Source organism: Mycobacterium sp., from assembly GCF_965229105.1.
Classification (GTDB): domain Bacteria; phylum Actinomycetota; class Actinomycetes; order Mycobacteriales; family Mycobacteriaceae; genus Mycobacterium.
On the sequence record NZ_OZ245858.1, the window covers coordinates 4,335,309 to 4,392,979 of the forward strand.

The 57,671-nt window shown below is 64.9% G+C and carries 50 protein-coding genes (2 of these 50 cut by a window edge); 16 read left to right on the forward strand and 34 right to left on the reverse strand.

The features are described 5' to 3' along the window. Positions 1–636: the end of an MMPL/RND family transporter gene (locus ADBZ9O_RS20185; protein ID WP_526524708.1), read on the forward strand. It extends 2,538 nt beyond the left edge of the window; the window shows 636 of its 3,174 coding nt (coding positions 2,539–3,174); the start codon falls outside the window, past its left edge; the stop codon is at positions 634–636. Positions 637–651: 15 nt separating this feature from the next. Here ADBZ9O_RS20185 and ADBZ9O_RS20190 read toward each other — a convergent pair whose 3' ends face one another. From ADBZ9O_RS20190 to mutA, 7 genes are all read right to left on the reverse strand, one after another. Continuing rightward, positions 652–2,391, reverse strand: a complete 1,740-nt coding sequence (locus tag ADBZ9O_RS20190) for a fatty-acid--AMP ligase (protein WP_526524709.1) — start codon at positions 2,389–2,391, stop codon at positions 652–654. Positions 2,392–2,436: 45 nt separating this feature from the next. Further along, on the reverse strand, positions 2,437–3,870 hold the full coding sequence (locus ADBZ9O_RS20195) for a condensation domain-containing protein (protein WP_526524710.1): 1,434 nt from the start codon (positions 3,868–3,870) through the stop codon (positions 2,437–2,439). A 61-nt stretch (positions 3,871–3,931) separates the two neighbouring features. Continuing rightward, positions 3,932–10,228 carry a sulfolipid-1 biosynthesis phthioceranic/hydroxyphthioceranic acid synthase gene (gene pks2 / locus ADBZ9O_RS20200; protein WP_526524711.1) on the reverse strand — a complete coding sequence of 2,099 codons (6,297 nt, stop codon included), beginning with the start codon at positions 10,226–10,228 and terminating at the stop codon, positions 3,932–3,934. 513 nt (positions 10,229–10,741) lie between these two features. Beyond that, positions 10,742–12,052: an esterase/beta-lactamase LipL gene (gene lipL, locus ADBZ9O_RS20205; RefSeq protein ID WP_526533328.1), complete on the reverse strand. Its 1,311-nt coding sequence runs from the start codon at positions 12,050–12,052 to the stop codon at positions 10,742–10,744. A gap of 93 nt (positions 12,053–12,145) precedes the next feature. Next, the gene (gene meaB, locus ADBZ9O_RS20210; protein ID WP_526524712.1) at positions 12,146–13,138 is read right to left on the reverse strand and encodes a methylmalonyl Co-A mutase-associated GTPase MeaB; all 993 of its coding nucleotides are present in this window, start codon (positions 13,136–13,138) and stop codon (positions 12,146–12,148) included. After that, positions 13,138–15,417: a methylmalonyl-CoA mutase gene (gene scpA, locus ADBZ9O_RS20215; protein WP_526524713.1), complete on the reverse strand. Its 2,280-nt coding sequence runs from the start codon at positions 15,415–15,417 to the stop codon at positions 13,138–13,140. The genes meaB and scpA overlap by 1 nt, the downstream gene beginning before the upstream one ends. Positions 15,418–15,422: 5 nt before the next feature. Then, positions 15,423–17,306, reverse strand: coding sequence for a methylmalonyl-CoA mutase small subunit (gene mutA / locus ADBZ9O_RS20220; protein ID WP_526524714.1), 1,884 nt, complete (start codon positions 17,304–17,306; stop codon positions 15,423–15,425). A 196-nt stretch (positions 17,307–17,502) separates the two neighbouring features. Between mutA and ADBZ9O_RS20225 the strand changes: the two genes are divergently transcribed. After that, on the forward strand, positions 17,503–18,267 hold the full coding sequence (locus ADBZ9O_RS20225) for a TVP38/TMEM64 family protein (protein WP_526524715.1): 765 nt from the start codon (positions 17,503–17,505) through the stop codon (positions 18,265–18,267). On the opposite strand, the gene ADBZ9O_RS20230 is transcribed toward ADBZ9O_RS20225, so the two are convergent. Further along, positions 18,264–19,481, reverse strand: coding sequence for an SPFH domain-containing protein (locus ADBZ9O_RS20230; protein WP_526524716.1), 1,218 nt, complete (start codon positions 19,479–19,481; stop codon positions 18,264–18,266). The genes ADBZ9O_RS20225 and ADBZ9O_RS20230 overlap by 4 nt on opposite strands. A 28-nt stretch (positions 19,482–19,509) precedes the next feature. Further along, positions 19,510–19,944, reverse strand: coding sequence for an NfeD family protein (locus tag ADBZ9O_RS20235; protein WP_526524717.1), 435 nt, complete (start codon positions 19,942–19,944; stop codon positions 19,510–19,512). 83 nt (positions 19,945–20,027) lie between these two features. Here ADBZ9O_RS20235 and ADBZ9O_RS20240 point away from each other — a divergent pair, with 83 nt between their 5' ends. Continuing rightward, a complete protein-coding gene (locus tag ADBZ9O_RS20240; RefSeq protein WP_526524718.1) occupies positions 20,028–20,891 on the forward strand; it encodes an Rv1486c family protein in 864 nt (287 codons plus the stop codon). On the opposite strand, the gene ADBZ9O_RS20245 is transcribed toward ADBZ9O_RS20240, so the two are convergent. The 9 genes from ADBZ9O_RS20245 to ADBZ9O_RS20285 form a co-directional block, all read right to left on the reverse strand. Further along, the gene (locus ADBZ9O_RS20245; protein ID WP_526524719.1) at positions 20,857–21,906 is read right to left on the reverse strand and encodes a ferrochelatase; all 1,050 of its coding nucleotides are present in this window, start codon (positions 21,904–21,906) and stop codon (positions 20,857–20,859) included. The genes ADBZ9O_RS20240 and ADBZ9O_RS20245 overlap by 35 nt on opposite strands. Before the next feature lie 15 nt (positions 21,907–21,921). After that, a complete protein-coding gene (inhA, locus tag ADBZ9O_RS20250) occupies positions 21,922–22,731 on the reverse strand; it encodes an NADH-dependent enoyl-ACP reductase InhA (protein ID WP_526524720.1) in 810 nt (269 codons plus the stop codon). Positions 22,732–22,760: 29 nt separating this feature from the next. Next, on the reverse strand, positions 22,761–23,525 hold the full coding sequence (gene fabG1, locus ADBZ9O_RS20255) for a 3-oxoacyl-ACP reductase FabG1 (RefSeq protein ID WP_526524721.1): 765 nt from the start codon (positions 23,523–23,525) through the stop codon (positions 22,761–22,763). Between the two features lie 86 nt (positions 23,526–23,611). Continuing rightward, positions 23,612–24,619, reverse strand: coding sequence for a vWA domain-containing protein (locus ADBZ9O_RS20260; RefSeq protein ID WP_526524722.1), 1,008 nt, complete (start codon positions 24,617–24,619; stop codon positions 23,612–23,614). Positions 24,620–24,661: 42 nt separating this feature from the next. After that, complete coding sequence (locus ADBZ9O_RS20265) at positions 24,662–25,597, reverse strand: DUF58 domain-containing protein (protein ID WP_526524723.1); 936 nt, start codon at positions 25,595–25,597, stop codon at positions 24,662–24,664. Then, complete coding sequence (moxR1, locus tag ADBZ9O_RS20270) at positions 25,594–26,763, reverse strand: chaperone MoxR1 (RefSeq protein WP_526524724.1); 1,170 nt, start codon at positions 26,761–26,763, stop codon at positions 25,594–25,596. The genes ADBZ9O_RS20265 and moxR1 overlap by 4 nt, the downstream gene beginning before the upstream one ends. Positions 26,764–26,923: 160 nt before the next feature. After that, the gene (gene ripB / locus ADBZ9O_RS20275) at positions 26,924–27,622 is read right to left on the reverse strand and encodes an NlpC/P60 family peptidoglycan endopeptidase RipB (protein ID WP_526524725.1); all 699 of its coding nucleotides are present in this window, start codon (positions 27,620–27,622) and stop codon (positions 26,924–26,926) included. 14 nt (positions 27,623–27,636) lie between these two features. After that, positions 27,637–29,046, reverse strand: coding sequence for an NlpC/P60 family peptidoglycan endopeptidase RipA (ripA, locus tag ADBZ9O_RS20280; RefSeq protein WP_526524726.1), 1,410 nt, complete (start codon positions 29,044–29,046; stop codon positions 27,637–27,639). Between the two features lie 207 nt (positions 29,047–29,253). Beyond that, positions 29,254–29,787, reverse strand: coding sequence for an Rv1476 family membrane protein (locus ADBZ9O_RS20285; RefSeq protein ID WP_526524727.1), 534 nt, complete (start codon positions 29,785–29,787; stop codon positions 29,254–29,256). 182 nt (positions 29,788–29,969) lie between these two features. Here ADBZ9O_RS20285 and acnA point away from each other — a divergent pair, with 182 nt between their 5' ends. The 3 genes from acnA (at position 29,970) to ADBZ9O_RS20300 (ending at position 34,254) form a co-directional block, all read left to right on the forward strand. Further along, complete coding sequence (gene acnA, locus ADBZ9O_RS20290) at positions 29,970–32,783, forward strand: aconitate hydratase AcnA (RefSeq protein WP_526524728.1); 2,814 nt, start codon at positions 29,970–29,972, stop codon at positions 32,781–32,783. A 6-nt stretch (positions 32,784–32,789) separates the two neighbouring features. Next, the gene (locus ADBZ9O_RS20295) at positions 32,790–33,353 is read left to right on the forward strand and encodes a TetR/AcrR family transcriptional regulator (RefSeq protein WP_526524729.1); all 564 of its coding nucleotides are present in this window, start codon (positions 32,790–32,792) and stop codon (positions 33,351–33,353) included. 103 nt (positions 33,354–33,456) lie between these two features. Then, entirely contained in the window at positions 33,457–34,254 is a 798-nt protein-coding gene (locus tag ADBZ9O_RS20300; RefSeq protein WP_526524730.1) for a DeoR/GlpR family DNA-binding transcription regulator, read from the forward strand. Positions 34,255–34,297: 43 nt separating this feature from the next. Here the strand turns inward: ADBZ9O_RS20300 and ADBZ9O_RS20305 are convergent, their stop codons facing one another. Together ADBZ9O_RS20305 and ADBZ9O_RS20310 are read right to left on the reverse strand one after the other, a co-directional pair. Next, positions 34,298–35,056: an inositol monophosphatase family protein gene (locus ADBZ9O_RS20305; protein WP_526524731.1), complete on the reverse strand. Its 759-nt coding sequence runs from the start codon at positions 35,054–35,056 to the stop codon at positions 34,298–34,300. Then, the gene (locus ADBZ9O_RS20310) at positions 35,053–35,868 is read right to left on the reverse strand and encodes a BtpA/SgcQ family protein (RefSeq protein ID WP_526524732.1); all 816 of its coding nucleotides are present in this window, start codon (positions 35,866–35,868) and stop codon (positions 35,053–35,055) included. The genes ADBZ9O_RS20305 and ADBZ9O_RS20310 overlap by 4 nt, the downstream gene beginning before the upstream one ends. Positions 35,869–36,088: 220 nt before the next feature. Between ADBZ9O_RS20310 and ADBZ9O_RS20315 the strand changes: the two genes are divergently transcribed. The 6 genes from ADBZ9O_RS20315 to ADBZ9O_RS20340 all read left to right on the forward strand — a co-directional run bounded on the left by ADBZ9O_RS20315 (position 36,089) and on the right by ADBZ9O_RS20340 (position 42,542). Beyond that, the gene (locus ADBZ9O_RS20315; protein WP_526524733.1) at positions 36,089–37,576 is read left to right on the forward strand and encodes an FGGY-family carbohydrate kinase; all 1,488 of its coding nucleotides are present in this window, start codon (positions 36,089–36,091) and stop codon (positions 37,574–37,576) included. Further along, positions 37,573–38,361, forward strand: a complete 789-nt coding sequence (locus tag ADBZ9O_RS20320) for an SDR family NAD(P)-dependent oxidoreductase (RefSeq protein ID WP_526524734.1) — start codon at positions 37,573–37,575, stop codon at positions 38,359–38,361. The genes ADBZ9O_RS20315 and ADBZ9O_RS20320 overlap by 4 nt, the downstream gene beginning before the upstream one ends. A 64-nt stretch (positions 38,362–38,425) precedes the next feature. Next, positions 38,426–39,754: an ABC transporter substrate-binding protein gene (locus ADBZ9O_RS20325; RefSeq protein ID WP_526524735.1), complete on the forward strand. Its 1,329-nt coding sequence runs from the start codon at positions 38,426–38,428 to the stop codon at positions 39,752–39,754. Positions 39,755–39,798: 44 nt separating this feature from the next. Further along, on the forward strand, positions 39,799–40,650 hold the full coding sequence (locus tag ADBZ9O_RS20330; protein ID WP_526533330.1) for a carbohydrate ABC transporter permease: 852 nt from the start codon (positions 39,799–39,801) through the stop codon (positions 40,648–40,650). Then, positions 40,647–41,462 carry a carbohydrate ABC transporter permease gene (locus ADBZ9O_RS20335; RefSeq protein WP_526524736.1) on the forward strand — a complete coding sequence of 272 codons (816 nt, stop codon included), beginning with the start codon at positions 40,647–40,649 and terminating at the stop codon, positions 41,460–41,462. The genes ADBZ9O_RS20330 and ADBZ9O_RS20335 overlap by 4 nt, the downstream gene beginning before the upstream one ends. A 27-nt stretch (positions 41,463–41,489) precedes the next feature. Then, positions 41,490–42,542 (forward strand): ABC transporter ATP-binding protein, encoded by a 1,053-nt coding sequence (locus tag ADBZ9O_RS20340; RefSeq protein WP_526524737.1) that lies wholly within the window; start codon positions 41,490–41,492, stop codon positions 42,540–42,542. A gap of 61 nt (positions 42,543–42,603) precedes the next feature. Here ADBZ9O_RS20340 and ADBZ9O_RS20345 read toward each other — a convergent pair whose 3' ends face one another. The 13 genes from ADBZ9O_RS20345 to ADBZ9O_RS20405 form a co-directional block, all read right to left on the reverse strand. After that, a complete protein-coding gene (locus ADBZ9O_RS20345) occupies positions 42,604–42,789 on the reverse strand; it encodes a helix-turn-helix domain-containing protein (RefSeq protein ID WP_526524738.1) in 186 nt (61 codons plus the stop codon). A 99-nt stretch (positions 42,790–42,888) separates the two neighbouring features. Then, positions 42,889–44,517, reverse strand: a complete 1,629-nt coding sequence (locus ADBZ9O_RS20350; protein WP_526524739.1) for an ABC-F family ATP-binding cassette domain-containing protein — start codon at positions 44,515–44,517, stop codon at positions 42,889–42,891. Positions 44,518–44,566: 49 nt separating this feature from the next. Continuing rightward, a complete protein-coding gene (locus ADBZ9O_RS20355) occupies positions 44,567–45,382 on the reverse strand; it encodes an enoyl-CoA hydratase (RefSeq protein ID WP_526524740.1) in 816 nt (271 codons plus the stop codon). Positions 45,383–45,424: 42 nt separating this feature from the next. After that, positions 45,425–45,790, reverse strand: a complete 366-nt coding sequence (gene trxA / locus ADBZ9O_RS20360) for a thioredoxin (RefSeq protein WP_526524741.1) — start codon at positions 45,788–45,790, stop codon at positions 45,425–45,427. Between the two features lie 76 nt (positions 45,791–45,866). Then, entirely contained in the window at positions 45,867–46,490 is a 624-nt protein-coding gene (locus ADBZ9O_RS20365) for a hypothetical protein (protein ID WP_526524742.1), read from the reverse strand. Positions 46,491–46,501: 11 nt separating this feature from the next. Then, on the reverse strand, positions 46,502–46,954 hold the full coding sequence (locus tag ADBZ9O_RS20370; RefSeq protein WP_526524743.1) for an intersectin-EH binding protein Ibp1: 453 nt from the start codon (positions 46,952–46,954) through the stop codon (positions 46,502–46,504). Between the two features lie 140 nt (positions 46,955–47,094). Continuing rightward, a complete protein-coding gene (locus ADBZ9O_RS20375) occupies positions 47,095–47,469 on the reverse strand; it encodes a metal-sulfur cluster assembly factor (RefSeq protein ID WP_526524744.1) in 375 nt (124 codons plus the stop codon). Then, the gene (gene sufU, locus ADBZ9O_RS20380) at positions 47,466–47,915 is read right to left on the reverse strand and encodes a Fe-S cluster assembly sulfur transfer protein SufU (protein ID WP_526533332.1); all 450 of its coding nucleotides are present in this window, start codon (positions 47,913–47,915) and stop codon (positions 47,466–47,468) included. Before sufU ends, ADBZ9O_RS20375 begins: the two co-directional genes overlap by 4 nt. A gap of 22 nt (positions 47,916–47,937) precedes the next feature. Continuing rightward, positions 47,938–49,188: a cysteine desulfurase gene (locus ADBZ9O_RS20385; RefSeq protein WP_526524745.1), complete on the reverse strand. Its 1,251-nt coding sequence runs from the start codon at positions 49,186–49,188 to the stop codon at positions 47,938–47,940. Between the two features lies 1 nt (position 49,189). Beyond that, entirely contained in the window at positions 49,190–49,972 is a 783-nt protein-coding gene (gene sufC / locus ADBZ9O_RS20390) for a Fe-S cluster assembly ATPase SufC (protein ID WP_526524746.1), read from the reverse strand. Then, positions 49,969–51,159, reverse strand: coding sequence for a Fe-S cluster assembly protein SufD (gene sufD / locus ADBZ9O_RS20395; protein ID WP_526524747.1), 1,191 nt, complete (start codon positions 51,157–51,159; stop codon positions 49,969–49,971). Before sufD ends, sufC begins: the two co-directional genes overlap by 4 nt. Then, positions 51,159–52,589: a Fe-S cluster assembly protein SufB gene (sufB, locus tag ADBZ9O_RS20400; protein ID WP_526524748.1), complete on the reverse strand. Its 1,431-nt coding sequence runs from the start codon at positions 52,587–52,589 to the stop codon at positions 51,159–51,161. Before sufB ends, sufD begins: the two co-directional genes overlap by 1 nt. A gap of 75 nt (positions 52,590–52,664) precedes the next feature. After that, positions 52,665–53,423 (reverse strand): helix-turn-helix transcriptional regulator, encoded by a 759-nt coding sequence (locus ADBZ9O_RS20405; protein ID WP_526524749.1) that lies wholly within the window; start codon positions 53,421–53,423, stop codon positions 52,665–52,667. 70 nt (positions 53,424–53,493) lie between these two features. Here ADBZ9O_RS20405 and mptB point away from each other — a divergent pair, with 70 nt between their 5' ends. Genes mptB through ADBZ9O_RS20420 form a run of 3 tightly spaced genes read left to right on the forward strand, consistent with a single transcriptional unit; the run spans position 53,494 to position 56,902 of the window. After that, positions 53,494–55,203, forward strand: a complete 1,710-nt coding sequence (gene mptB, locus ADBZ9O_RS20410; protein WP_526524750.1) for a polyprenol phosphomannose-dependent alpha 1,6 mannosyltransferase MptB — start codon at positions 53,494–53,496, stop codon at positions 55,201–55,203. Beyond that, complete coding sequence (locus tag ADBZ9O_RS20415; protein ID WP_526524751.1) at positions 55,200–56,129, forward strand: ABC transporter ATP-binding protein; 930 nt, start codon at positions 55,200–55,202, stop codon at positions 56,127–56,129. The genes mptB and ADBZ9O_RS20415 overlap by 4 nt, the downstream gene beginning before the upstream one ends. Then, the gene (locus ADBZ9O_RS20420) at positions 56,126–56,902 is read left to right on the forward strand and encodes an ABC transporter permease (protein ID WP_526524752.1); all 777 of its coding nucleotides are present in this window, start codon (positions 56,126–56,128) and stop codon (positions 56,900–56,902) included. The genes ADBZ9O_RS20415 and ADBZ9O_RS20420 overlap by 4 nt, the downstream gene beginning before the upstream one ends. Here ADBZ9O_RS20420 and ADBZ9O_RS20425 read toward each other — a convergent pair. Further along, positions 56,800–57,510 (reverse strand): hypothetical protein, encoded by a 711-nt coding sequence (locus tag ADBZ9O_RS20425; RefSeq protein ID WP_526524753.1) that lies wholly within the window; start codon positions 57,508–57,510, stop codon positions 56,800–56,802. The two genes, ADBZ9O_RS20420 and ADBZ9O_RS20425, sit on opposite strands and share 103 nt — an antisense overlap. 95 nt (positions 57,511–57,605) lie before the next feature. Here ADBZ9O_RS20425 and ADBZ9O_RS20430 point away from each other — a divergent pair, with 95 nt between their 5' ends. Then, a protein-coding gene (locus tag ADBZ9O_RS20430) for a TetR/AcrR family transcriptional regulator (RefSeq protein ID WP_526524754.1) crosses the window boundary here: on the forward strand, positions 57,606–57,671 show its 5' portion. 504 nt of this gene lie beyond the right edge of the window; the window shows 66 of its 570 coding nt (coding positions 1–66); its start codon is at positions 57,606–57,608; its stop codon lies beyond the right edge, outside the window.

A 57,671-nucleotide genomic window follows, 5' to 3' on the forward strand; every position in this document is an offset into this window, starting at 1 on the left:
CTGGTCGCCCTGCTGCGGGCGCTGGTCGCACCGATCTACCTGATCGGCTCGGTGGTGGTGTCGTATCTGTCCGCACTCGGCATCGGTGTGATCGTCTTCCAGCTGATACTGGGCCAGGAATTGCATTGGAGCGTCCCAGGATTGACGTTCATCATCCTGGTCGCGGTGGGCGCCGACTACAACCTGCTGCTGATCTCGCGGATCCGCGACGAGTCTCCGCATGGCGTCCGCGCGGGTGTCATCCGCACAGTGGGCTCCACCGGCGGCGTGATCACGGCGGCGGGCCTGATCTTCGCCGCATCGATGTTCGGGCTGCTGTTCGCCAGTATCAGCACGTTGGTGCAGGCCGGTTTCGTGGTGGGCATCGGAATCCTGTTGGACACGTTCCTGGTCCGCACGATCACTGTCCCGTCGATTGCCGCCATGCTCGGGCAGGCGAACTGGTGGCCATCCAAACCCCTGCCTCCCCCGGCCCGACACCGCCCACCAGACGGGCACGTCGAACCCGAACCTGAGCCGGACCCCGAACCTGAGACCGATCCTGACGCGGCGGCCTCGCCGCAGGACGACACCGAAGTCATCACCGCTGCCACAGGACGACCAAAGCCGGCCCGAAGGTTTCTCGGACCGGCTTGATCGGATAGCTGTCAGTTACGCGTCGATACGCGCGAATTCGTTCTTGCCGTAGATTTCTACGCAGGCCTGCCTGCGGATCTTGCCGCTGGTGGTCGTCGGGATCGAACCGGGCGGAACCAGAACCAGATCCGAGACGCTGACACCGTGCGATTTGGAGATCGCCGACGTGACCTCGCTCTTGACCGACTGAAGTTTGTCGGCCACCTCCTGGTCGGAGTCACCGCGCTTCTTGAGCTCGACGATCGCCACCAGTTTCTCGGTGCGGTCCTCGGTGACCGAGATGGCGGCCACCCGGCCCCTGGTGATCTCGTTGATGGTCGCTTCGATGTCGTCCGGGTAGTGGTTGCGCCCGTAGACGATCAACATGTCCTTGATACGCGCCATGATGAACAGCTCACCCTCGGAGATGAACCCGAGGTCACCGGTGCGCAGCCACGGACCTTCCGACGTTCCCGGCGACGGGTCGACGATCCGGCCACCAAAGGTAGCTTCGGTCTGCTCCGGTTTCTGCCAGTACCCCAGCGCGACGTTCTCGCCTTCGGTCCAGATCTCACCGACCTGACCGGCCGGGCATTCAATCCTGGTCTCGGGATCGACAATCCGCACGGTGGGCCATTCGGGCGTGCCGTAGCTGACCAGCACGGTGCCGCCGTCGGTCGTGCGCTCGGCGTGCCCGGCGGAGAGCTTGTCGGCCTCGAACTGGGCGACCTGCGGCGGCAGCCCCGGTCGCCGGGTCGCGACGTACAGCGTCGCCTCGGCCAGCCCGTAGGACGGCCGCAGCACCTTCTCCTGCAGATTGAAAGGCGCGAACCGCTCGTAGAACGCGGTCAAGGTCGCGGCGTGCACCCGCTCGCTACCGCTGTTGATGGCCAGCACGTCGCCCAGGTCAAGCCCGGTCAGGTCCTCATCTGTCGTCTTGCGCAGCGCCAGCTCGAACGCGAAGTTCGGACCGGCGGTGATCGCCCGCGGAGTCTTGGCGATCAGCTGGATCCAGCGGGCGGGTCGCTGCAGGAACGCCACCGGCGTCATGACGATCGTCTTCCAACCGCCGAGGATCGGAGCGACGACACCGAGCAGCAGGCCCATATCGTGATAGAACGGCAGCCACGTCACCGCGTGGGTGTTCGGCGGGGCGACCTTGCCGTAGTCGGTGAAGAAGTCCGTCATCATCTGCTCGAAATTGATCTGCAGGTTCCGGTAGGTCACCATCACGCCCGCAGGCGAGCGGGTAGAACCCGAGGTGTACTGCAGATACGCAGTGTCGGGCCTGGTGTCAGCGCGTCCTGCGGAACCCTTGCGGGTGTCCAGATCGAGCAGGTCGACCTCGATGATCGTCGGATCGGGTTGACCGGGCTGCGGCTGGCAGTACTCACGCACGATATCGACCACAGCCGACGTCGTGAGAATGATGGTGGGCGCGGTGTCCAGCAGCACCGACTTGACCCGCTCGTCGTGCGCGCCTGCCGACGGCACCGACAGCGGAACGGCGATCAGACCGGCCTGCATGGCGCCGAGGAATCCGACGATGTACTCGAGGCTCTGCGGGGCCAGAATGACCGCACGGTCACCCTTTTTGGCGTGCAGTTTCAGCTCGTTCGCGACGTTGACCGTGCGACGGAACGTCTGTGCCCAGGACAGGGTCTCGAACTTGTTGCCGTCCCAGTCTGCCTCGTAGTCGATGAACGTGAACGCGTCATCGTCGGGTTGCAGGCTGGCGCGTTCGCGCAGCACAGCAAGAAGTGAGGACTCAATCATCGGTTTAACCTTTCCAGATCGGCTGTCGTCTAGGCCGACCGCTACTTACTGCAATCCACCGACAAAGGTCCGGCGGGGTGCGACACCCCGGCCCTCGGCGATACCAACAAGAATGGACTTCATCGAAGCCACGTAACGGGCCACCGATTCACTGGCTTCCGCGTTCTTCGGGAACACCACAGAGACCGCGGTGCCCTCGCCGAGCCGGATGACGAAGATGGACATCTGATACGAGTACCTGCCGTCGCCGAAGATGCCGATCTTCATGTTGTCCAGCTGCGTGGTCAGGAAGGTCGACAGCGGCGCAACGCCGGCATCGAAGAAATTCACCACCGGGAAGTTCGGCCGGGGCCAGCTCAGCCATGGCGCCAATTCCAGCACGCGGTAGAACGGCACATTCGCCAGATCGGTTCCGCTGTCGAAGGACATCTGGGCGGCCCTGGCAGCTTCGGCAAACGTTCCGGTCAAGGGAACGGTGACCGGAACGGTTCCGGTGTACCAGCCCAGCGTCATCAGATCTTCCGGAGTGCTGCGCGTATCGGTCGGCGTCAGGCCGTAGTAGGTGTCGCAGCCGGTGAATTCGCGGTTCGCAAAACCCGCGGCAGCCATCACACCGCCGATGAACCGGGAGCCGGCCTTGACGCACTCGGCTTCGAATTTGGCGGTCTGCTCCTCATCCATCAGCTGGAGTGTGAACAGATCTGCCTGCGACGGTTTCGTCGAATCACCAAGGGGTAATGGGAAATCGGCGAAGCTACCGTTATTGGCCTCGGCCAGCTCGATCCACGCTTTGACTTCGGGCGATTCCAGCGACAGGTTGGACGTGTACTCGTGCTGTCGCACGCAGAAGCTGTCGTAGCTGCCCGCATCCGGCAGCGCCAGCGGGGCGTTACCGCCGACCAGCGCCAGGTACATCAGATGGAATTCCATGATGATGACCGGGATGAACATCGCATCCATGTGGAGGTGGTCGATCGCGACATAGAACGCGTAGCTGTCCTTGGTCTGCACCACGCCGAAGCTGAAACAGTCCCATTCCAGCGGACCCTTCGTCGACAGGATCAGCTCGTGCAGTTCCTCGGTCGACATCTGTCCGTGCTTGGAGGCGACGAACTGGATATCGGCCGGATCTTCCATGGTGCGACGCACGATTTCGTTCTTGTCATCGCATTCGAACCAGCTGCGGTACGTATCGTGCCGCCGCAGGTGCGCGTTGATGACATAGCTCATCGCGCGGATATCGCACCTGCCGGGAAGTTCACAGGTGGCGATCAGCAGCCGCGAGTAATCGAGCCCCTTGGCCTGCTGCTCGTACGTGCCCTGAATGTGCTGGCCCTGCATATAGCTGGCCGGAATGGAGCTAACCGGGGCTTCCTTCGCCTTCACACATGAGGCAGGTGTCGGATGCCATGAGACAACCGACCCGGGCCCTGGCTCCCATTCCTGGATGGTGCCAATTGCTACCGGACCTACGAACACATTCCCTCCTCGACTAAAACGATCTCGGTTCGGCGCACACCCCGCCGTCGGCCAACGGCTATCACGTTGTTGCTGGTACCGGTTCTTGCGCGGAGAGCTTGTCACAGAGGTGATCCGCCAGGCCACGAACGGTGGTGATGTCCGTAGAGGTGATCCGGACACCAGTCTCGGTCTCGATCCTGGTGCGCACTTCCAGGTTGCCCAGTGAATCCAGACCGTACTCGGATAGTGGCCGGTCCGGGTCGATGGTGCGACGCAGGATCGTGCTGATCTGGTCGGAGACCAGGCGCCGTATGCGGGTCGGCCACTCTTCCAGGGGAAGTGCGTTCAACTCGGCACGGAACTTGCTGGTATCGGCCTTGTTCTGTCCGTTGGACTGGAACAACTCGTGGAACTTGCTGCGTTGCGCCAATGCCATCAACCACGGCGTGCCGACGATCGGCGCATAACCGGTATAGGAGCGGTTGAAACGCAACAGCGCTTCGAAGGCGTAGGCACCCTCGTCAGGAGCGATTGCCGTTTCGGCCCCTTCGGCCGCCAGCTCGGTGTCCACAGCGGCACCGATCTCGGCCCAGGCGCCCCACGCGACGGCGTTGGCAGGCAATCCCTGCGCCCGGCGCCACTGGGTGAACGCGTCCAACCAGCTGTTCGCCGCGGCGTAAGCACCCTGACCGGGCGAACCCACCAGCGCCGCTGCCGAGGAGAACGAGCAGAACCAGTCAAGCGGCTGCTCGGCCGTGGCCACATGCATGTTCCACGCGCCGTACACCTTGGGCGCCCAGTCGCGGTCGACGAGCTCATCGGTGATGTTGGTCAACGTTGCATCCTCGACCACTGCGGCCGCATGCAGAACGCCACGCACCGGCAGACCCGTCACGGTCGCAGCCGCCACCAGTTGTTCAGCTGTGGCCGGGTCGGCGATATCGCCCGACACCACCTCGATCTCGGTACCACGGGCCCGGATGCGTTCGATGGCCGCCAGCGCTTCCGGCTTCGGCTTCGGCTTCGAGCGACCGTTGAGGATGATCCGGCCGCAGCCGCCCTCGGCCATCTTGTCGGCCAGGAACAGGCCGAGCCCACCCATACCGCCGGTGATGATGTACGCGCCGTCGCCGCGGAACACCTGGGCGTGCGATGGCGGTGACACCACGGTGGTCTGGCCACTGTGCGGAACGTCGATCACGAGCTTGCCGGTGTGTCCGGCACTGCCCATCACGCGCACAGCCGTGGCCGTGTCGCCGAGCGGGTAGTGCGTGCTCTCCGGTATCGGCAGCACACCTTCGACGGTCAGCCGATACACCGTGCTCAGAACTTCCTGAACCTTGTCCGGGTGACTGAAGGACATCAGTCCGAGGTCGACGGCGTAGAAGGACAGGTTGCGCCGGAACGGGAACAGCCCGATATGGGTGTCGCCGTAGATATCACGCTTGCCGATCTCGACGAACCGCCCACCGAAGCTCAGCAGGTTGATGCCGGCCCGCTGCGCGGCTCCGGTGAGGGAGTTCAGCACAATGTCCACGCCATAGCCCGCGGTATCGCGACGAATCTCGTCAGCGAAATCTGTGCTGCGCGAGTCGTAGACATGCTCAATACCCATATCGCGCAATACCTGCCTGCGCCCCTCGCTACCTGCGGTCGCGAAGATCTCGGCCCCGACGGAACGCGCGATCGCGATGGCCGCCTGTCCGACACCACCGGTGCCGGAGTGGATCAGCACGCGGTCGCCGCGGCCGATCCTGGCGAGATCGGCCAACCCGTACCAGGCGGTGGCGGACGCGGTGGTCACCGCGGCTGCCTGCCCCTCGGTCAGACCGGCGGGCAGGGTGACGGCCTTGGTGGCCTCGGTGATGACGAAGGTGCCCCAGCAGCCGTTGGCGGACATGCCGCCGACATGATCGCCGACCTTGTGGTTGGTGACGTCAGGGCCGACCGCGGTGACCACACCGGCGAAGTCGGTACCCAGTTCGGGCAGCTTCCCTTCAAATGACGGGTAACGGCCGAAGGTGACGAGCACGTCAGCGAAGTTGATGCTGGACGCGGTCACCGAGACCTCGATCTCACCCGGTCCAGGAGCGACCCGATCGAACGCGACGAGTTCCATCGATTCGAGATCACCGGGCGTGCGGATCTGCAACCGCATCCCGTCGGTCTCGTAGCTGGCGACCACCTTGCGTCGCTCGTCCGGCTGCAACGGCGTGGGCGTCAGGCGGGCGGTGTACCACTCGCCGTCACGCCAAGCCGACTCGTCCTCGTCCGTGCCGGACAGCAGCTGCTGTGCGATACGGCTGATATCGGTCGACTCGTCGGTGTCGATCTGGGTGGCCCGCAGATGTGGCTGTTCGGTGTTGATCACCCGCATCAGACCACGCAGCCCGGCCTGCTCCAGGTTGGCGATATCGCCGTCCAACACGGTTTGGGCTTTCCTGGTCAGCGTGTACAGCCGCGGCAGTTCGCCGACGGTATCGGGCAGTTCCCGCGCGATCCGCACCAGATGACGGACGTAGTCACCGCCGCGGACCGCGGCTTCCTCGTCGGGGTTGCCGTCCTTGGGTCCGGTCAGGACCACCACGCCACGGAACCCGCCCACGCCGAGCTCGAGGTGCAAACGCTCGGCGTTGGCCACGTGGTCCGCCAGCGGCGGCCAGGTCATCGTGGTGCATGCGGCGCCGTCGGACTTCATGGCGTCGGTCAGCGCACTTGCCAGGGTGTCCGCGGACTGCGACGTGCTGATCAGCAGCCACGCACCGGGCTCGGTGTTGGTATCGATCTCAGGCAGCGGCCGATTCGTCCACTCGATGGTCAGTAGGCGGTCATTCAGCGTGCGCTCGTCGCGGCCGGCCTCGGAGACACCGCTACCCAACCGCAGACCCTGCACGCTGACCAGGACCGTCCCGTCCTCGCTGAGGACGTCGAGATCGGCTTCGACCTCGGACCCGCTGGCGCTGGTCACCCGGGTGTAGCAGTAGTGCGCGTCGCGGGCGGATGCATACGACCTCAGGGCGCGAACGCCGAGGGGCAGCAGCAGCCCACCGCTTCCGGCAGCCTGCACATCGGCGTGCGCAATAACGGATTGGAAGCACGCGTCGAGCAGGGCGGGATGGATCGAGTACGCCGCCTGCTGGGACCGGATCGACCCCGGCAATGCCACCTCGGCCAGCACTGAGCTGACCCCAGAGCCGGTGTTCGCGGCGACCAGGCCGCAGAACGCGGGACCGTACTGGATGCCGGATGCGTCGAACCAGTCACGCATATCGGCGCCCTCTAGGCGGTCGGGATGATCCGCCAGCAGGGCCGTCATATCGTAGGCGGGCGGTTGCTGGTCATCACCGGCCTTGTGCAGGACCGCGGTAGCCCGACGTGCTTTGGCGCCCTCTTGGAAAGTCTCCACGGCGAGGTTGAGCACCTCACCCGATTCCACCGACGCGACCACCGAAATCGGCGTCTTCTCGTCGAGGAGCAGCATCTGCTCGAAGCCGATATCGGTGACCACGGCACCGTCACCGTGGACGGCACGCGCGGCCGCCAGTGCGATCTCGCAGTAAGCGGCACCGGGAAGCGCGGCCACACTGTGGATCTGGTGATCGCCCAGCCACGGTTGGGCGTCGGTGCCGACATCTGCTTGCCAGACGTGGCGCTCCGGCTCCTCGTGCAGGATGACGTGCGGGCCGAGCAGCGGGTGCACCAGCAGGGTGCTGGTACCGCTGGTCGACGATTCCTGTCCGGCGCGGGTGAAGATCAACTCGCGACGGGTCCAGGTGGGCAGGGGTGCATCGACCAACGACCCGGCCGGGTATAGCACCGAGAAGTCAACGGCCGCACCGGAATTGTGCAGATCCGCGAGGAAATCGCGAAGACCATTTGGCATTTCCTGCTCGCGCCGCATGGCTGCCAGCGCCGCCAACGGGACGTCGAGGCTGCTGGCCGTCTGCGCAACGGCATGCGTCAGCAGCGGGTGCGGTGACAGCTCGGCGAAGACCCGGTGGCCATCCTGCATCGCGGCCTGTACCGCAGCGGCGAACCGCACGGTGTGGCGCAGGTTGTCGACCCAGTAATAGGCGTCGAAATCGGGCTCGTCACGAGGGTCGTACAGCGTGGACGAGTAGTAAGGGATCGTCGGCGTCATCGGCGTCAGCTCGGCCAACGCCTCCTCGAGATCATCGAGGATCGGATCGACCTGGGGTGAATGGGAGGCGACGTCCACGGCGACCTCACGGGCCATCACCTCGCGCTCTTCCCATGCCGCGACGAGTTCGAGAATGGTCTCCTTGGCGCCACCGACGACAGTCGAGGTGGGCGAGGCGACCACGGACAGCACGACATCGGTCACACCGCGCGCGGACAGTTCGGAAAGCACCTGCGCGGCAGGTAGCTCGACCGAGGCCATGGCACCGCCACCGGCGATGGTGGCCATCAGACGCGACCGGCGGCAGATGACCCGCACAGCGTCCTGCAGTGAGAGCGCACCGGCGACGACCGCGGCCGCCACCTCGCCCATCGAATGCCCGATGACCGCGCCAGGGACCACGCCATAGGCGCGCATGGCCGCGGCGAGCGCGACCTGCACGGCGAAGATGGTCGGCTGGACCTGATCGATACCGGTCACCTTCTCCGGTGCCGACATCGCTTCGGTCACCGAGAAGTTGTTCTCCTGCGCGATCAGCGGCTCCAGTTCGGCCACCGCCGCGGCAAAGGCAGGCTCCTTGGCCAGTAGTTCGGCACCCATGGCGCCCCACTGTGAGCCCTGTCCGGAGAAGATCCAGACCGGTCCGCGGTCATCCTGTCCGACCGCGGCCTGGTACGGCGAGTCGCCATCGGCAATCTCGCGCAGTTTGTCTGTGAGTTCCTCGAACGTGTTGGCCAGTACGGCGGTCCGGACCGGACGGTGCGCGCGACGACGGGCCAGCGTGTAGCCCAGATCGGCAAGGGCGACGGAATCTTTGCGATCGGCCAGCCAGTCGGCGAGGCGGCCCGACGTGCGGCGCAGCTCCTCCGGTGAGGTGGACGACAGGGCAAACAGCTGCGTTCCCGTGGTCGGCTCGGCTGCCGAACCGACGGCGCCAACCGGCTCGGGCGCCTGCTCGAGGATGGCGTGCGCATTGGTGCCGGACATACCGTACGACGACACTGCGGCCCGTCGAGGCTGCCCGTCGGTCTCCGGGAACGGCGTAAGTTCCTGCGGCACAAAGAGATTGGTCTTGACCTTGGCCATCTCTTCCGGCAGTGCCGTGAAGTGCAGGTTCTTCGGCACCTCGGCGTGCTGCAGGGCGAGCACCGCCTTGATCATGCCGAGCGCACCTGAAGCCGACTGGGTGTGGCCGAAGTTGGTTTTCACCGATGTCAGCGCAGTAGGCCCGTCGGTACCGTAAACCGCTGCGACACTGGAATATTCGAGCGGATCGCCAACCGGAGTACCGGTGCCGTGCGCCTCGACCATGCCGATCGTGGAGCCCTCGACACCCGCCACGTCCAGCGCAGCTTTGTACACCTCGATCTGCGCGGAACTCGACGGTGTTGCGATATTCACCGTGCGGCCGTCCTGGTTGGTCGCGGTACCACGTACCACGGCCAGCACCCGGTCACCGTCGGCGATGGCGTCGGGCAGTCGTTTGAGGATCACGACCGCACATGCCTCGCCGGAGACGAAACCGTCGGCTGCGACATCGAACGAGTGGCAGCGACCGGTCGGAGACAGCAGGCCCTGCATCGATGCCGAGATCGACTTGCGGGACTCCAGCATGATCGACACGCCACCGGCGACGGCAAGATCGCTCTCACCGTCGTTGAGGCTGCGGCAGGCCATGTGCACCGACAGCAGGCCGGATGAACAGGCCGTGTCGACGGTGACGGCCGGGCCATGCAGTCCGAGCGTGTACGAGATCCGCCCAGAGGCGAAGCTGTAGTTGGTACCGGTGAAGCCGTACGGCCCCTCGACGTCATTGGAGTCAGCCGCGAGCAGCTCGTAGTCGCCACCCGTCTGGCCGATGAAGACACCGGTCTTGGAGCCGGCCAGCGAGTTGGGGTTGAGTCCCGAATGCTCGAGTGCGTCCCACGAAGTTTCCAGCAGCAATCGGTGCTGGGGGTCAATAGCCGTCGCCTCACGGTCGGACAGGCCAAAGAACTCGGCGTCAAAGCCGGCAACGTTATCGATGAAAGCGCCCCACTTCGAGACGCTCCGCCCGGGCACACCTGGTTCGGGATCGAAGATCTCTTCGGCGTCCCAGCGCTCCAAGGGGGTATCGGTAACCAGGTCGTCGCCGCGGACCAGTGCTTCCCATAATTGTTCCGGAGAATCGATGCCGGCGGGTAGCCGACAAGCCATTCCTATGACCGCAACGGGAATGACCGGTGTTGCTGCCACGCGTAACCACCTCTTCTGCACAAGCGTTGCGGGAGCCAACCGAATTGAAGTGCGGGGAGGAAATTTTCCCGCTACTTTCGATCCAGGCTGAGCTATCCCGCAACGAACCAACTATTAGTGATGTGAATCGGTAGCGTAGCGGCTCCCCGTTGACGGCGAGGTAAAAATAACCTCAATCCGGTAACGGTTTACGTCCGAACATGTACCGATAGATCTACCGGCTGCATCGTTGCAGCTCAGCGATCCCGTTGGAGATTACACCGCTGGATAGGCTCCTGCCGAACCACACGCCGCCGGCCCCTAGCCGGTACCGGAGCGCACCTGCCAGCAACCTCGGTGACGGACCTTTCACAGGCTGGTTGCCACAGTTCCCAGAATCCGCGCCACGAAGCTCGACGGCACACGAATCAGCAACGCCGCAAACTCAGGAAAAATTAAGGTTTGCATCTGACAACAATCGTTTTCAATTTGTCGAAGCCCGCGGAACGTTAGCCGGGGACTCTGGACTGGCCGTCACGACCCGGCCGTCATGTCCGGAAATTCGACAGCAGGCGTCAGCGAATCCCCGACGTTCGGGAATGGTGCACCCAACTGCGCGATGGGCCGATAACCGCTTCTGTCTGCAAGCGCGGCACCCCGCCGAACCAGTGCGGAGGTCGCGACGAAACCAGCTTGATCCCCCACCAGCAGCGGAGTGAGCAGCCGATTGTGCACAAAACCGATGGCCAGGCCCGCTTCCGGGATTGCCCAGCCCAGCGATCCGCCGAGGCCGACATGGCCGAACCCGGGCAGGACACCCGGCACCGGAAGCGCGTGATAGCCAAGGTGGAATGCCATGGGCATGAACATGCTGCGGTCCGGGCGCAGGCTGCGTCGTCCCGTCAGTCCTGCCGTTAGGTCACGTGACAGAAAGCGCGTGCTCACCCCGTCCACCATCAGCTCCCCGCCATTGGCCAGCGCGCCGTACATCCGGGCCAGCCCGCGGGCGGTGGCCACCCCGTTGGCCGCCGGAATTTCGCCGTCCAGCAGCGGGGTTCTGCCCTGGACCATGGATTTCATCCCGGTGAAGTACATGGCCCCAAAGATCGCCGACAGCGGTAGCGCGGCCATCCTCGGCGCCGCCAGGTTGAAGAACGGGTTCGGGATGTTCAATTGCGGCGAGATGATCTGTGCAGCCCGGGTGGGCGCACCGGCAGGCGGGCGGCCGAGGTGCAAGCCGTCGGTGTTGAGTGGCCCAGCCAGCTCCTGTCGGAACAGCTCGCGCATGCCCTTGCCGGTCACCGCTCTGGCCAGCCCGGAGATCAACCACCCGTAGGTCAGCGCGTGGTACGCCGGTTTACCGCGCAACCGGGAAGCAGGCGCGGCCGCCATCCGCTCCTCCATCAGCACGTGGTTCATCAGGTCCGCGCGAGTGAGGCCGTTGAGCTGCGATAACCCGGCGCGGTGACGCATCATGTCCCGGACGGTGATATCGGCCTTACCGTTCGCACCGAACTCATGCCAGTACTCCGCGACCGGGGCGTCGGAGTCGATCAGACCGCGATCGGCCAGCCGGTGGATGACGGTCGAGGCCATTCCCTTGGTGGCCGAGAACACCATGGTGCCGGTATCGGCCGCCCAGGGCTTCGTGCCACGGCGGTTGGCCCAGCCGGTCCAGACGTCCACGACGGGCTCGCCGTGTAGGTAGACGCACAGCGCGCCACCGCCGAAGCGTCGGTGTGGGAACAATGCCGCGAAGCTGCGCACCGCACACGCGAAGGCGGGATCGAACTCACCCTGCACGCGCAGTGCGCCGCGGGGTGAGACGCCGCCCGAGAGCGCCACATCGGGTTGCTGGGCAGTTGCATGGGTCACAAATATGTGAACTTACCTCTTACAGCCGCAAACACAGCAACTGTTACCGTTTTGTTAACTGGTCTAATCTGAGGCCGCATCGAGTATTTGCTGGGCCGCCAGTGCCGGGGTCAGTTCACCATCGAGAACGCGCCGCTCTACTTCGCCCCGAATTTTTTTCACGTCTGGGTGCGTCAGCACCCGATCGAGGACGGTGTCGCGCACCATCGCCCACGTCCAGTCCACTTGCTGTGCGCGTCGACGCGCCTCGAATTCGCCAGCGTCGGTCAAGATCCGACGGTGCTCTAGGACCGTGTCCCACAATTCTGTGAGACCGCTGCCTTCGACGGCGCTCATCGTCAGAACAGGCGGCCGCCAGAGAACCTCGCGGGGGTAAATCAGCCGAATTGCGCCAGAAAGCTCCCTGGCAGCCTTCCTGGCCTCGTTTGCGTGGGCTCCGTCGGCTTTATTGACGACGATGATATCCGCCAACTCCAGAACGCCCTTTTTGATGCCCTGCAGTTGATCGCCCGTTCGGGCCAATGTCAGGAAGACAAATGTGTCGACCATATTGGAGACGGCCACCTCGGACTGCCCGACGCCGACGGTCTCGACGAGGATCACATCGAAGCCGGCGGCCTCCAGGAGCACCATGGTTTCGCGGGTTGCCCTGGCGACTCCGCCCAGCGTGCCCGATGTCGGTGCCGGCCGGATGTAGGCGTTGTCGTTGACGGCCAGGCGGGCCATCCTGGTCTTATCGCCCAGGATCGATCCCCCGGTCCGGGTCGACGACGGATCCACCGCCACCACCGCCACCCGATGCCCCAGGGAGATCAAGTGCATCCCGAGCGCCTCGATGGTCGTCGATTTACCCACACCAGGGACACCGGTGATCCCGACATGCATGGCGCTGCCCGAACACGGCATCAACTCGAGCAGCAGCTCTTGCGCCTTCTCGCGATGGTCGGCCCTGGTCGACTCCACCAGCGTGATGGCGCGCGCCAACGCCGAGCGGTCACCGCGTCGGGTGGCTTCGGCCAGTTCGGCGACGGTTTTCTCGCTCCGGGGAGAGGCCATTAACCGAGGTCGTACCCTAACCGGTCGGCGAGCTTGTTCAGCAGGCCGATCGCGGCATCGGCGATCACGGTTCCCGGCGGGAAGATCGCGGCCGCCCCGGCGGCGTACAGCTCGTCGAAATCTCCCGGCGGTATGACGCCGCCGACCACGATCATGATGTCGGGGCGCGCCACCTCGGCCAGCGCATCCCGCAGTGCGGGCACCAGAGTCAGGTGCCCGGCCGCCAGCGATGACACCCCGACGACGTGGACATCGTTGTCCGCGGCCTGCCTGGCCACTTCCTCCGGCGTGGAGAACAACGAGCCGACATCGACGTCAAAGCCGATGTCCGCGAACGCCGTTGCGATCACCTTCTGCCCGCGATCATGACCGTCCTGGCCCATCTTGGCGACCAGGATGCGGGGTCGGCGACCATCGGCCTCGGCGAACTTCTCGACCAATTCTGTTGCCAATTCGATGTTTTTCACATTTTTCCCCGACCCCACCTCATCGCGGTAGACACCGGCGATGGTCCGGATCTCCGCCTGATGACGTCCGTAGACCCGCTCGAGAGCATCTGAAATCTCCCCGACGGTGGCTTTGACGCGCGCCGCGTTGATCGCCAGTGCCAGCAGGTTGTTGCCCAGGCTGTCCTCACCAGCGACACCGTGTTCGCCTGCGGCCCTGGAGAGTTCGGCCAGCGCGGCCTGCACTGCTGATTCGTCACGGTCGGCGCGCAGCTGGGCCAGCTTGGCGAGTTGTTCGGCCCGGACCCGGCTGTTCTCGACCTTGTAGACCTCGATCTCGTGGTCTTCGTCCACCTGGTACTTGTTGATGCCGATCACCGGTTGTTGGCCGGAGTCGATCCGGGCCTGGGTGCGCGCGGCCGCTTCCTCGATACGCAGCTTGGGGATGCCGTCGTCGATGGCCGCGGCCATCCCGCCATGTTCGGCCACCTCGGCGATATGAGCGCGGGCCCGCTGCGCCAACTGGTGGGTGAGCCACTCGACGTAGTAGGAGCCACCCCACGGGTCGATGGGCCGCGTGGTGCCGGACTCCTGCTGCAGCAGCAGCTGAGTGTTGCGGGCAATGCGCGCCGAAAAGTCAGTGGGCAGAGCGAGCGCTTCGTCGAGGGCGTTGGTGTGCAGTGACTGGGTGTGACCCTGCGTCGCCGCCATCGCCTCGATACAGGTACGCGCGACGTTGTTGAACGGGTCCTGAGCCGTCAACGACCAGCCTGACGTCTGCGAATGCGTGCGCAACGACAGCGATTTCGAACTCTTCGGATCGAATTGTGCAACCAGTTCGCTCCACAACAGCCGTCCCGCCCGCAGCTTGGCGACCTCCATGAAGAAGTTCATTCCGATGCCCCAGAAGAAGGACAGCCGTGGCGCGAATTTATCGATCGACAGCCCGGCGGCCAATCCGGCCTTGATGTATTCGACGCCATCGGCCAGCGTGTATGCCAGCTCCAGATCGGCTGTCGCCCCGGCTTCTTGGATATGATAGCCGGAAATCGAAATGGAGTTGAACTTCGGCATCTTGGAGCTGGTGTAGCCGAAGATATCGGAGATGATCCGCATGGACGGTTTTGGTGGATAGATGTAGGTGTTGCGGACCATGAACTCTTTGAGGATGTCGTTCTGAATGGTCCCCATCAGCTTTTCCGGGGGCACGCCTTGTTCTTCGGCAGCCACCACATACAGCGCCAGCACCGGCAGCACCGCACCGTTCATCGTCATCGATACCGACACCGTCGACAGATCGATACCGTCGAACAACTGCCGCATGTCCAGAATGGAATCGATAGCGACACCGGCCATTCCGACATCGCCCGCCACCCGCGGGTGATCCGAGTCGTAGCCGCGGTGGGTGGCCAGGTCGAACGCCACCGAAAGGCCCTTCTGACCGGCGGCCAGATTTCGGCGGTAGAACGCATTGGATTCCGCGGCGGTGGAGAAGCCGGCGTACTGCCGAATGGTCCACGGCTGGTTGACGTACATCGTCGGGTATGGGCCGCGGATAAACGGCGGCTCTCCGGGAAAGCTGTCCAGCGGGTACCCGGCGGCGACTGCGGCATCCCGGTCGGCCGCGATGTAGACGGGCTTGACCTCGATGCCTTCCGGTGTCGCCCAGTCGAATTGCTCGGACGTATAACCGTGGGTGGCTGCCGCTTCGGCGATCTGTGCCGTGACAGCCGCTTCGCTGGCCGGCTCCGCCGTTTTCTCGCTGTACAGCGGTACCTCGGCGAAACTACCGATCTCTGCGGCGCTCTGGCCGGTGACCTCATGGACTGTCATGCTTATTAGGCCCCCAATCTGGTGAGCAGGGTCGAAAGGGCTTCCACCGCATCGATTTTGGCGGTCAGGTAATCGTCAGGGCGATTGACGGCCTCGGAGACGGACTTTTCCGGTCCGGCCAGGTAGACCTGTTCGACCTTCGCGGTGTGAGCTGCCTCCACCACGGCAGACGCTTCGGCGCCATAACGGATGTCGGTACCGCAGATCACCGCCACGGTCGGCGAACCAGCGTCGGCGACGGCGGTGGCGATACCGTCGAGCGTCACCGGTCCAGGGTTGATCGCCTCGATACCGCCGGAGGCCAACAGGTTGGTCGCGAACGTGGTGCGGATGTTGTGTTCGGCCAGTGGACCCAGCGGCAGCAGCAGCACGCGGGGTCGCGATCCGGACACCTTGAGATAGGCATCGGAGCGGTTGCGCAGTTCCTCAAAACCGGCAGCGTAGCGCGCCACCCCAGGAAGCGAATCGGTCTGCGGCAGTGGCGCTTCGGCGAGATTCGGGTACTCGTTGATACCTGTGACCGGCGTCCTTCTGTGCGCGATGTCGCTGCGTCGCGCGGCGGCCACATGCGCGATCCGGTCGCTGATGTACCCGCTGGCCGCCGCGAACCCGCCGCGGCTCTCGATTTCCTGGAAGTGCGCCCACGCCTGCTCCGCCAGCTGCGCGGTCAGATCCTCGACGAACCACGAGCCGGCGCCGGGGTCGCGTACCCGGCCAAGATGGGACTCTTCCAGCAGCAGCAGCTGGGTGTTGCGGGCGATCCGCCGGGAGAACGTGGCTGCCACGCCCGGTGCACCGCCGCTGATCGCGACGTCGAAGGGGTGCACGAGCACGGTATCGGCGCCGCCGACACCTGCGCCGAACGCAGCCAATGTGCAGCGCAACATATTCACCCACGGGTCGCGCTGGGCCATCATCGCCAGCGAGGTGACCGCATGCACCGGCGTCGCACCGGCGTCGGGCGCCCCGAGCACCTCGGCGATCCTGGCCCACAGTTGACGCGCGGCCCGCAGCTTGGCGATGGTCATGAACTGGTCGTCGTCGACGGCAAATCGAAAACTGATCTGCCGCAAACCATCTGCACTATCGATACCGGCAGAGCCAAGAGTTCGGACGTAGTCGACACCGGCCGCTATCGCGCCGGCCAACTCCCAGGCGGCGTTGGCGCCAAGGTTGTGCAGCGCCGGGCCGTTCACCGTGATCGCCCGCACCCCGCCCTGGTAACCGGTGAGGCCGGCCGCGACGCTCAGCACATCGGCGGCCGACGGCGACGCTGCACCGGACAGTGCGGCGGTCAACGGATCGGCGCCGAGATCGATCGACAGCGACGCCCGCCGCTCGTCGTCCAGCGCGGCGACCACCGCAAGGACGGCTTCGGCTGCGCCGACATAGTCCGCACCGGCGGTGCCATCTCCCCCTATTTCGAAGATCACCGGCACCAGTTCGATGAAAACGCCTTCGAGTAACCGGTCCACGTCCTCGACCGGCACGCCATGCTCGCCGACGCGCAGCACCAGCGCGCTGACCCCATCCGATAACGCCGAGAGAACAGTGCTGTTGCCTTCATCTGCGCCCTGGCCGCTCAGCGGGAATGCCTCGGCGACCTTCCAGCCGGCCAACACGTCCCTGGTGGCGTCTCCGCCACGGGTATACGGCCAGGTGCCGGGCAACGGGGCCTGGCAGCGGGCGTCCAGTGCGGTGTAGAGCGGCCGCACAGGGAAACCCTCATAGGTATCGGTGTCCAGCAGCCGTTCGGGTTCGGACCCCAGCTCGGAGGCATCCCGCCGCATGCTTTTGGCCAGCACCCCGGCGACGCCGTCACGCCAGCGGGCCAGCCCCTGCTCAAGATCAGCTGAAGCGGCGGACACGATCGAGGCCTCTGGGGACACCGGCAGCTCCTGTTTTCGCGACATTCTCCGGAGGGGGCCCGGCCGCTGGTCGCGATGTATCCCCCCACTCGACCATCAGGCTAAATGATGGTGATCACGCCCGAGGAGGCGACCATCGTCCACCGCCGTGGCGTCGCGGTGCCCCGGCGTCTCGCTGCGGTGAGTTGTTCGTAGATACCCCGTAGTGTTATTTACCGTGGCCACGACCGTTACTCGCACTCTGCGCAAGGTGCGCGCGGGGTGGTCCTTGGTGGTCGCGACGGCCCGGCAGGTGCCGCGGCGACGCGTGATCGCCGCAGCCACGCTCACTGTGATCCTCGTCGCAGTGGCTCTCCTGGTGCCGCTGCCCACCGCCGTCCAGTTGCGGGACTGGGCCACGTCGTTGGGACCGTGGTTTCCGCTGGCGTTCCTCGCGGCACACGTCGTGGTCACCGTGTTCCCCTTCCCCCGCACCGCCTTCACGCTGGCTGCCGGATTACTCTTCGGCAGCGCCTACGGGGTGCTGATCGCGGTGACGGCCAGCACGCTCAGCGCGGTGCTCGCACTACTGCTCGTGCGGGCCGCCGGCTGGCAGCTGTCCCGCTACGTGCACCACCCGGGCATCGAATCACTCGATGCCCGACTGCGTCAGCGGGGCTGGCTGGCAGTCGTGTCGATGCGGTTGATCCCGGCCGTGCCGTTCTCGGCCATCAACTACGCAGCGGGCGCCTCGGCGGTGCGGGTGCTGCCGTATACCGCGGCCACCCTGGTCGGCTTGCTGCCGGGTACCGCCGCGGTGGTCATCCTCGGCGACGCGATCACCGGCACCGTCAGCCCGCTGCTGGTGCTGGTATCGGCGTGCACGGCCAGTATCGGCCTGCTCGGGTTGGCACATGAACTGCGCACACACCGCCGTCAGCGCCGCGCGCAGATGCCCGACCCGGACCCGCAACCGGTGCCGGTTCCCGACACAGCGCTTTAAGACCCGTGACGTGGCCCGTCAGCCGGCGGCTGATCGGGATAATCCGACGGCGGCACCTGCTGCTTCGATAGCGGCGGATACTCACGGCTCTGGCCTAAAGACAGCGGCGGCACCGGCTCACGCGCTTCCGCTTCCGCCTTCGCCACCGCCTGCATGATCTCCGGGTCGGTGGTGGTGGAGAACCACTCGGCGACCTCGTCGGTATCGTCTTCGGGCTTGGGCAGGTCGGTGTCGACCGGTGACGGGGTGTAGCGGTACACGCCGTCTTCGCCGGGTGCGCCGAGCATCTTGGTGAAACCCTCCAACGCCGACCCGAAGTCGCTGGGCACGATCCAGACCTTGCTGGCCTGGCCGTTGGCCATCAACGGCAACTTCTCCAAATACTGATAGGCCAGCAGCTCCGGGGTCGGGCGGCCGGCCTTGATCGCGGCGAACGTCTTCTCGATGGCCTTGGCGTTGCCCTGGGCGTTGAGGTAGGCCGCCGCCCGTTCACCGCGGGCCCGCAGGATCCGGGACTGACGGTCGGCCTCGGCGGCCAGGATCACGGCCTGCTTGGCGCCTTCGGCCGCCAGGATCTGCGCCTGCTTCTGCCCCTCGGCCTGGGTGATCGAGGACTGTCGGACACCTTCGGCGGTCAGGATCATCGCCCGCTTCTCGCGGTCGGCCTTCATCTGCTTTTCCATCGATTCCTGCACCGACGGTGGCGGGTCGATGGACCGCAACTCAACCCGGGCCACCCGCAGCCCCCACCGGTTGGTGGCTTCGTCGAGCACGCCGCGGAGTTGTCCGTTGATCTGGTCGCGGGAGGTCAGGGTCTGCTCCAGGGTCATACCGCCGACCACGTTGCGCAGTGTCGTGGTGGTCAGCTGCTCGACACCGACGATGTAGTTGCTGATCTGATAGACCGCGGCCTGGGGGTTGGTGACCTGAAAATAGACGACGGTGTCGATGTTCAGCGTCAGGTTGTCCTCGGTGATGACGGGCTGCGGGGGGAAGGACACCACCCGCTCGCGCAGGTCCACCCGGGCTCTGACCTTGTCGATGAACGGGATCAGCAGGGTCAGCTGACCGGACACGGTCTTGCTGTAGCGGCCAAGGCGCTCGATCACCGCGGCCTCGGCCTGCGGTATCAGCGCGACGGATTTAGCCACCACGATGACGGCAAAGATCACCAGTACTGCCAGCAGAACCAAGCCGGCGATTGCACCATCCATGTGAAGAATCTCCCCTTTTCGAGTCCGGTTAGACGTCTCGCCAGACCACCGCGGTTGCCCCGTCGATACGCATGACGGTCACCTGGTCACCGGCCTCGTACACATCGTGGACGTTCAGCGGCCGCGCCGTCCACACTTCGCCATCAAGCTTGACCTGTCCGTGGTGCTCCGAGATCTGATCGAGGACCAGCGCGTGCTTGCCTTCCAGTGCTTCGATCCCCGTTTCAAGCGCCTTGGTCGAGGTCAACCTGCGGCGCAACGCGGGTCGGACCAGGCCGAGCAAAAGTACGGACACGACGAGAAAAACCACACCGTCGACCCACACTGGCGCGTCGAACAAGACGTTGGAGCCTGCGGCTGCCAGCGCACCGCCGCCGAGCATCAACAGGAACATGTCACCCGTCAGCGCCTCGGCACCGGCCAGCCCGAGTGCGACGATGAGCCAGATCAGGGCCGCGGGCATAACCCACAGTAACGCGACATCCATTCTTGGTGGTCGTGTGCGGCCCAGCCCCATCCGTCGCGAACTATTACACTTCTTTCATCATGTGGTGCCCAAGTGTTTCGCTGTCGGTGTGGGCCAACGCCTGGCTCGCGGGTCAAGCTGCGCCCGACGACGTCCTTGATGCGCTATCCCAGTGGGCGCCAAAGCATTCGGTGACAGCCTATGACTCGGTCGCGGCCGACTCCACCGGACTGCCATGGCCCGATGTGACCGACGCCGGAGCGGTTTCGCTGCTGCAGACACTGCGCACGGCGGCGGGCTCGCGGGCGATGTCCGAATCCACGATGAGCGTCGCGTTGCCGATCCCCGGCGATGTACGCGGGCTGCCTGCCGGTACCACGTTCCAGCGCGATGCGATCAACGCCGGTGAGGCCCTGATCGTCGTGCCGGAGCGCGGCACACCGATCGGCCTGGTGCCGGAATTCCTCTACGAGGATGCCGAGGACGACGACCCCGATTACGACTATGCGCCCGAGCTGTGCGGGTTGTCCTGGACCGTCTACTCGCTGTCGCTGGCACCGGTGCAGGTGTACATCGATCTGGGCGAGGCCGAGTACGCCCTGCGATCGGCGGTCCGCTCGGCTGCCGACGCGCTGACGGCGCTGCGGGCGGGCGGCTCGGGTATCGACGTCGACGACCCACGCGGGATGGTCGAGCAGGTGCTCGAATCCGGGCGGTTGCATCATGCTCCTGAGCACTCACCGGAACGGGCGCTACGGGTCCTGGAAAACGCCGCCCATGTCGACGCCATCATCACGGTCAGTGCCGGACTGATGCCGATCGGCCACCAGTCCTCGTCGGAAGCTCAGATCGCGACCGACGCGCTGCGACCGCTCTCCGGCGTGGTGCGATCAGCGCGGTTGGCTGCCGTCAGCGCGATTCTGCACTCGGCCTGGCAGCGCTGACGCAGTCCGGTGTGCACAGTGCGCCGTTGACGGTGCACCCGTAGGCCGGTACTGGCTGGGCTCCAACCACTCTGGAGGGAGCACGGCCGTCGCGGAGCTCATCGACGAGATCCAGCGCCAGCCGGGCGAAGCGGCGCTGCGCATTGGGGGTGGACGCCCGCGCGTACGCGATACCGGCGGCGTCGGCCTCGTCCTTGAGTTCGTTGTCCAGATCCCACACGACTTCGATGTGGTCGGCGACGAAGCCCACCGGACATACGATCACCGCCTCTGTGCCGCCTTCGATGAGGGCCGCGAGGTGATCGGACACGTCGGGCTCAAGCCAGGGCACCTGCGGCGGGCCTGACCGCGACTGCCATACCTGGTCGTAGTCGGTGTATCCCGCGGCCGCTGCCACCAACGCCGAGGTGTGCTCGACCTGCCGGCTGTACAGGTCGGGTGCACAGTAGGACGCAGCCCGCATCGGGATCGAATGCGCAGTGAAGACCAGCCGGGCGGCGGCGCGCAGCGACTCAGGCAATGTTGCTGCCGCATCGCGGATCGCCTCGGCGAACATCTCGATCAACAGCGGGTGATCGAAATACTGGCGCAGTTTGACCAGTTCCGGCGCATCGGGCCCGGCCGCGGCCCGCGCCCTGGCAATGTCCTCCTGATACTGGGTGCACCCGGAATAGCCGCCCCAGGCCGAGGTGGTGAACACTGCCGCCCGGCGGATACCGTTGTCCCGCATCGCTGCAACGGCGTCTTCGACGTACGGTTCCCAGTTGCGGTTACCGAAGTAGACCGGAAGGGTCTCCCCCCGCTCGGCCAGTTCGGCACGGATCTGCTCGATGACCGCCCGGTTGATGCCGTTGATCGGCGAGACACCACCGAAGTGCAGATAGTGCTCGGCGACCGCGTCGAGGCGTTCCGGGGGGATGCCGCGCCCGCGGGTGACGTTCTCCAAAAACGGTCGCACCTGTTCGGGACCTTCGGGGCCACCGAAGGACAGGAGCAGAACGGCGTCGAAGTCCATGGGGTTCCGACAGCCCTAGAGCAACTGGGTGCTGGCGCCACCATCGGCGTAGACGATGGTTCCGGTGGTCGCAGGCAACCAGTCAGACATCAAGGCGCACACCGTCTTTGCCACCGGCGTGGGATCTTTCATATTCCAGCCCAGCGGCGCCCGCTGATCCCAGCCTTCTTCGAGCAGCTTCATCTGGTCGCCGGCTTCCGCACCGAGGGCGCCGCCGACGATCGCGCTCATCGCCAGGGTCCGGATGGGGCCTGCGGCAACAAGATTCGACCGCACGCCATACTGGCCCGCCTCCCGCGCGACGAACCGGTTGACCGATTCCAGCGCGCTCTTGGCCACCGTCATCCAGTTGTAGGCAGGCATGGCCCTGGTCGGATCGAAGTCCATGCCCACGATGCCGCCGCCGGGGTTCATGATCGGCAACACAGCCTTGGCCAACGAGGCGTAGGAATAGGCCGAAATGTGGATACCTTTGGCGACATCGGCATACGGGGCGTCGAAGAACGGGTTGATACCCATCCCCGTCTGCGGCATGAAGCCGATCGAGTGCACGACGCCGTCGAGCTTGTTGCCCTCGCCGATCACCTCGGCGACGCGACCGGCCAGGCTGCCGAGGTGCTCTTCGTTCTGCACGTCGAGCTCCAGCAGGGGCGCCGGATTGGGCAACCGGTCGGCGATGCGCTGGATCAACTTCATCCGGTCGAAACCGGTGAGCACCAGCTCTGCGCCTGCCTCCTGTGCGACCTTGGCGATGTGGAACGCAATCGACGAGTCGGTGATGATCCCCGTGACGAGGATGCGCTTACCTTCGAGAAAACCTGCCATGAAAAAGTCCTTTACTCGTTACGAAAAGTTTAGTGGCCCATGCCCATACCGCCATCGACCGGGATCACGGCACCGGCGATGTAGCCGGCATCCTCCGACGCCAGGAAGCTGACTGCGCCGGCGACGTCCTCGGCGGTGCCGACCCGCTTGGCCGGGATGAAGTCCAGCGCCCCTGCCTGGATCCGCTCATCCAGCGCGCGGGTCATCTCGGTGTCGATATAGCCGGGAGCCACCACGTTCGCGGTGACCCCGGCCTTGGACAGCTCCCGCGATATCGAGCGGGCCATGCCGATCAGACCGGCCTTGGCGGCCGCGTAGTTGGCCTGGTTGCCGATACCCCACATCCCCGAGACCGAGCCGATGTAGATGATCCGGCCGAACCGCTTGCGCTGCATACTGCGCGACGCTCGCTGCGTCACCCGGAACGCGCCGGTGAGGTTGGCGTCAATGACGTTCTGAAAGCGCTCCTCGGTCATCCGCATCAGGAAGGCATCCTGCGAGATGCCGGCATTGGAGACCAGTACCTCGACCGGACCCTGATGCTCCTCGACCTCGGTGAACGCGCGATCGACGGCCTCGTTGTCGGTGACGTCACACTCCACGCCGAACAGGCCTTCGGGCGCACCTGATCCGCGATGGGTGACCGCGACCTTGTGGCCGTCGGCGGCCAAGCGCTGGGCGATGGCCAGCCCGATCCCCCGGTTACCACCGGTGACCAGGACTGATCGGGAGATGAATGGCGGCTTGCCGCCGACGTTGAGGCCGGCGGCGTCAGTGACAGCGGTGTCGGTCATGATCGTCAACCTATCGCTTGGGGCGGGCCGGGTTGAAATCGCCATGCCCGCGTTTTCACCGTGAGCAGTCCCCAGCGGGAAACGGTCTAACCGGGCAGCCGGCGGTTGATCAGTAGCGCCGCCAGCGCGGCCAGCGCCAGGAACAGCGAGCCAAGGCGCAGCCAGCCCACGCTCGCATCACCCTTGGTCGTCTCGTAGCCGATCTGCTCCTGCAGTGAGGTGAACACCTCTTTGAGCTGCTCCAGGCTCGACGCGGTGTAGGCGTCGCCGCCGGAGAGTTCGGCGATTTTCTTCAGCATCGCGTCGTCGACGGGAACCGGCTGGCGCTGGTCGTTGATCTCGACGTACCCGTAGGGCGTACCGAAGGACACCGTCGAGATCGGCACGCCCTGATCCTTGGCGGTCCGCGCGGCCGTAAACGCGCCCTTGGGGTTGTCCGGGTTGGACGGCACCGTTTCCTTACCGTCGGACATCAGCACGACGCGCGCGGGCGGTGGCGCGTCACCGCCACCGATGACGGCGCCGACGGTGGCGATCGCCTGCAGCGCGGTGAAGATGCCTTCGCCGGTGGCGGTGCGGTCCGCCAGCTGCAGCTTGTCGATCGCATTCTTGGTGGCATCGCGATTGGTGGTCGGCGACACCAGCACGGTCGCGGTGCCCGCATAGGCGATCAGTCCCAGGTTGATCCCCGGCGTCAACTGATCGGCGAATTGTTTGGCCGCCTCCTGCGCTGCCGCAAGCCGGCTCGGCTGCACGTCGGTGGCGCGCATCGACTGCGAGACGTCGATGACCAGCATCACCACCGCCCGGTTGCGTGGGATGCGGACGTCGTTGGTGGGCCCGGCCATCGCGATGGTGAGCAGGGACAGCGACGCGATGAGCAGGATCGCGGGCAGGTGCCGCCAACGCGCGGGCCGCTTGGGGGCGACGCTTTCCAGCAGCTCCATGTTCGCAAAGCGCAGCACCCGCTTGCTCCTGGCGCGCTGCACCAGGAAATAGAGCACGACGAGCCCGGCGATCACCAGGAAGAACAGCAGGAACCACGTGTGTTCGAAACCGGACAACGAGAGCGGTCCGAGCAGCGGCAATGTCATAAAAAGAGGCCTGTCATTCCTGTCATGTGGATGGCGCCGGCGTCATGCCAGGGCCCCGCGACGGCGCGACGCCACGAAGCGGACGATGTCGGCGATCCAGTCACGGTCGGTGCGCAGCGTCAGGATGGGCGCATTGCAACGCCGGAAGGTCCGCGCCACCTCCGCGCGGTGGCCCTCGGCCGCCTGGCCGAAGTCGTCGCGCAACTGGGCGTCGATGGTGAACTCACGGGTCACGCCGGATTCGGTGTCCTGCAGGATGACGTCTCCGACATCGGGCAGCTCCACATCGCGCGGGTCGAGCACCTCGATGCCGAGCACCTCATGCCGGGCGGCGATCGCGCGCAGCGAGCGCATCCAGGTGATGGGGCCGAGGAAATCGCTGATGACGACCGCCATCCCGCGCCGGCGTTCCGGCCTGCGCAGGGCGTCGATGGCGACGTTGAGGTCACCACGGACACCGGGTGCGGCCTTGGGCATGGTCGCGATGGTCCGCAGCATGCTCTGCTCGTGTTGCCGCCCGGACAGGGCGGGCACCCGGGTGATGGTGTCGCCGTTGGCGATGATCGCGCCGAGCCGGTTGCCGCCGCCGCTGTTGAGATAGGTGATGGCCGCCGCGGCCGCCACCGCCAGATCTCGCTTCTCGCAACCGGTGGTGCCGAAGTCCAGGCTGGCCGACATGTCGACCACCAGCCAGGTCTCCAGCTCGCGGTCGGCGATCATCTGCCGCACATGCGGCACCTGGGTGCGCGCGGTGACCGACCAGTCCATCCGGCGGACGTCGTCACCCGGTTGGTAGATCCGGGAGTCCCCCGGCTCGGAGCCCGGGCCGGGGATCAGCCCGAGGTGATCACCGTGCAGAACACCGTCGAGCTTGCGCTTGATGGTGAGTTCGAGCGTGCGCAGCGCCGCAGAGAGCTTCGGGTCGCCGATCTCGCCGCGCTGAAACGACGGCGGATGGACGGTGTGCGGATCGCTCACCGACCGCCAGCCGGTACGGAGGCAGGCTGCTGCGGTGCGCCGGGCATCACGGGCGGCACCGAATGCCCTTGCTGTGAAACAGCATTGACTTGAGGCAAGGCGACCGTCTGCAGGATCCGGTTGATCACCGTCTCCGCAGCGATATCGTCGGCCAGCGCGTCGTAGGTCAACACCAGGCGATGCCGCAGCACGTCCGGGATCACCTCGATGACGTCTTGCGGGATGACGTAGTCACGGCCGCGCACGAGCGCCAGCGCCCTGGCGGCGGCAACCACACCAAGCGAGGCGCGCGGCGATGCACCGAAGGCGATCCACGCCTTCACGTCGGGCAGGCCGAACTGCTCGGGGTGGCGGGTGGCGGTGATGACGCGCACGACGTAGTCGACGAGCGCGTGGTGCACGAAGTTGTTGGCCGCCGTGTCCTGCAGACGCAGCAGATCACCCGGGTTGAGGATCTGCTTGGGCTCAGGGGGCGTCACACCCATCCGGTAGATGATCTCGCGTTCTTCTTCCGGCGTCGGGTAGTCGACGTTGATCTTGAACAGGAACCGGTCGCGCTGCGCTTCTGGCAGCGGGTAGACGCCCTCGTTCTCGATGGGGTTCTGCGTCGCCATCACCAGGAACGGTTTCGGCAGCGGATAGGTCTTGCCACCGATCGAGATCTTGCGCTCGGCCATCACCTCAAGGAGTGCGGACTGCACCTTGGCGGGCGCGCGGTTGATCTCGTCGGCAAGCAGGAAGTTCACCACGACGGGGCCGAGTTCGATATCGAACTCTTCCTTGCCCTGGCGGTAGATGCGGGTACCGATGATGTCGGTGGGCACCAGGTCGGGGGTGAACTGGATGCGGGCGAAGGTGCCGCCGACGACCTTGGCGAACGTCTCGACGGCCAGCGTCTTGGCGACACCGGGGACGCCTTCCAGCAGCACGTGTCCCTTGGCCAGCAGACCGACCAGGATGCGCTCCACCAGCTGGTCCTGGCCCACGATGATGCGCTTGACCTCGAAGATCGCGCGCTCGAGGGTGTGCACGTCGGCGGCGAGTCCTCCTGCCCCGGCGGCCGGCGCGGGGCCCGAAGGCACTGGAGCACCCGTTGACGGCGGGGCCGCGTGCGCGCCCGGCGCACCCCCCGGCGTGTAGTTGGGCGACCCACCTGGTGACGTCATCAAACAATCCTCCACAGCTGTTCAGACTCGGCAGGCAGTGACCTGCTCGACTCAACTATTCCAGGCACTTCGGAATACGTCGACGTCCCGGTACCCCCGCGGCGGTTTGCTCAGCCACCTCTCAGGAGGGCTGGAGCGGGTCGCGGGTGGGTCGAGACGCTCAGGACTCGATGATGCGGGCCAGGTAGGGCGACATCCCGGCGGTCCTGACCGGACTGACGGAGACCTGACCTTTGGCTGAGGACGCCTCCAGCATCTGCCCGTTACCCAGATAGATGGTGACGTGCTGGCTGCCCCCGGGGCCGTAGAAGATCAGGTCGCCGCGCTTGGCCTGGGACGGCGGGATATGCCTGCCGGTGTTGTACTGGTCGCCGGAGTACTTGGGTATCAGCACCCCGACGCCGGCGAACGCGAAGCGGGTGAAACCGGAGCAGTCGTAGCCGACCTTGCCTGCGTCCTGTTCGACACCGGGACCCGGACCAGTGGGGGTGCCGCCTCCCCATGAATACGGCACCCCCATCTGGGAGGCGCCACGGCGGATCACGTACTCGATCGCCGCGGGTCCCCGGACCCGGCCAGGAGCCACTGAGTCCGGCGCACCGCCGAAACCGAGGCTGGACAGGAAGTTGCGGCCGAGGTTCATCGTCGCCTGGGTGGCTTGGGCAGTGGCGGCCAGCGACGCATTCGCAATCGCCAACGGATCCCCTGGTGCGCCTGCACTCAGCAGCTTGGGCAGCGTCGGGTCCCAGCCGGCCGCATCGGGGTCAGCCGATGCCGGCGACGCGACACTGACCATCAGCCCGATCGCCACCATGATCGCCCCGATCGGACGCAAGTGCCGAAAAAGCTTGTGACGCATAAATTCTCAACCAATCAGTATTCGATGTAGCGGACGACGTACGGGGTCATGCCACTGGTGCGGACCGGCGAGATCTTGACGTTCGAGCCGGTGTAGGGGGCTTCGAGCATCTGGCCCTGCCCGAGATACAACGTGACGTGCTGCGCGCCGCCGGGGCCGTAGAAGATGACATCGCCGCGGCGCATCTGGGACGACGGAATCTGACGCCCCATCTGGTACTGCGAGCCCGAGTAGTGCGGCAGCTTGATGCCCACCCCGGCGAACGCGTAGAGGATAAGTCCAGAACAGTCGAAACCGACTGTGCCCGAACCGGAGTCGATACCGTTACTGGCACCTGCGGCGTTTCCGCCACCCCAGGAGTACGGCACCCCCATCTGCGACATGGCCCGCTTGATCACATATTCCGACGCCTGCTGCCCGTAGACCCGTGGGATCTGACCGTTGTTGATACCGGTATCGGCCGGTTTCAGGATCCCGAGCTTCTCCAGGAAAGTCCGGCCCATCTGGGCGGTCGCCTGCGCGGACGTCGAGCCGATTTGCAGGATGGTGTTGATGATCGCGATCGGATCACCGGACACGAAGGCGCTGGGCACCATCGGCAAGGTGGTATCCCACTGGCTCGCCGCGCCGAAGGGCGCCGCGCCTGCCGCCGGTGCGGCGTTGTGGTCCCAGTCAGCGGAGGGCGCACCTGGTGTCGCCACGGCCGATTCCGGCCGCGCGGCAAGGGCGCCCTGAACTGACCCGACAGGCGCCGAAAACTCCCGGGCGGCATCAAGTTTCGCCTGGGCAGAGGCGCGTTCCGCGGCAAGCTGGTCGATCTGGGACTTCTGGTCGGAGAACGTCCGCTGCGACACCGTCAGTGCAGCGACGGCATTGTCCTGGCTGGATTGCGCATTACTCGCGGCCTCATCGGCCTTGATCTTCGCCAGCCGCGCAGAGGACTCCTTGTTGACCTGCTCGGTTCTGGCCCGCTGCAGATCGGCCATCACCTGCTCAGAGCTGGCGGCCAGGGTCTGTCCGGCACTGGCCGTGGCGATGATGTCCTCGGGCGCGGTCGCGGCCAGGAACGAGCCCGAAGGCCCGTTGACATAGGTGGCCGCCGCGAAGGTGTCGAATCTGCGCTGCGCGTCGGCGATCGCGGTGTTGGTGTCCTTGACGGCCTGTGTGCTGGCGTCGAGATCGCGTTGCGCGGTCACAGCGTTATCCCGCGCCGTCTGGACGTCGACGAGCGCCTTGTTCACGCTCTCCTGCTGAGCCTGAACCGCGGCACCGAGGTCTTGCAGCCGCTGGTTGGCGTTGGCGACATCGGCGATGAGCGCGCCGAGGGAACGCGGGCTCGAGTCTGGTTCGGCCGTCGCCAGACCGGGTGTGCTCAGCAGCAGCGCGAGCGTCAGTAAGGGAGAAGCACTGTGCACGCGTCTCATTCGACCCACGACTCCTAATGGCTCAACTATCCAGGCGGCGCCCGCGCCCAGCAGTCACTGGAGGCACAACTGCAACATCAGGCACCATTGGCACCGTACGTCACAACTGTCGCTAAGGAAACATCAGTCACAAATTACATTCCTGTAATTAAATTGAGCGTGACCAAATAGTGACCTTTTGAATTTGCCGAATTAGCGGCGCAGCGGTCAGTCCTCGCTGGTAGAAGCCGTTTCTCCGGTGTCGGCAGATTGTTTGCCTCGCACCTGAAGGAAACGCGTAACGACCACCGCAAGGAATGCGGCGATGGTCAATACGACGGTTAGCGCGGTGTATGGAAACACGCCGGTTTCCAATTGACTAACGAAGTTCTCCGAGGACTGCACGGGGTTGCCGGTTTTGGCCAGATCTTCGCCGGCCTCCAGTGTGACCCGATCGTACGTGGGACTGTAGGAACCCGCTGCCGACGGGCTCAGCGCCAGCACCGTTGCCCCGGGATGCGCCGCGCCGACGACGGTCGCGATATCGCGGAGCGGGGTGTCGACCGGCGTGTTGTGGTCGATCACGACGATCTTGAGATCGATACCGTCACGCTTGGCCGCGGCCACGACCTGGAGCAGTCCCGGTTCGACGGCCGCGGGGGCACTGACCCCGTCCGCGCTGACTTCAGCCTGAACGGCGTCGATATCGACATCCTGCGGAATGTAGGCAGGCAGGAACGGAATGAGCTGCGGCCCCGACATGGACAAGCACGGTACTCGACCTCATTCGCCACGGGTGGCAACACGCGCCCGAGCGCGGAAGACTGACAGTCGCACCGACCCCGGAATGCCCCCTGGGTCTTGCAGGACAAGCGTACTGTTAGCATTGAGATCGATCGTGGACACAGCCCGTCTGCGATGAAAACCAAACGCCGGGAGTAGATGTGACCAGCAAGGATTCCGTAAATTCATTCGGAGCCCGCGATACCTTGAAGGTCGGGGACGACAGCTACCAGATCTATCGCCTGGATGCGGTCCCGGGCACGGAAAAACTCCCCTACAGCCTCAAAGTGCTCGCCGAGAACCTCCTGCGCACCGAAGACGGCGCCAACATCACCAAAGACCACATCGAGGCGATCGCCAACTGGGATCCGGCCGCCGATCCCAGCATCGAGATCCAGTTCACCCCGGCGCGGGTGATCATGCAGGACTTCACCGGTGTGCCCTGCATCGTCGACCTGGCCACCATGCGCGAGGCGGTCGGCGATCTGGGTGGCGATCCCGACAAGGTGAATCCGCTGGCCCCCGCCGAAATGGTGATCGACCACTCCGTCATCGTCGATGTGTTCGGCAAGCGCGACGCGTTCGAGCGCAACGTCGAAATCGAGTACTCGCGCAACGGCGAGCGCTATCAGTTCCTGCGTTGGGGCCAGGGCGCCTTCGACGACTTCTCCGTGGTGCCCCCCGGCACCGGCATCGTGCACCAGGTCAACATCGAATACCTGGCCCGCACCGTGATGACCAGGGACGGGCTCGCCTATCCCGACACCTGCGTCGGCACCGACAGCCACACCACGATGGTCAACGGTCTCGGCGTGCTCGGCTGGGGCGTCGGCGGCATCGAGGCCGAGGCGGCCATGCTGGGCCAGCCCGTGTCGATGCTCATCCCCCGCGTGGTCGGCTTCAAGCTCTCCGGCGAGATCAAACCGGGCGTGACCGCCACCGACGTGGTGCTCACCGTCACCGACATGCTGCGCAAGCACGGTGTGGTCGGCAAGTTTGTCGAGTTCTATGGAGCGGGCGTGGCCGAGGTGCCGCTGGCCAACCGCGCCACGCTGGGTAACATGAGTCCCGAATTCGGTTCCACCGCAGCGATTTTCCCCATCGACGAGGTTACCGTCGACTACCTGCGACTGACCGGCCGCAGCGACGAGCAGCTCGCTTTGGTCGAGGCCTACGCCAAGATCCAGGGCATGTGGCACAACCCGGACAAAGAGCCGGTGTTCTCCGAGTACCTGGAGCTCGACCTCGGCGATGTGGTGCCGTCCATTGCCGGACCCAAGCGTCCGCAGGACCGAATTCTGTTGTCCGAGTCGAAGATCGCGTTCCGCAAGGACATCCACAACTACGTCGAGGAAAACCACCCCACTCCCGAGACCAAGCTGGACGAAGCGGTCGAGGAGTCCTTCCCGGCCAGCGATTCGGTCTCGCTGTCCTTCGCCGACGATGGCGCGGTCGACGTGCTGTCCGCGGCCAACGGCGCCGAAGGCCGCCCGTCCAAACCGGTGACGGTGAAATCCGACGAGCAAGGCGAGTTCGTGCTCGATCACGGCGCCGTCGTCGTCGCGGCCATCACCTCGTGCACCAACACCTCCAACCCGTCGGTGATGCTCGGCGCCGCACTGCTGGCGAAGAAGGCCGTCGACAAGGGCCTGACCTCAAAGCCGTGGGTCAAGACCTCGATGGCGCCCGGATCACAGGTGGTCAGCGACTACTACGACCGCGCCGGCGTCTGGCCCTACCTGGAGAAGCTGGGCTTCTTCCTGGTCGGGTACGGCTGCACCACCTGCATCGGCAACACCGGCCCACTGCCGGACGCCATCTCCAAGGCCATCAACGACAACGACCTGTCCGTCACCGCGGTGCTCTCGGGTAACCGCAACTTCGAGGGCCGTATCTCCCCCGACGTCAAGATGAACTACCTGGCGTCCCCGCCGCTGGTCATTGCCTACGCACTGGCCGGCACCATGGATTTCGACTTCGAGACCGAGCCGCTGGGCCAGGACACCGATGGAAACGATGTCTTCCTCAAGGACATCTGGCCGACGTCGAAGGAAATCTCCGATGTCATCGCGTCCTCGATCGACAGGAAGATGTTCGTCGACAGCTATGCCGACGTCTTCAAGGGCGACGAGCGCTGGCGCAATCTGCCCACCCCGGAGGGCAAGACCTTTGACTGGGATCCCAGCTCGACCTACGTGCGCAAACCCCCGTACTTCGACGGTATGCCCGCCGAACCGCAGCCTGTCACCGATATCACCGGCGCCAGAGTCCTTGCGCTGCTTGGCGATTCGGTGACCACCGACCACATCTCCCCCGCGGGCAATATCAAGGCGGGCACCCCTGCCGCGCAGTACCTGGAGGAGAACGGCGTCGAGAAGAAGGACTACAACTCCTACGGCTCGCGGCGCGGTAACCACGAGGTGATGATCCGCGGAACGTTCGCCAACATCCGGCTGCGCAACCAGCTACTCGAGGACGTCTCTGGCGGGTACACGCGCGATTTCACCCTGGATGACGCGCCGCAGGCATTCATCTACGACGCCGCGCAAAACTATGCGGCGCAGGGTATTCCGCTGGTGGTGCTGGGCGGTAAGGAGTACGGCTCCGGTTCGTCACGCGACTGGGCAGCCAAGGGCACGTCGCTGCTGGGTGTGCGCGCGGTCATCACCGAGTCCTTCGAGCGCATCCACCGCTCCAACCTGATCGGCATGGGCGTGGTTCCGCTGCAGTTCCCTGCCGGCGAATCGGCGGCGTCGCTCAAGCTCGACGGCACCGAGGTATTCGATATCACCGGAGTCGAGGCGCTCAACGAGGGTAAGACCCCGAAGACGATGCACGTCACCGCCACCAAGTCAGACGGGTCAAAGGTTGAGTTCGACGCGGTGGTCCGCATCGACACCCCCGGTGAGGCCGACTACTACCGCAACGGCGGCATCCTGCAGTACGTCCTGCGCAATATGCTCAAGTCCGGCTAGCAGAAGATGCCCAGAGTCAGCGAGGACCATCTGGCGGCCCGTCGCCGCCAGATCCTCGATGGCGCACGGCGATGCTTTGCCGAATACGGCTACGACAAGGCAACCGTGCGTCGGCTCGAGCAGACCATCGGCCTGTCGCGCGGCGCGATCTTTCACCATTTCCGCGATAAGGATTCGTTGTTCTTCGAGCTGGCGCGCGAAGATGCCGAACGCATGGCCGACGTCGCGTCCCGCGAGGGCCTGATCCAGGTGATGCGAGACATGCTCGCCGCCCCCGATCAGTTCGACTGGCTGGCCACCCGCCTGGAGATCGCGCGCAAGCTGCGCAACGATCCGGTTTTCCACCAGGGTTGGGCGGAACGGTCAGCCGAACTGTCGGCGGCGACGACGGATCGGCTGCGCAGACAGAAGCAGGCCGGGCGGTTGCGTGATGACGTGCCCGGCGATGTGCTGCAGTGCTATCTCGATCTCGTGCTCGACGGACTCGTGGCCAGGCTGGCCTCCGGTGAGGACGTCAAGCGACTCAGTGGAGTGCTGGACCTGGTCGAGGACTCTGTCCGGCAGCGCTAGATCAGACCACACACATTTCTCCGAAGTACAGAGCTACGTCGACCAGATCATTCCATGTGATTGTTTCACAGGAGCCACTACTGGTGCCGTACTCTTTAGCATTGTGACCGCGGGCTTGAGCGCCGAATCCAGGCGAGCTGCCATCGTGGACCGGATCCGTGCCGATCACGAGGTCGACTTCACCTCGCTGGCAACCGAATTCGCTGTATCGGCGATGACCATTCGTCGCGATATCGAACGTTTGGAGAGCCAGGGCATAGCTCGTCGAGTGCTGGGCGGGGCGATCGCGCTGGGCGGCAAGTCAGTCGAGCCGTCATTCGCCACCCGCGTCGCGGACTCGGCCGCCGAAAAAGCCGAGATTGCCACCGCCGTCGCCGACCTGCTGACGCCACGGGAGACGGTGATCCTCGACAGCGGCAGCACGGTGTTGGCAGTGGCCAAAGCGATCCGAGGCCGCGGTCTGGGGCTGACGGTCTTGACACCGAGCGTCCTTGTCGCCGTTGAACTCTCAGAAGAGCCCAACACCGAGGTATTACTGACCGGCGGCAAGATCCGCCCTGGAGAATTGAGCCTTATAGGCGCCGAGGCTGAGGACTTCTTCCTGCGGTACAACTGCGATACGTACGTGATGGGAATCGCCGGACTCGACGGTCGGCGTGGGGTGTCTGAATATCACCGAGAGGAAGGCAACGTCAAACAAGCCGCCGTCCGGTCGGCAGACCGGATCATCGTGGCCGCCGATGCAACAAAGCTCGGCCGGGTGTTGCTGACCAACGTCGCGTCGGTATCAGCACTTTCCGTGGTTGTAACCGACGCCCCGCCCGATGAGCCGAACCTCACCCACCTACGCCAGGCCGGAGTGACCGTAGTGTGTGTCGAATCTCGCACTGAGCGTGGTTAATTCGCGACACATATGCAGTTCCACCCTGTCACCACGGTGGCATTCAGGCCCAGCTTGCCCAAATCGGTCCGCCTTGGTCGGTGGGGCGCCGAACACGTGCACCAGCTTCCTCGGCGATCAGAGCACCCGCGGCCCAATCGTAAACACCCAGGTCGTCCTCGCTGAAGGTATCCAGACTTCCCTGGGCGAGCAGACAGAGATCGATTGCGGCAGCGCCCATCCGTCGTAGATCTGTATAGCCGCGCATGGTCTCGGCCAGCAGGCCGATCTGCTCGTCACGCCTGTCCTGGGAGTAGGACAGCCCGGTACCAAGTAGTCGAGCACTCGACCGGGCGATACCCAGCGGTAGCCGTTGCGGTTCGGCGCCCAGGATGACGAGCTCGGCGCCGCCGCCCGCCCCAGCACTCCATAATTGACCGAGCGCCGGTGCGCACACCGCACCGGCGAGCCATTGACCGTCTGAAACCCTCTGCACAGCAACCGATGTACCAAAAATTGGGATGCGCCTGGTGAAGTTTGTGGTGCCGTCGAGCGGATCGATCACCCACAGGTAGTCACTCTGACCGGCTACCAAATCGAGCTCCTCGCCGTACACGGCGTCCGCCGGCCGCGTCGTACGGATACTTGCCCGCACGACGTCCTCGGCCTCTGCATCCACCGCGGTAACGAGGTTGCCTGCCTGCCCTTTCGTGACAGCGTCCGTCACGACACCAAAATTGCGCAGGCAGACCGCAGCCCCCGCCCGCGCTGCCTGAATTGCGATGTGCCGCCAGCCGGTTGGAACGCCCTCCGCTTTGATCACAGAGTTGAGCGGAAGGACCGCACGGCCTCCATGAGCTCCACGACCCGTGGCAGCACCGCACAGTTCTCGAATACCCCATCCTCCTTGAAGTACGTACCCACCACAGCGCCGTCGGCAATCGCCAGCTGCTCTGCCGCATTATCGGCACGCACCCCGGTGTTGACGAAGACCGGAACCGCGCCGGCCGCATGTTTGACCACCTTCAGCGCCTGGGTGTCAGTCGGTGCGCCTGCAGTCAAACCGGAAACGCAGATTGCGTCCGGCAGGGTGGCGAACACGGTCGTCTTGGTGATCGAGGCGAGGTCCCGATTGACGAGGTAGGCCGCTGACTCCGGCACAATGTTGAATAACAGGCGCACGTTTGCGCCGCCGACCCGCTGTCGATGCCGGGCGACAGCGCCGATGTTGGTATCCCAGAGGCCAAAGTCACTGGCATACACACCAGTGAAGATCTCCCGTACCCACTGCGCGCCGGTGGCAACCGCCAGGTCGATCGATGCCTGGCCATCCCAGAGCACGTTGACACCGAAGGGCACCGAAATCTCGGCGGACAACCGTCCGATGACATTTGCCATGGTGATGGCAGTGATCGGCTCAGTCTTGGTCAAGTACGGCAGGCTGAACTCGTTGGAGAACATCACGCCGTCGACGCCGCCCTCCTGCAGAGTGGACAACTCCCGCTTGGCGCGATCCACTACTGCCCGAACGCCGCCGACACTGTCGAAACCAGGATCGCCGGGCAGGGCGGCCAGGTGCAGCATGGCAATCACGGGCTTGCGGACAGCGAATACGTCATCGAGCCAGGTAGTCATCGGGCCTCTTTCGGGTGAAATCTGGGAGCGCGACGAGTGCCTCACGATCGGACGGCACGCTCCAGATGCTGTTAATTAATAACACGAGTCGACATGTACGCCCCGGGCTTCTGTGAATATTACACATTCACTGTGAATTACTCACACATATGGGTTATCGTCACCTCACCGCCTTCCGTAAGGCCTGTAACCAACCGCTCGACGAAAGGTGGAGCCTGTAGTGGCGAAGCTGACACTGGGTGTCGATATCGGCACAACCGGGACCAAGACGGTGCTACTCGACCTCGAACAGCACCGAATCATCGCCCAGGCTGGCGCGGAAAGCGCCCTCATCTCCGGTGAGCCCGGGCATGCCGAAGCGGACCCGAATCAGTGGCTGAGCAACACCTACGCGACCATCCGATCGGTTCTGGCCGACTCCGGCGTCGCGCCTTCTGACGTGATCGCTCTGGCCACCACTGGGATGGTGCCCGCGGTGGTGGAGGTCGACGCCAGTGGGCGGCCGCTGCGTGCCGCCATACTGCAAAACGATGCCCGTGCAACCGCGGAGATCAACACACTCAACCGAATCCTGGACCCGGAGACCGTGTTGGCCACCACAGGATCAGCGATCACCCAGCAATCCGTGGCACCGACCGCGATGTGGCTGCGCAACCATGAACCCTCCTCCTGGGCCCGCACACGTTGTCTCGTGGGCTCCTACGACTGGGTCCTGATGGCCCTCGGTGCGGCGCCACACGTTGAGCTCAACTGGGCCATCGAATCTGGCTTGGCCACCCTGACCGGAGCGCCGTACCCGCCGATGTACGAAGCCGCCGAACTGTCAGAAGAGTTGATTCCTACGGTCCTTTCACCCGGAACTCAGGCGGGGGTGCTCAGTGCTGAGGCCGCGACGCACACCGGGCTTCCGGCCGGGTTGCCCCTTATCGTCGGCGGCGCCGATCACGTGCTGTCCGCCTACGCCGCGGGTATCCGTGCCGCCGGCGACTGGCTGGTCAAGCTCGGCGGCGCGGGTGACATCCTGGCCGCCAGCGACGTACCGGTCGTCGATCGGCGGTTGTATCTCGACGCACATCCGATCCCGGGCTACTGGCTGCCCAACGGGTGCATGGCCACCAGCGGTAGCCTGATCCGCTGGACGCAGACCCTGGTCGGCGGTGCCGAACTCACCGACCTCGACGCCGAGGCACAACAGCGCCGACCCGCCGAGATCCTTTGCCTGCCTTATTTTCTCGGCGAGAAGAGCCCGCTTCACGACCCGGACCTGCGAGGTGCGTTCGTCGGGCTGGACCTGGCTCACACGCGCGCCGATATGTACCGGTCAGTTTTAGAGGCCATCGCCTTCGGGTTCAAACACCACACCGAGGTGTTCGCCGAGATGGGCGTAGAGCTGCGGCGAGCGCTCGTCACCAACGGAGGCAGCCGCTCGGTGCTGTGGAAGCAGATTCTCGCCGATGTCCTCGGCACAGAGCTGACCCCCGTCATCGGTCACCCTGGTGCCTCGCTAGGCGCGGCGATCGTGGCTGCCCGCGGAGTCGGCGTCCTCGACGACTGGCAGGACATCGAGGCATTCCACACGCTTGGCCCACCGGTGATACCCAACCCGGACCACACCGAGACCTACGCAGAGGCCTACCGACAATGGCGCAACGCCGCTGATTCTCTGACCGATGTATCCCACCAACTTGCTCGAAAGGCCCGTCGATGACACCGAATAGCCCAGCTTCGCGCCCGTCCACTGTGGTGATCACCGGCGCCGGATCCGGAATCGGCCGCGCCATGGCGATCACTCTTGCTGCCCGCGGCTGGCGGGTGGTAGTCACCGATATCGACCTCGCCGCAGCCCAGGAAACCGTGCAAGCCCTCGGCCACCGCGAGCACGAAGCCGAGCAACTCGACGTGACCAACGGCCAAGCCGTACGCGCGCTCGCCGATGACATCGGTGACCGGATCGGGCTCGATGCCTGGATCAACAATGCCGGCACCTCGGCAATGGCCCGCTTCGTCGATGTGTCCGAGCAGCAGTATGACCGCACCATGGACATCAACCTGCGCGGCGTGTTCTTCGGCGCACAGGCCGCGGCGACGACGATGATCCGGTTGGGCCGGCCTGGCACCATCGTCAACACCGCCTCGATGGCTGCCAAGCAGGGGCGTGTTCCCTTCCTGTCGGACTACGTCGCCTCGAAGTTCGGGGTACTCGGGCTCACCCAGGCGCTGGCTTTCGAGCTCGCTGCTCACCAGATCACCGTCAACTGCGTATGCCCCGGATTTGTCGAAACCCCTATGCAATCTCGCGAACTGGAGTGGGAAGCCCATCTGACCGGAACGACGCCTGCCGCCGTTGCGCAATCGTGGGTCGACGCCACTCCCCTTGCACGCCTTCAGACCCCGCAGGACGTGGCCAGCGCCGTCGCCTTCCTCGTATCCGAGGATGCCCGGTTTATCACCGGCGAAGCCTTATCCGTCAACGGCGGCGCATATATGGACTGACGCTCGACGGGGAGCGCTATACCCGATCACGCCCGATAAGCATCCATCCCAGAAAGTGAGAGCCATGACACCACGACCTCCCCGGCGCCCCTTATCCACCTCGCGGTGGCTGCTGGCGCCCGTCACCGCCGTTGCACTGCTGCTGAGCGCCTGCGCCGGTTCGGGTGGCTCGGGCGGTTCCGATGCATCCACCGCCTCCGGCGTTGGTGACGTGCCGACCGATACCAAAGGCACCGTGCGGGTGCTCATGGAGAACGTGCCGGACAGCGATATCGCGAAAAACCTTGTTGGCGAATTCAATACGAAGTACCCGGGCGTCAAGGTCGATATCGAGACGATGACCTACGACCAGATGCGCGATCGGCTGGTGTCCTCGTTCCAGGCGCCAGAGCCGACCTACGACCTGATCGTCGTCGACAACCCGTGGATGGACGATTTCGCGGCGGCCGGTTTCCTCCAGCCGCTGGACAAGCGCATCTCAGCTACCCCCGACTACCAGCCGGACGATTTCTTCCCGTCCCTGACGGATATCACCAAAGTCGACGGGCAGACCTACGGGGTGCCGTTCTACAACTATGCCCTGGGCTACATCTATAACACCGCTGATCTTTCCGCCGCAGCACTTCCTGTTCCCACGGACCTCGATGCGTTGGTAAAAACATCGCAACAGCTGACCACCCCGGACCGTCGCGGCATCGCCATGCAGCCTCAGCGCGGCTACAAGATCTTCGAGGAATGGGCCAACTGGCTGTTTGCTGCCGGCGGTTCGATCTACGGCCCGGACGGTAAGCCCAGCCTCGACACACCGCAAGCGGCCCGCGCACTCGATGCCTATATCGAGACCTACCGGACCGCAGCCCCACCCAACAGCCTGTCCTGGGCGTTCGATGAGGCGTTCCGTTCGGTGTCCAGTGGCCAGTCAGCCACGATGATCAGCTACAACTGGAACCTGCCCGCACTGAACAAGCCGGGTGGCTCGGCGGGTCCGCTGGCCGGCAAATTCGCGCTCGCGCCGATTCCGGGTGGCAAGTCGGTTCTGGGCTCCTGGAGTTGGGCGATCCCACGCAACTCGTCATCATCCGATGCTGCCTGGGCGTTCGCGTCTTGGATCACCTCGCCGGAGATCGACGCCGAGCGCGTCGCCGCGGGCGGAGCCGTTATTCGCGAGAGCTCGCTGACCAACCCGACGGTCTTGTCGGACGGCTACGGAGTCGACTACTACCGCGTTGTCGGCGAGATTCTCAAAAACGCAGCCCCGCTATCGAGGGGCAAGGGCGGCGAGGAGATGATCCAAGCAGTCGGCACCGAATTGAACGAAGCCGTCGCCGGAACGAAATCCGTCGCCGACGCTCTGAAGGCGGCACAGGCCGCCGCCGAGCGGATTCAGCAGTGACACGCGGGAATCCGACGACTGCGATAATCCGGCGCCGGAGGGGGATCGACTTTCGGCACGGTATGTTGATGCCGCTGTTAGCGGTGTTCGCCGCGGTCGTCGGATTCCCGCTCTGTTACGCCGCATACCTCAGCGTCACCAACTTCAAGCTCACCGATGCCAAGTCCCCCGGATTCGTTGGGATTGCGAACTTTACCGGGGCACTGCGGAACTCAGAGTTTTGGGCGGCGTTCGGAACGACGGCCAGTTATGTGGCGATCGCCGTTGCGGTGGAGTTGACACTTGGGTTGTTCATCGCCTTGGCACTGCAGCAGCAGCGCTGGGCCAAGGATCTCGCGCGGGCGATGGTGCTCGCCCCGATGTTCATCACGCCGATCGCTGTCGGCCTGGTGTTCCGGTTCATGCTCAACGACCAGATCGGCGCCATCCCGGCACTGCTGCACGCCGTCGGCGCCGACTACGACTTCTTCGGCCCCGGCAAAGCGCTCGTGACGCTCGCCTTTATCGACGTTTGGCAATGGACACCCTTTATGGTGTTGCTGATCTTGGCCGGTCTGGAATCGATGCCGCGCCAACCGTTGGAGGCCGCCCAGATCGACGGCGCGGGACCATGGTATCGCCTGCGCCGGGTGATCCTGCCGATGCTGACACCGGTTCTCACCGTTGCGGTTTTGCTGCGCGGACTCGACGCGCTGCGCGTATTCGAGTACGTGTACGCAACCACCCGCGGTGGTCCCGGCACCGAGACCCAGACGCTCCAGTACTACATGTACATGGAGGGCATCCAATTCTTCCGCCTCGCCAGCGCGAGTGCCATGGCACTGGTCGTGCTGGCGCTTGTCTTGACCGTAATCGTGGTGGCGTTTCGCACAATGGAACGGAACAAAAAGCAATGAACCGCCCCCGCTGGCTCGATGTCCTGCGCATCGCGTTGATCACTGCCACATTGATTTTTGTGCTCTTCCCACTTGGTTGGGTGGCGTTGGCCAGTTTCAAGAATCCGCAGCAGATGTCTCAGCCGTTCCTGCTCGTCTTCGCGCCCACGTTGCAGAACTGGCAATCGGTATTGGACTCCGGAATACTCACGGCCGCGGGCCGCAGTGCCCTCGTGGCATTGTCGACAGTGACAGTCAGCCTCGTCGTCGGCAGCATGGGCGGTTACGCGATTGCCAAATACCGCGCCGGCGGCTCCCTGACAAGGTTCGGAATGCTTGCAGCGCAGGTCATTCCGCCTGCGGTGCTGGTCTTCCCGTTCCTGACCATGTCACATGTGCTTCGCGTGAACGGGACCTTGATCCCGGTGTTCTTCGCACACCTGAGTTTCGTGCTGCCGCTGGTCACCTGGTTTCTGATCGGATTCTTCGAAGCGGTACCAGCATCGCTTGAGGAGCAGGCGCGTGTGGACGGGCTGACCCGTTGGCAGGCATTCCGACTGGTGGTGCTGCCGCAGGTCCTGCCTGGGCTCGGTGCCGCCGCCATCTTCGGCTTCACCCTGTCCTGGAACGATCTGTTCTACGGCCTGATCCTGGCGCCGGGCGGTTCGGCCATCCTTCCGGTGGCGATCGCCAACTTCAACACCTTCCGCGGCGTCCAAATCGGTGCGATGAGCGCAGCGATCATGATTGCCATCGTCCCTGTGCTGGTGGCCAGCTTCTTCATCCAACGGAGACTGGTCCAGGGCATCAGCGGCGGCGCAGTCAAGTACTGACGTACCTCTACCGAATAAGGATCAGCAATGGCTTCTGTCAGTTTCCGCAAGGTCTGTAAGTCCTTCGGCACGACCACCGTCGTCGAGGACCTGGACCTCGAACTCGCCGACGGCAGTATGACTGTTCTCGTCGGCCCATCCGGTTGCGGCAAGACCACTTCACTACGAATGCTGGCCGGGCTCGAGGAAGTCAGTTCCGGCACCATCGACATCGGCGGGCGTGACGTCACCCACCTGGAACCGCGAGATCGCGATATTTCGATGGTGTTTCAAAACTACGCGCTCTACCCACATCTCACGGTTCGCGAGAATATCGCATTTCCGTTGCGCGCCAAGAAAATGCCACACGCGCAAGCGTTAGCGCGGGCCGACGAAGTGGCTCAGACCCTCGGCCTGTCGACCATGACATCGCGTAAACCCAAGGATCTCTCCGGCGGCCAGCAACAGCGCGTGGCGATCGGGCGAGCGATCGTGCGGGAGCCGAGCGTCTTCCTGTTCGACGAACCGCTGAGCAATCTCGATGCGAAGCTCCGCGTGGAGACACGAACCGAGTTGCTGCGGCTGCAACGCCAACTCGGAGTGACCTCTCTGTATGTCACCCATGACCAAGAAGAGGCAATGACGCTATCGGATCGCATGGTGGTAATGCGTGACGGCCAGGTCGTACAAGCAGACCGGCCGGACGCCATCTACCGCAGACCGGTGGACACATTCGTGGCTGCTTTTGTCGGCAGTCCCAAAATGAACCTGGTCGACGGTGTCGTCAGCGACGGTGAGTTGCGTACCCCGGCCGGAATTCGGGTCAGCGTCGGCGGCCCGGCGAGCGACGACATCACCATCGGGATTCGTCCCGATGACCTCATCCTGGCCGCCCATCCCACCGCCACCACCACTGTGGAACTGGTCGAACTGCTGGGTCCGCGTGCCATCGTCACGGTCCGAGCCGGCGAGTCGCAGCTGACCAGCGTCGTCGACGCCAGCCTGCTCGACGGGCTTCGACCCGGTACACCCGTGAAACTAACGGTGACTCCCGCCGCCATTCACCGATTTGACCGGAAATCCGGACAGCGCCAAGCATGATCCAGGTCTCGCGTTCAACGAGTTGGGCATGCTGATCCCCGCGTTGAACTCCGCTCCTGTATCAATGCCGCCGATGGTTGGGCCCGCCCCGACTCCGCAGCGGCGTACCCGATTCGAGCAGCATGCTGTGGATCGACCCGTAGGACCGCCCGGTGGACGCCACCAGCGTGCGGATGCTCGCTCCACCCTCATAGGCGTTGCGGAGCTCGTGCAGTAACCGATCCCTAGCCTCGTCTGGTTTCCTCATCGACGCCTCCCCCATAACTGACACGCCCCCGCGCGTATTCAGCCTAGGAAATCGCCGCCCCGCTTGTGACTGAAATCACAAATTGGCCAACGGCTTTTATCAGGCGAGTTCGATCAGTTCCCGATACTCGTCGGACCAGTAGTCCTCGGTGCCATCCGGGAGCAGCACCACCCGCTGCGGCTCCAGGGCTTCGGCGGCACCGGGATCGTGTGTCACCAGGACCACCGCGCCCTGATAGCTGCGCAGCGCGTCGAGCACCTGCTCGCGCGAGGCCGGGTCCAGGTTGTTGGTCGGCTCGTCGAGCAACAACACGTTGGCGGTCGAGGCCACCAGGCCGGCCAGGGCCAGGCGGGTCTTCTCACCGCCGGACAGGGTGCCTGCGGGCTGGTCGAGTTGCGGGCCGCTGAACATGAACGCACCCAGCAGGCTGCGCAGCTCCTGGTCGCCAGTATTCGGTGCGGCGTAGCGGATGTTGTCCCATACCGAGGCGCCACCGTCGATGGTGTCGTGTTCCTGGGCGAAGTAGCCGAGCTTGAGCCCGTGTCCGGGCTCGATGACACCGGCGTTGGCTTTCTCCGCCCCCGCCAGAATCCGCAGCAGCGTGGTCTTGCCCGCACCGTTGAGGCCGAGAACCACGACCCGTGAACCCTTATCGATGGCCAGATCGACGCCGGTGAAGATCTCCAGCGACCCGTAGGTCTTGGTCAGCCCCTTGGCCACCAACGGCGTACGACCGCAGACCGCAGGAGTGGGGAACCTGATCTTGGCCACCCGGTCGGCAACGCGTTCTTCGTCAAGCTCGGAGATCATCCGCTCGGCCCGACGCAACATGTTCTGTGCCGCAACGGCTTTGGTGGCCTTGGCGCCCATCTTGGCGGCCTGGATGCGCAGCGCGCCGGCCTTCTTCTCGGCGTTGGCACGTTCGCGGCGGCGCCGCTGTTCGTCGGTGGCGCGCGCGTCCAGATACTTCTGCCAGCCCATGTTGTAGACGTCGGCCTCACCGCGGACGGCATCGAGGAACCAGACCCGGTTGACCACGTCGGCGAGCAGGGACACGTCGTGGCTGATCACCACCAGTCCACCGGTGTGGTTCTGCAGGAAGGTACGCAGCCAGCCGATCGAGTCGGCGTCGAGGTGGTTGGTCGGTTCGTCGAGCAGCAGCGTGGTGTCCGAGCCTGAGCCGGTGTCCGACGCGGCGAACAGAATGCGGGCCAGCTCGACACGACGACGCTGCCCGCCGGACAGGGTCCGCAGGGCTTGGGTCAGCACCCGTTCGGGCAGGCCGAGGCTCGCGCAGATCCGGCCCGCCTCGCTTTCGGCGGCGTAGCCACCCAGGGCGGAAAACTGCTCTTCGAGGACGCCGTAGCGTCGGATCGCCTTGTCGCGGGTGGCGTCATCGGCCACCTCGGCCATCAACGCCTGTTGCTTTTCCAGGTCGGTGAGCAGCGTGTCCAGGCCGCGGGCGGAGAGCACCCGGTCGCGCGCCAACATTTCGAGGTCACCCTCGCGCGAATCCTGCGGCAGGTAGCCGATCTCACCGGTACGCACGATCGAGCCCGCGTAGGGCTCCCCCTCGCCGGCCAGGATGCGCATCGTGGTGGTCTTGCCCGCGCCGTTGCGCCCGACGAGACCGATCCGATCTCCCGGCTGAATCCGCAGCGCGGGTCCTTCAGCGGACAACAGGGTGCGCGCTCCAGCGCGGACCTCGAGGTCCGTTGCGGTGATCACGGTGACGCTCCTACTACCTAGTGCAGGCGGCACCGCATCAGCGGTACCGCTATTTATCGTCGGGAAAAGCCGGGGGTCGCTGCTCCGCGCGCGCCGCCACCGCTTCTTCAAAGTTCCGGGTGAGCAGGCGTACATAGAGTTGGCCCAGGCCTTCCGCCTGCATGTGCCCCTCCAGGGTAACGGCGTCCAGTCCACTCCACAGCGTGCGTTTGGTCAACTCGATACCCGGGCGGGAGAAACCCACGATGCGCTCGGCCATCTCATAGCAGGTCTCCAACAGGTCCTCGTCGGGCACCTCGCGCGACACCAGTCCGATGCGTTCGGCCTCTCCTGCATCCACATCGCGGCCCGTCAGCATCACTTCGAAGGCCCGTGAGGTGCCGATCGCGCGCGGCAACAGAAAGCTCAGGCCCAGCTCGCTGGCGGTCAGCCCGTTGTTGATCCCGGCGGCCCGGAAGTAGGCACTCGACCCCGCCACTCTGATATCGCAGGCCAGGGCCAGGCACAGCCCGCCACCGATTGCTGCGCCGTTGACCGCGGCAATCACCGGTTGGTGCAGCTTGCGTAGCGCCAGGATGACGTCATCGAGGACTTCCATCGACCGCAACGCAAACGTCGGCCTGGTGAGGCCGTCAACGTGCGGGACGCTGCCCGCCGACTTGTGGTCGGCACCCGATGAGAAACCCCGCCCCGCGCCCGTGAGCACGACGGCCCGTACCGAGTTGTCGTAGGTGATCTCGTCGAGCACCCGCTTGAGCGGAACCATGACATCGAACGCCATCGAGTTCATTCGCTCGGGGCGATTCAGCGTGATCAACGCCACGTGCGGGCGTGGGCGGTCAACTAGGACGAATTCAGAGGTCACGGGACTGCACGTTAGCGTGTGGGTCCCGTCACATGGCGCGGCCTATTCGGCTGTGTCGGTCGACTCGGCCGCGATGGCCGCGTCGACGTCGAATTCCTTCACCTGCTGGATCAGGTCCTCCAGCGCAGCCGGTGGAAGTGCGCCGGCCTGGTTGAAGACCAGCTTGCCCTTCTTGAACGCCATCAGTGTCGGGATGGACCGGATCTGCGCGGCGCCGGCCAGTTCCTGCTCGGCCTCGGTGTCGACCTTCGCGTAGACGACGTCGGGATGCTTTTCTGAGGAGGCCGCGAAGGTGGGCGCGAACGCTTTACACGGACCGCACCAAGACGCCCAGAAATCCACCAGCACGATGTCGTTATCGTTGATGGTGTCGTTGAATTGATCCGCGGTCAGGTCTTTGGTAGCCACATTTCTCCTAACATTGGCGTCGCTGTCTGTGTTCCCAGGTTCCCAGGTTCCGCGCTGATGCGCAGCTACACCAGTCTCAGAGCTGGCTGCGGCCCCGTTCGAAGAATTCGACGATCCCGTCGGACAGGACGCTCTCGGCCAGCCCGAGATCGAGAACCTGTGCAGCGCCAAAGGGTGCGTTCCAGAACGCGCCAGAGCGCGGCTGCCACGGCCCGACATAGGCATACGGCCGGTCGTGAAACGAATCACCAGGCGAGACACCGTAATTCACCTCGTTCACGACGACGGAAACGTCGAAATGCTCGGGCCAGAGCACCGGATGCTCGTCGGGCGCAAACGCCACCAGAGCCTGCCCGCCGGCGTAAAGACTGCGGTACACATCGGTGGCGGCCGACGGGTCGAGATCGAGTACGGCGTCTTCCGGCAGTGGATCCACGATCGCGTAGGCACCCTCGGGTGGACCGAACTTCAGCCCCGTGGTGATCTGCAACGCCGGCAGCGGCCCGTGGAGTGCGACCCGGCCCTCCGGCCACGCGAAGTCGGTGCCGTTGACCTCGATTGGGAGGGCGGTTCCGACGAAACCCGCGGGCCGGACCGCCAATCGGATGGTGCCCGTCGCCCGGTACTGCGGACCGGCAATCAAGCTTTCCGCGATACCGCGTAGTTGCCGGCAGGTAGCGGTGTACACGTCGTTGGCCACGGTTTTATGTTCTACCCGTTCGAGGCCGGCGGATTGGGCGTGAGCGTCAGATTCTGCCCCGTGGGCGGGCCGGTATGGGTGGGAGCCACCGGTGCGCTCGACGACGGCGCCTCGGTCTGGGCTGACACCGTGGCGTTCGGGCTCGGCGTTGGCCCCGAGCCGAGTGCCTCCTCGGCAAGACCGATGCACTCATAGGAGTTGTGGCCGGTGCATGGCACACCGTCCACCTCCGGCGCCCCGCCGAACACCGACGGCGTGAGCTGCACGACCGAGGGTGAGAGTTCTGGAACGCACACGCCGGTGAAGAGGTCCTCGGACTCCCCCGCCGGGCATTTTGCGGAGAGCACGGACTGTGGCGACAACACCGCCACGCACGAGATGATGATGGCCGCCACCGTCGCTGCGACACCGAAGACCAGCATCACCCGACGCATCACGTGGGGGTGGGTCGCTCTCGTCCACATGTGGCCGCACCTGTCCGTCTCAGCGGTGGAAACCGCGAACTCGCTGTGAGCGACCATACCCGCGTCGGAGTCAATCTTCGCGGCGATGTCACGCACCGGGCGGTCATGCCACCCGCCGAGGTTGGACTGAAAGCTGTTGCCTAGACGGTGAACCCGAGGGCGCGCAATTGTTCGCGGCCATCCTCGGTGATCTTGTCCGGACCCCACGGCGGATTCCAGACCCAGTTGATCTTGATGTCGTTGACCAGGCCGGCGCCCACCAGCGCGTTGCGTGACTGATCCTCGATGACATCGGTCAGCGGGCACGCCGCCGACGTCAACGTCATATCGATCAGCGCGACCTTGCCGGATTCGGCCTCTTCGATGCTCAGTCCGTAGACCAGGCCGAGGTCGACGACGTTGATCCCCAATTCGGGATCGACGACATCACGCATCGCCTCTTCCAGATCGGCGAATGTCTCGTCGTCGATGGTCGTGGATCCTTCGCCCGCGCCCGCCGCAGCAATCTCGCTCATCGTGCCTCCTCCAAGTCTGATTCCGCACTCGCCTGCGCGAGCGCGTCTTTGAACGCCATCCATCCCAGCAGCGCACATTTCACCCGCGCCGGATACTTCGACACACCGGCGAAGGCAATCCCATCGCCGATCACGTCCTCGTCACCCTCAACGTTCCCGCGCGAGGAGATCATCTCCGTGAAGGCCGCCACCGTGGTCAGCGCATCGCCGACGCTGTTGCCGATGATCTGGTCGGTCAGTACCGAGGTCGCCGCCTGACTGATCGAACAGCCCTGCCCGTCATAGGAGATATCGGCAACGGTTTCCCCGTCATCAGACAGGGTCACCCGCAGGGTGACCTCGTCGCCGCAGGTCGGGTTGACGTGGTGCACCTCGGCGGCGAACGGCTCGCGCAGGCCGCGGTGATGCGGGTGCTTGTAGTGGTCCAGGATCACTTCCTGGTACATCTGTTCCAGTCGCACGCGGGCCTCAGTCCCTACCGAAGAAATCGACGGCACGTTTGACCCCGGCCACCAGTCGGTCGACCTCGTCGCGGGTGTTGTAGACCGCGAACGACGCCCGCGCCGTGGCGGCAATACCGAACCGGCGGTGCAGCGGCCACGCGCAATGGTGACCGACGCGCACTGCCACCCCCTCGTCGTCGAGTACCTGCCCGACGTCGTGGGCATGGACACCGTCGACGACGAAGGACACCGGCGACCCACGGTCGGTCATCGACTCCGGACCGATGATTCGCACGTTCGGAATCCCGGCCAGCCCTGCCACAGTGGCGGCCACCAGTTCTTGCTCATGGGCCTCGACGGCGGCCATCCCGATCGCGTCCAGATACCGCGCGGCCGCGGCCAAGCCGACCACCTGTGAGGTCATCGGGGTGCCCGCCTCGAAGCGCTGCGGAGCAGGCGCATACGTGGCGGCTTCCATCGTGACGGTCTCGATCATCGAGCCACCGGTCAGAAACGGGGGCATGGCGGCCAACAGTTCGCGCCGGCCGTAGAGCACGCCGATTCCCGTGGGCCCCAGCATCTTGTGGCCGGAGAACGCGGCAAAGTCGACGTCGAGGGCATGGAAGTCGACCGGCTGATGCGGTACCGACTGGCAAGCGTCCAACACGGTCAGTGCCCCCACCGCCTTGGCGCGGCGCACGATCTCGGCGACGGGAGCGATCGCTCCGGTGACATTCGAGTGATGGCTGAATGCGACGATCTTCACCCGCTCGTCGAGCTCAAGGGAGTCCAGATCGATGCGGCCGTCATCGGTGACCGAGTACCAGCGCAGGGTGGCGCCGGTGCGGCGCGCCAGTTCCTGCCACGGGATCAGGTTCGCGTGATGTTCGAGTTCGGTGGTGACGATGACATCACCAGGACCGACCGCACGATCAAACCTGTTGTCGCCCAGTGCGTACGACACCAGATTGATCGACTCGGTGGCGTTCTTGGTGAACACCAGTTCGTCTGGATCGGCGCCGACGAACGCCGCGATATCGGCCCTGCCCTGCTCGTAGGCGTCGGTGGATTCCTCCATCAACTGATGTGCACCGCGGTGCACTGCCCCATTGGACGTGGTCAGAAAGTCGCGTTCGGCGTCGAGCACCTGCAGTGGTTTCTGCGATGTCGCACCGGAATCCAGGTAGGCCAACTGGTTTCCGCCGCGCATCAACCGGGCCAAGATGGGAAAGTCAGCTCTGATCCTGGTCACATCCAGATCGACCGACGCCGTCACGTCAGGCTCCGGCTTGTGCCTGATTGGAGGCCTGAGTGAAGCGCTCGTAACCGTTGGCTTCGAGCTCATCGGCCAGTTCGGGGCCACCGGAGGTGACAATGCGACCGTCGAAGAACACATGCACGAACTGCGGCTGGATATAACGCAGGATGCGGGTGTAGTGCGTGATCAGCAGGACGCCGCCGTTCTCGGCTTCGGCGTAGCGATTGACCCCTTCGCTGACGATGCGCAGCGCGTCGACGTCCAGACCGGAGTCGGTTTCGTCGAGGATGGCAATCTTCGGCTTGAGCAGGCCCAGCTGCAGGATCTCATGGCGCTTCTTCTCGCCACCGGAGAAGCCTTCGTTGACGCTGCGCTCGGAGAATGCCGGATCGATATCGAGGTCGGACATCGCCGCCTTGACCTCTTTGACCCAGAGCCTCAGCTTGGGCGCCTCACCGCGGACCGCGGTGGCGGCGGTGCGCAGGAAGTTCGACATCGATACGCCGGGAACCTCGATGGGGTACTGCATGGCCAGGAACAGGCCGGCGCGGGCCCGCTCATCCACGCTCATCTCCAGAACATCCGCGCCGTCGAGGGTGATCGACCCCGAGGTGACGGTGTACTTGGGATGACCGGCGATCGCGTAGGACAACGTGGACTTACCGGATCCGTTGGGACCCATCACCGCATGCGTCTCGCCGGAGCGCACCGTCAGGTTGACGCCCTTGAGGATCTCGATATCGGCCGCGCCGCTGGGGTCTTTGACGCTGACGTGCAGATCTTTGATTTCCAGAGTGGTCATGATTGAGCTGTTCTCGATTCAGTGATGGCTAGTTCTCGTTCGATAGCGTGGGTGAGGCGCTCGCGCACCTCGGGGACGGCGATCTTGGCGATGATCTCGCCGAAGAAGCCGCGCACCACCAGGCGTCGCGCCTGATCCTCGGGAATGCCGCGGGCCCGCAGATAGAAAAGCTGCTCGTCGTCGAAACGACCGGTGGCACTGGCATGTCCGGCGCCGGCGATCTCACCGGTTTCGATTTCCAGGTTGGGTACCGAGTCGGCGCGGGCACCGTCGGTCAACACCAGATTGCGGTTCGCCTCATAGGTGTCGGTACCGGACGCCTCGGCCCTGATCAGCACATCACCGATCCACACGGTGTGGGCGTCGGGCCGTTTCGAGTCCGGATCACCTTGCAGCGCACCCTTGTAGAGCACATCGGACTTGCAGTTTGGCTGCGAGTGATCGACCAGCAGGCGCGACTCGAAGAACTGTCCGTCGTCGGCGAAATACGTGCCGAGCAGCTGCGCGTCGCCACCAGGCGCATCGAACCGCACCGTCGCCGACGTGCGAACGACGTCGCCGCCGAGCGTGACGTTGACGTGCGCGAACACCGCGTCTTTGCCCAGCCGCGCGTGATGGGAGCTGACGTGGACCATATCGTCGGCCCAGTCGGCGATCCAGATGACGCCGACCGCCGCCGCGTCACCGACGATGATCTCGACGTTATCGGCGTAGGTCCCGCTGCCACGCAGGTCAACCACGACGGTCGCCCGCGACAGTTCCTCGACGCGAATCTGCAGGTGCCCGTAGGCCACTGCGCCCTCGCCGGGACCGGTCACGATGATCTCGATGGGTTCGGCTAGCTCGGTGTCGCGTGCAACCGTCACCACGGTCGCTGAGTCGAAGGACGAAAATGCTTGTGCGGCAACGCGGTCAGCGGGCACGCCGCCCTGGCCGAGGCGTTCGTCGCCGCGGCCGACCGTCTCGACGGTCACAGCGGGGTGTTCGCTGACCGTGATGGCAGCGGTACCGGTCGCGGGGGCCGTTCCGTCGTGCAGACCGCGCAGTCGCTTCAGCGGGGTGAACCGCCACAACTCGTCACGGCCGCCGGGGACCTCGAAGGCATTGACATCAAACGAGGCAAACAGTTCGCCCTTGTTCTTGATGATCCCTTCGGCAGCCTCGGTCACATTGTTGGTATCCGTCACTAGCCGACCGCGCCTTCCATCTGAAGCTCGATGAGCCGGTTGAGCTCAAGGGCGTATTCCATCGGCAGCTCCCTGGCGATCGGCTCCACGAAGCCACGCACCACCATGGCCATTGCCTCGTCCTCGCTCATCCCGCGACTCATCAGATAGAACAGCTGATCTTCGCTGACCTTCGACACGGTGGCCTCATGGCCCATCGTGACGTCGTCCTCCCGGATGTCGACATACGGGTAGGTGTCGGAGCGGCTGATCGTATCGACAAGCAGCGCATCGCATTTCACGCTGGAACGCGATCCGTGTGCACCCTTGTTGATCTGCACCAGGCCGCGGTAGGACGCGCGACCGCCACCGCGGGCGACCGACTTGGAGACGATGTTGCTCGACGTGTTCGGCGCCAGGTGCAGCATCTTGGCACCGGTGTCCTGGTGCTGGCCTTCGCCGGCGAACGCCACCGAGAGCACTTCACCCTTGGCGTGCTCGCCGGTCATCCAGACCGCCGGGTACTTCATGGTGACCTTGGAGCCGATATTGCCGTCGACCCACTCCATGGTGGCGCCGGCCTCGGCGCGGGCCCGCTTGGTGACCAGGTTGTAGACGTTGTTCGACCAGTTCTGGATGGTCGTGTAGCGGCAGCGACCGCCGGGCTTGACGATGATCTCGACGACAGCCGAGTGCAGCGAATCGCTCTTGTAGATCGGCGCGGTGCAGCCCTCGACGTAATGCACGTAGGCATCCTCGTCGACGATGATCAGCGTCCGCTCGAACTGACCCATGTTCTCGGTGTTGATCCGGAAGTACGCCTGTAGCGGGATGTCGACGTGCACGCCCTTGGGCACATAGATGAACGAGCCGCCCGACCACACCGCGGTGTTCAGCGCGGAGAACTTGTTGTCCCCGGCCGGGATCACGGTGCCGAAGTACTGCTTGAACAGCTCGGGATGCTCTTTCAGCGCAGTATCGGTGTCCAGGAAGATGACGCCGAGGGCCTCGAGATCTTCGCGGATCGAGTGGTAGACCACCTCGGACTCGTACTGGGCGGCGACACCGGAGACCAGACGCTGCTTTTCCGCCTCGGGGATACCGAGCCGGTCATAGGTGTTCTTGATGTCTGCAGGCAGGTCATCCCACGTGGCGGCCTGCTTTTCGCTGGAACGCACGAAGTACTTGATGTTGTCGAAGTCGATGCCTTCGAGGTTGGATCCCCAGTTCGGCATCGGCTTCTTGCCAAAGGTCCGCAGCGCCTTGAGCCGGACATCCAGCATCCACTCGGGCTCGCTCTTCTTCGCCGAGATATCGCGCACCACAGCATCGGAAATACCCCGGGTGGCCGAGGCTCCCGCGACGTCCGAGTCAGCCCAGCCGTAGCCGTACTTACCCAGCGACGCAATCGTCTCTTCCTGGGTGAGCGGCGTCTCCGGTGTGAGTGTCATTGCGACACACTCCTTTTGATCTTGTGGTGGCTCCGATGCAGGCTGCGCGCCGAAGTTCGTGCTGGTTTTGTGTAGCTAATGCGGAGTCGGACTCAGCGGTACGTGGGTAGTGCAGGCGCAGTCGCCGTTGACGATGGTCGCGAGCCGTTGCACGTGAGTACCCAGCACTTCGGCCATCGCGTCCTGCTCGGCCTCACAGAGTTCGGGGAATTCCTGCGCGACGTGCGAGACCGGACAGTGATGCTGACAGATCTGCACCCCCTGGATCGGTCCGCGGACCCTGGTGGTCGTGGTGGCGTAGCCGGCGGAGGTGAACGCGTCGGCCACCCGGTCGGCCGCACCGCGGATATCGGCCTCGGCATCACTTTCGGCGGGCGCCACCCCGGCCAAAATCGTGTCGATGCGGCGACGGGCGAACGTCCGCACGGCGTCATCGCCACCGATTTCGCGTAGTTGCCGCATGGCCGCCGAGGCCAGGTCGTCATAGGTGTGTTCGAGCTTGGCCCGACCGGCCGCGGTCATCTGGTAGCGCTTCGCAGGCCTGCCCCGACCCTCCTGCTGCCAGGCGGCGCCGGCGTTGGCCTGCGCATCGCCGGCGTCGATCAGGGCGTCGAGGTGACGACGCACCCCCGCGGCGGACAACCCCAACCGCTCACTGATGCTCAGCGCAGTCACAGGACCGGACTCGAGGAGGAGGCGGATGATGGCTTTACGCGTGTGCCCCTCCTGCGTGTGGCCGTCCTGGGCGGGCGCAGCGACGTGTGACACGCGCGCAGCCTCGGAACGGAATTTCACAACACCAGTGTGACGCAATTCCGGAGGTGGGTCTAGCAAGGTAACCCTTAGCCCGTCATCGCTTTACTCACAGGCCAATCGGGAATAACCCGCCGGTTACAGTTCTGTGGTGGCAGCCCGCCAACGTTCGTTGAGCCTTTCCATCGCCCGCCTACACGGCGACGAGCGAACAGTAGGGGCCCCGCTGAACGACGCCGAACTCGTCGCACTGCGGCGGACCCGGCTCTTTGGCGCCACCGGCACGGTGTTGATGGCGATCGGCGCATTGGGTGCAGGTGCGCGACCAGTCGTGCAGGACCCCACCTTCGGCGTCCGGCTGCTCAACTTGCCCTCCCGAATCCAGACGGTGTCATTGACGATGACGACGACCGGTGCCGTGATGATGACGCTGGCCTGGCTGATGTTGGGCCGGTTCGCGCTGGGTAAGCGGCGGATGACGCGCAGCCAGACCGACCGCACGCTGATGCTGTGGATGTTGCCACTGCTGGTGGCGCCGCCGATGTACAGCAAGGACGTCTACTCCTATCTGGCGCAGAGCCAGATCGCCAGGATCGGCCTTGACCCCTACCGGGTCGGACCCGCCCCTGGTCTGGGCCTCGATCACGTCTTCACACTCTCGGTGCCGAGCCTGTGGCGCGAGACCCCGGCGCCCTACGGTCCACTGTTCTTGTGGATCGGGCGCACGATCTCAGAACTCACCGGCGAGAACATCGTCTGGGCGGTATTGGCCCACCGGGTGGTCGTCCTGGCAGGTGTGGGGCTGATCGTCTGGGCCACCCCCCGGTTGGCGCGGCGCTGCGGGGTCGCCGAGGTCAGCGCGTTATGGCTGGGCGCCACCAACCCGCTGCTGTTCATGCACCTGGTCGCCGGTATCCACAACGAGGCGCTGATGCTCGGCCTGATGCTCGCCGGCACCGAATTCGCCCTGCGGGGTATCGATTCGGCCAAACGGTTGCTGCCGCGACCGCTGCACTGGCCGCACGGCCGCGCCGACTGGGTCACCTGGCGACCACTGGGGATGCTGATCATCGGCGCCGTCCTGATCACGATGTCATCGCAGGTCAAGCTGCCCTCGCTGCTGGCGCTCGGCTTCGTCGCCATGGCATTGGCCTGCCGGTGGGGCGGCACCATCAAAGCGTTTCTGATCGCCAGCATCAGCCTGGGCACACTGTCAGTGGCCGTGATGGCCGTCATCGGATGGGCCAGTGGCCTCGGCTTCGGCTGGTTGTTCACCCTCGGCACCGCCAACGTCGTGCGCAGTTGGATGTCCCCACCCACCCTGCTGGCACTGGGCACGGGACAGGTCGGCATCCTGTTGGGCCTCGGCGATCACACCACCGCTGTGCTCTCACTGACCCGCGCCATCGGTGTGCTCATCATCGCGGTCCTGGTCACCTGGTTGCTGCTGTCGGTCCTGCGCGGGCGACTGCACCCTGTCGGCGGACTCGGAGTGGCCCTTTTCGCAACCGTGCTGCTGTTTCCGGTGGTGCAGCCCTGGTATCTGCTGTGGGCCATCATCCCGCTCGCCTGCTGGGCTACCCGGCCCGGTTTCCGGATCGCCACCATCGGCGTCACCCTGGTGGTGGGCATTTTCGGGCCGACTGCCAACGGCGATCGGTTCGCGCTGTTCCAGATAGTCGATGCGACACTGGCCAGCTTCTTGATCGTGGCTCTGCTGATCGTGATCACCTACCGCCATCTGCCGTGGCGCAAGCTGCCCGAACCAGTCCCGGACTCCGACGCGGCGCCGGTTGAGTCGCATCCCACACCGGGCCAGGCACGCCTGCCCGCCGACGACGCCTACGCTGAGTCTCCGTGAGTTCGGATCCTGTACACCCCGTGCGCCTGCGCGGGGTCACCAAGCGCTACGGATCGACGACGGCGGTGTCCGGGCTGGACCTCGATGTACACCGCGCCGAGGTGTTGGCGCTGCTCGGCCCCAATGGGGCAGGCAAGACCACGACCGTCGAGATGTGCGAAGGCTTCCTCAAACCCGACGCCGGGACCATCGAGATCCTCGGGATGGATCCGTCGGCCGATAACGCCAAGCTCCGGGCCAGGATCGGGGTGATGTTGCAGGGCGGTGGCGGCTACCCCGCAGCCAGAGCAGGCGAGATGCTGGAACTGGTCGCCGCCTACGCCGCCGACCCGCTTGACCCGCGGTGGCTGCTGGACACCCTCGGGCTGACAGATGCCGCCCGCACCACCTATCGCCGGCTCTCCGGCGGCCAGCAGCAGCGCCTCGCGCTGGCGTGCGCGTTGGTCGGACGCCCGGAGCTGGTCTTCCTCGACGAACCCACCGCGGGCATGGATGCCCACGCCCGGCTGGTGGTGTGGGAACTGATCGACGACCTGCGCCGCGACGGTGTGACCGTGGTTCTCACCACTCATCAACTCAAGGAGGCCGAGGAGCTCGCCGACCGGCTGGTCATCATCGACCACGGGGTGGCAGTGGCCGCCGGGACTCCCGCAGAACTGACGCGATCCGGCGCCGAGGACCAGTTGCGCTTCACCGCACCGCGACGGCTGGACCTCTCGCTGCTGGAATCGGCGCTGCCGGAGGGCTACCGAACCAGCGAGGTCACTGCCGGTGAGTACCTCGTCGAAGGCCATATCGACCCGCAGGTACTGGCCACGGTCACCGCATGGTGTGCCCGAGTCAACGTGCTGGCCACCGATATGCGGGTGGAACAGCGCAGCCTAGAAGACGTGTTCCTCGATTTGACGGGTCGTGAATTACGATGAGCGGCAATCTTTTTCCGCCAGGAACGTTCACGCCCGACCCGCGACCGAACACCGTGCAGAAGATGCTGGCCGCGCAGTTCGGGCTGGAACTCAAACTGCTGCTGCGCAACGGTGAGCAGCTGTTGCTGACCATGTTCATCCCGATCACCCTGCTGGTCGGACTGACCCTGCTGCCGCTGGGGTCGTTCGGTGACAACCGGGCCGCCACCTTTGTGCCGGCCATCATGGCGCTCGCGGTGATCTCGACCGCGTTCACCGGCCAGGCCATCGCCGTGGCATTCGACCGCCGCTACGGCGCACTCAAGCGGCTCGGTGCCACCGCCCTGCCCGTCTGGGGCATCATCGCGGGCAAATCACTCGCAGTGATCGCGGTGGTCTTCCTGCAGGCAATTGTGTTGGGCGTCATCGGAGTTGCGCTCGGTTGGCGGCCCGACCCGCTGGGCTTGCTGCTCGGAGCGGTCGTCATCGCGCTTGGCACCGCAGGTTTCGCCGCGCTCGGCCTACTGCTGGGAGGGACGCTGAAGGCCGAGATCGTGTTGGCCGTCGCCAATCTGCTGTGGTTCATCTTCGCCGGGCTGGGTGCGCTCACCCTGGAGGCTGGCGTCGTCCCCACCACGCTGCGGTGGATCGCGCGACTGACCCCGTCGGGCGCGCTGACCGAGGCGCTGTCTCAGGCGGTGACGACGTCGGTGGACTGGTTCGGCATCGCCGTGCTGGTGGTCTGGGGCGCCGTCGCTGCGGTCTGCGCCCTGCGCTGGTTCCGGTTCACCTGAGGCTGACCGCCCGCTAACTGCGGGAGCAGATATTCGAGCTGGCCGACTTCCTCGATGTTGTGTTTGACCCACGCCCGCGCCATGGCGTCGGGAAACTTCCGGGTCAACGCGTAGTTCACCGGGGTGAATGCCGCCGAGCGCGCGCCGATATCCAACACACTCACATAGTGGGTGCCGTCGGCGCCGAATGACCAGGTGTGCTCCAGCTGGAACACGACCACTCCGGCGATCCGTGACACCAAGCGGATCCCCGTCTCATCGAGCTTTTCCACCCGGTCAACCACATCGACTGCGAATTGATCCTGCCCGCCGAACTTTTCGACGATGCGGAAGCGAGCGCCCTCGGCCGCGCCGCCACCGCCAGCGGGCCGGGCCAGTTCCCAGCGGACATGGTCGATCGGGTGCCAGGCCTGGTAGCGCCCGACGATCTGGCCGCCGTAGGACATGGTGCCGTCGAGATGGCGGAACCAGTCCAGCAGCATGGCTGGGGTGACACCGGCCAGTGGTTGGTGGTCGATGGTGACCCGACGGCGAAAGTGCGGCGCGCTGGTGTATCTCACCGCGGCGGAATCGACGCAGCGAAACGGAACGATCACAGGCAGAGACATCAGCTCCTCCTCTCATTAGGGAACGTTTGCGTTTCTTAAACAGGAGGCTAGACTCAGCACATAAGAAACGCAAGCGTTCTCTAAAAGGAGCGGGCATGGTCCGTCGTCGCGGCGAAGAACTCAATGACGCCATCTACGCGGCGGTACTGCGCATCCTGGCC

What these genes read in the sequence shown, in the direction of transcription:
- ADBZ9O_RS20190 (WP_526524709.1), bottom strand. Translation starts at nt 2,391, where the DNA reads ATGATTGAGTCCTCACTTCTTGCTGTGCTGCGCGAACGCGCCAGCCTG.
- meaB (WP_526524712.1), bottom strand. Translation starts at nt 13,138, where the DNA reads ATGGCCTCTCCCCGGAGCGAGAAAACCGTCGCCGAACTGGCCGAAGCC.
- scpA (WP_526524713.1), bottom strand. Translation starts at nt 15,417, where the DNA reads ATGACAGTCCATGAGGTCACCGGCCAGAGCGCCGCAGAGATCGGTAGT.
- ADBZ9O_RS20230 (WP_526524716.1), bottom strand. Translation starts at nt 19,481, where the DNA reads ATGGATGGTGCAATCGCCGGCTTGGTTCTGCTGGCAGTACTGGTGATC.
- ADBZ9O_RS20235 (WP_526524717.1), bottom strand. Translation starts at nt 19,944, where the DNA reads ATGCCCGCGGCCCTGATCTGGCTCATCGTCGCACTCGGGCTGGCCGGT.
- ADBZ9O_RS20240 (WP_526524718.1), top strand. Translation starts at nt 20,028, where the DNA reads ATGTGGTGCCCAAGTGTTTCGCTGTCGGTGTGGGCCAACGCCTGGCTC.
- ADBZ9O_RS20245 (WP_526524719.1), bottom strand. Translation starts at nt 21,906, where the DNA reads ATGGACTTCGACGCCGTTCTGCTCCTGTCCTTCGGTGGCCCCGAAGGT.
- inhA (WP_526524720.1), bottom strand. Translation starts at nt 22,731, where the DNA reads ATGGCAGGTTTTCTCGAAGGTAAGCGCATCCTCGTCACGGGGATCATC.
- fabG1 (WP_526524721.1), bottom strand. Translation starts at nt 23,525, where the DNA reads ATGACCGACACCGCTGTCACTGACGCCGCCGGCCTCAACGTCGGCGGC.
- ADBZ9O_RS20260 (WP_526524722.1), bottom strand. Translation starts at nt 24,619, where the DNA reads ATGACATTGCCGCTGCTCGGACCGCTCTCGTTGTCCGGTTTCGAACAC.
- moxR1 (WP_526524724.1), bottom strand. Translation starts at nt 26,763, where the DNA reads ATGACGTCACCAGGTGGGTCGCCCAACTACACGCCGGGGGGTGCGCCG.
- ripB (WP_526524725.1), bottom strand. Translation starts at nt 27,622, where the DNA reads ATGCGTCACAAGCTTTTTCGGCACTTGCGTCCGATCGGGGCGATCATG.
- ripA (WP_526524726.1), bottom strand. Translation starts at nt 29,046, where the DNA reads ATGAGACGCGTGCACAGTGCTTCTCCCTTACTGACGCTCGCGCTGCTG.
- ADBZ9O_RS20285 (WP_526524727.1), bottom strand. Translation starts at nt 29,787, where the DNA reads ATGTCGGGGCCGCAGCTCATTCCGTTCCTGCCTGCCTACATTCCGCAG.
- ADBZ9O_RS20295 (WP_526524729.1), top strand. Translation starts at nt 32,790, where the DNA reads ATGCCCAGAGTCAGCGAGGACCATCTGGCGGCCCGTCGCCGCCAGATC.
- ADBZ9O_RS20310 (WP_526524732.1), bottom strand. Translation starts at nt 35,868, where the DNA reads ATGACTACCTGGCTCGATGACGTATTCGCTGTCCGCAAGCCCGTGATT.
- ADBZ9O_RS20320 (WP_526524734.1), top strand. Translation starts at nt 37,573, where the DNA reads ATGACACCGAATAGCCCAGCTTCGCGCCCGTCCACTGTGGTGATCACC.
- ADBZ9O_RS20325 (WP_526524735.1), top strand. Translation starts at nt 38,426, where the DNA reads ATGACACCACGACCTCCCCGGCGCCCCTTATCCACCTCGCGGTGGCTG.
- ADBZ9O_RS20335 (WP_526524736.1), top strand. Translation starts at nt 40,647, where the DNA reads ATGAACCGCCCCCGCTGGCTCGATGTCCTGCGCATCGCGTTGATCACT.
- ADBZ9O_RS20340 (WP_526524737.1), top strand. Translation starts at nt 41,490, where the DNA reads ATGGCTTCTGTCAGTTTCCGCAAGGTCTGTAAGTCCTTCGGCACGACC.
- ADBZ9O_RS20345 (WP_526524738.1), bottom strand. Translation starts at nt 42,789, where the DNA reads ATGAGGAAACCAGACGAGGCTAGGGATCGGTTACTGCACGAGCTCCGC.
- ADBZ9O_RS20370 (WP_526524743.1), bottom strand. Translation starts at nt 46,954, where the DNA reads ATGTGGACGAGAGCGACCCACCCCCACGTGATGCGTCGGGTGATGCTG.
- ADBZ9O_RS20375 (WP_526524744.1), bottom strand. Translation starts at nt 47,469, where the DNA reads ATGAGCGAGATTGCTGCGGCGGGCGCGGGCGAAGGATCCACGACCATC.
- sufU (WP_526533332.1), bottom strand. Translation starts at nt 47,915, where the DNA reads ATGTACCAGGAAGTGATCCTGGACCACTACAAGCACCCGCATCACCGC.
- sufC (WP_526524746.1), bottom strand. Translation starts at nt 49,972, where the DNA reads ATGACCACTCTGGAAATCAAAGATCTGCACGTCAGCGTCAAAGACCCC.
- sufB (WP_526524748.1), bottom strand. Translation starts at nt 52,589, where the DNA reads ATGACACTCACACCGGAGACGCCGCTCACCCAGGAAGAGACGATTGCG.
- ADBZ9O_RS20420 (WP_526524752.1), top strand. Translation starts at nt 56,126, where the DNA reads ATGAGCGGCAATCTTTTTCCGCCAGGAACGTTCACGCCCGACCCGCGA.
- ADBZ9O_RS20425 (WP_526524753.1), bottom strand. Translation starts at nt 57,510, where the DNA reads ATGTCTCTGCCTGTGATCGTTCCGTTTCGCTGCGTCGATTCCGCCGCG.